This is a genomic window from Cryobacterium breve, from assembly GCF_027594785.1.
Lineage (GTDB): Bacteria > Actinomycetota > Actinomycetes > Actinomycetales > Microbacteriaceae > Cryobacterium > Cryobacterium breve_A.
This window is the reverse complement of record NZ_CP075584.1, coordinates 3,496,373-3,554,043: the sequence shown is the minus strand read 5'-3', so window position 1 is coordinate 3,554,043 and position 57,671 is coordinate 3,496,373. Positions and strand designations below refer to the sequence as shown.

45 protein-coding genes and 14 pseudogenes (2 of these 59 running past the window's edge) are annotated in these 57,671 nt (G+C 69.7%); 24 read left to right on the top strand and 35 right to left on the bottom strand.

All coding sequences use genetic code 11. From position 1 onward, the window contains the following. Positions 1–1,719: pseudogene (locus tag KIV56_RS17315) on the bottom strand (polyribonucleotide nucleotidyltransferase); it reaches 565 nt to the left of the window's first position. A gap of 338 nt (positions 1,720–2,057) precedes the next feature. Between KIV56_RS17315 and KIV56_RS17310 the strand changes: the two are divergent. Further along, entirely contained in the window at positions 2,058–3,182 is a 1,125-nt protein-coding gene (locus tag KIV56_RS17310; protein ID WP_281534386.1) for a glycoside hydrolase family 6 protein, read from the top strand. Positions 3,183–3,298: 116 nt separating this feature from the next. On the opposite strand, the gene KIV56_RS17305 is transcribed toward KIV56_RS17310, so the two are convergent. The 4 genes and pseudogenes from KIV56_RS17305 to KIV56_RS17290 form a co-directional block, all read right to left on the bottom strand. After that, positions 3,299–4,219 (bottom strand): dihydroorotate oxidase electron transfer subunit, encoded by a 921-nt coding sequence (locus KIV56_RS17305; RefSeq protein WP_281534385.1) that lies wholly within the window; start codon positions 4,217–4,219, stop codon positions 3,299–3,301. Further along, a complete protein-coding gene (locus KIV56_RS17300) occupies positions 4,216–4,839 on the bottom strand; it encodes a nitronate monooxygenase (protein ID WP_281534384.1) in 624 nt (207 codons plus the stop codon). The genes KIV56_RS17305 and KIV56_RS17300 overlap by 4 nt, the downstream gene beginning before the upstream one ends. A 79-nt stretch (positions 4,840–4,918) precedes the next feature. Then, positions 4,919–5,068 (bottom strand): annotated as a pseudogene (locus KIV56_RS20675) (dihydroorotate dehydrogenase); the annotation flags it as partial. A gap of 283 nt (positions 5,069–5,351) precedes the next feature. Continuing rightward, a complete protein-coding gene (locus KIV56_RS17290) occupies positions 5,352–6,503 on the bottom strand; it encodes an ROK family transcriptional regulator (protein WP_281534382.1) in 1,152 nt (383 codons plus the stop codon). A 150-nt stretch (positions 6,504–6,653) separates the two neighbouring features. Here KIV56_RS17290 and KIV56_RS17285 point away from each other — a divergent pair, with 150 nt between their 5' ends. From KIV56_RS17285 to KIV56_RS17270, 3 genes are read left to right on the top strand one after another with little or no spacing between them, the layout of a single operon-like run. After that, the gene (locus tag KIV56_RS17285) at positions 6,654–7,985 is read left to right on the top strand and encodes an ABC transporter substrate-binding protein (RefSeq protein ID WP_281534381.1); all 1,332 of its coding nucleotides are present in this window, start codon (positions 6,654–6,656) and stop codon (positions 7,983–7,985) included. A 2-nt stretch (positions 7,986–7,987) separates the two neighbouring features. Next, positions 7,988–9,844 (top strand): ABC transporter permease subunit, encoded by a 1,857-nt coding sequence (locus KIV56_RS20670; protein WP_432432571.1) that lies wholly within the window; start codon positions 7,988–7,990, stop codon positions 9,842–9,844. After that, a complete protein-coding gene (locus KIV56_RS17270; RefSeq protein ID WP_281534380.1) occupies positions 9,841–11,586 on the top strand; it encodes a glycoside hydrolase family 13 protein in 1,746 nt (581 codons plus the stop codon). The genes KIV56_RS20670 and KIV56_RS17270 overlap by 4 nt, the downstream gene beginning before the upstream one ends. Before the next feature lie 162 nt (positions 11,587–11,748). Here KIV56_RS17270 and KIV56_RS17265 read toward each other — a convergent pair whose 3' ends face one another. From KIV56_RS17265 to nirD, 20 genes and pseudogenes are all read right to left on the bottom strand, one after another. Further along, positions 11,749–13,281, bottom strand: coding sequence for an amino acid permease (locus tag KIV56_RS17265; protein ID WP_281534379.1), 1,533 nt, complete (start codon positions 13,279–13,281; stop codon positions 11,749–11,751). Between the two features lie 61 nt (positions 13,282–13,342). Then, on the bottom strand, positions 13,343–14,599 hold the full coding sequence (locus KIV56_RS17260) for a zinc-binding dehydrogenase (RefSeq protein WP_281534378.1): 1,257 nt from the start codon (positions 14,597–14,599) through the stop codon (positions 13,343–13,345). Then, entirely contained in the window at positions 14,593–15,021 is a 429-nt protein-coding gene (locus KIV56_RS17255) for a hypothetical protein (protein ID WP_281534377.1), read from the bottom strand. Before KIV56_RS17255 ends, KIV56_RS17260 begins: the two co-directional genes overlap by 7 nt. Positions 15,022–15,154: 133 nt before the next feature. Continuing rightward, entirely contained in the window at positions 15,155–15,340 is a 186-nt protein-coding gene (locus KIV56_RS17250; RefSeq protein ID WP_281534376.1) for a hypothetical protein, read from the bottom strand. Positions 15,341–15,421: 81 nt separating this feature from the next. Continuing rightward, complete coding sequence (locus KIV56_RS17245) at positions 15,422–16,660, bottom strand: NADH-ubiquinone oxidoreductase-F iron-sulfur binding region domain-containing protein (protein WP_281534375.1); 1,239 nt, start codon at positions 16,658–16,660, stop codon at positions 15,422–15,424. Further along, positions 16,657–17,214, bottom strand: a complete 558-nt coding sequence (locus tag KIV56_RS17240; protein WP_281534374.1) for a ferric reductase-like transmembrane domain-containing protein — start codon at positions 17,212–17,214, stop codon at positions 16,657–16,659. The genes KIV56_RS17245 and KIV56_RS17240 overlap by 4 nt, the downstream gene beginning before the upstream one ends. Then, complete coding sequence (locus KIV56_RS17235) at positions 17,211–18,194, bottom strand: FAD:protein FMN transferase (protein WP_281534373.1); 984 nt, start codon at positions 18,192–18,194, stop codon at positions 17,211–17,213. The genes KIV56_RS17240 and KIV56_RS17235 overlap by 4 nt, the downstream gene beginning before the upstream one ends. Continuing rightward, entirely contained in the window at positions 18,194–18,496 is a 303-nt protein-coding gene (locus tag KIV56_RS17230; RefSeq protein ID WP_281534372.1) for a hypothetical protein, read from the bottom strand. Before KIV56_RS17230 ends, KIV56_RS17235 begins: the two co-directional genes overlap by 1 nt. 214 nt (positions 18,497–18,710) lie before the next feature. Beyond that, positions 18,711–18,980 carry a 30S ribosomal protein S15 gene (gene rpsO / locus KIV56_RS17225; protein WP_134449591.1) on the bottom strand — a complete coding sequence of 90 codons (270 nt, stop codon included), beginning with the start codon at positions 18,978–18,980 and terminating at the stop codon, positions 18,711–18,713. Between the two features lie 132 nt (positions 18,981–19,112). Continuing rightward, entirely contained in the window at positions 19,113–19,754 is a 642-nt protein-coding gene (locus tag KIV56_RS17220; protein WP_281534371.1) for a maleylpyruvate isomerase N-terminal domain-containing protein, read from the bottom strand. Between the two features lie 27 nt (positions 19,755–19,781). Beyond that, positions 19,782–20,777: a dihydroxyacetone kinase subunit DhaK gene (dhaK, locus tag KIV56_RS17215; RefSeq protein ID WP_281534370.1), complete on the bottom strand. Its 996-nt coding sequence runs from the start codon at positions 20,775–20,777 to the stop codon at positions 19,782–19,784. A 109-nt stretch (positions 20,778–20,886) separates the two neighbouring features. Continuing rightward, positions 20,887–21,306: a DAK2 domain-containing protein gene (locus tag KIV56_RS17210; RefSeq protein ID WP_281536206.1), complete on the bottom strand. Its 420-nt coding sequence runs from the start codon at positions 21,304–21,306 to the stop codon at positions 20,887–20,889. A 225-nt stretch (positions 21,307–21,531) separates the two neighbouring features. After that, a complete protein-coding gene (locus KIV56_RS17205) occupies positions 21,532–22,425 on the bottom strand; it encodes an HAD-IA family hydrolase (RefSeq protein WP_281534369.1) in 894 nt (297 codons plus the stop codon). A 143-nt stretch (positions 22,426–22,568) separates the two neighbouring features. Then, positions 22,569–23,285: pseudogene (locus tag KIV56_RS17200) on the bottom strand (class II fructose-bisphosphate aldolase); the annotation flags it as partial. Positions 23,286–23,490: 205 nt separating this feature from the next. After that, positions 23,491–24,210, bottom strand: a complete 720-nt coding sequence (locus tag KIV56_RS17195; RefSeq protein ID WP_281534368.1) for an AI-2E family transporter — start codon at positions 24,208–24,210, stop codon at positions 23,491–23,493. 88 nt (positions 24,211–24,298) lie between these two features. After that, positions 24,299–24,400 (bottom strand): annotated as a pseudogene (locus tag KIV56_RS17190) (hypothetical protein); the annotation flags it as partial. Positions 24,401–24,814: 414 nt separating this feature from the next. Next, positions 24,815–26,527, bottom strand: coding sequence for an FAD-dependent oxidoreductase (locus KIV56_RS17185; RefSeq protein WP_348648416.1), 1,713 nt, complete (start codon positions 26,525–26,527; stop codon positions 24,815–24,817). A 104-nt stretch (positions 26,528–26,631) separates the two neighbouring features. Next, a pseudogene (locus KIV56_RS17180) lies at positions 26,632–28,854 on the bottom strand (molybdopterin oxidoreductase family protein). A 147-nt stretch (positions 28,855–29,001) separates the two neighbouring features. Next, a pseudogene (locus KIV56_RS17175) lies at positions 29,002–30,400 on the bottom strand (MFS transporter). A gap of 79 nt (positions 30,401–30,479) precedes the next feature. Continuing rightward, positions 30,480–30,824, bottom strand: a complete 345-nt coding sequence (gene nirD, locus KIV56_RS17170; RefSeq protein WP_281534367.1) for a nitrite reductase small subunit NirD — start codon at positions 30,822–30,824, stop codon at positions 30,480–30,482. A 224-nt stretch (positions 30,825–31,048) separates the two neighbouring features. On the opposite strand from nirD, the pseudogene nirB reads away from it, so the two are divergent. The 4 genes and pseudogenes from nirB (at position 31,049) to KIV56_RS17150 (ending at position 36,053) form a co-directional block, all read left to right on the top strand. Then, positions 31,049–33,714, top strand: a pseudogene (gene nirB / locus KIV56_RS17165) (nitrite reductase large subunit NirB). A gap of 3 nt (positions 33,715–33,717) precedes the next feature. Then, a pseudogene (gene cobA, locus KIV56_RS20665) lies at positions 33,718–34,776 on the top strand (uroporphyrinogen-III C-methyltransferase); the annotation flags it as partial. A 54-nt stretch (positions 34,777–34,830) separates the two neighbouring features. After that, a complete protein-coding gene (locus KIV56_RS20660; protein WP_281536205.1) occupies positions 34,831–35,634 on the top strand; it encodes a uroporphyrinogen-III synthase in 804 nt (267 codons plus the stop codon). Positions 35,635–35,879: 245 nt separating this feature from the next. Continuing rightward, positions 35,880–36,053 (top strand): winged helix-turn-helix domain-containing protein, encoded by a 174-nt coding sequence (locus KIV56_RS17150; RefSeq protein ID WP_432432570.1) that lies wholly within the window; start codon positions 35,880–35,882, stop codon positions 36,051–36,053. 20 nt (positions 36,054–36,073) lie between these two features. On the opposite strand, the gene KIV56_RS17145 is transcribed toward KIV56_RS17150, so the two are convergent. Continuing rightward, positions 36,074–37,072 carry an SDR family NAD(P)-dependent oxidoreductase gene (locus tag KIV56_RS17145; RefSeq protein WP_281534366.1) on the bottom strand — a complete coding sequence of 333 codons (999 nt, stop codon included), beginning with the start codon at positions 37,070–37,072 and terminating at the stop codon, positions 36,074–36,076. 51 nt (positions 37,073–37,123) lie between these two features. On the opposite strand from KIV56_RS17145, the gene KIV56_RS17140 reads away from it, so the two are divergent. Further along, positions 37,124–37,699, top strand: a complete 576-nt coding sequence (locus KIV56_RS17140; RefSeq protein WP_281534365.1) for a TetR family transcriptional regulator — start codon at positions 37,124–37,126, stop codon at positions 37,697–37,699. A gap of 12 nt (positions 37,700–37,711) precedes the next feature. Here the strand turns inward: KIV56_RS17140 and KIV56_RS17135 are convergent, their stop codons facing one another. The 4 genes from KIV56_RS17135 to KIV56_RS17120 all read right to left on the bottom strand — a co-directional run bounded on the left by KIV56_RS17135 (position 37,712) and on the right by KIV56_RS17120 (position 40,351). Continuing rightward, a complete protein-coding gene (locus tag KIV56_RS17135; RefSeq protein WP_281534364.1) occupies positions 37,712–38,605 on the bottom strand; it encodes an LLM class flavin-dependent oxidoreductase in 894 nt (297 codons plus the stop codon). 71 nt (positions 38,606–38,676) lie between these two features. After that, positions 38,677–39,030 carry a class F sortase gene (locus tag KIV56_RS17130; RefSeq protein ID WP_281536203.1) on the bottom strand — a complete coding sequence of 118 codons (354 nt, stop codon included), beginning with the start codon at positions 39,028–39,030 and terminating at the stop codon, positions 38,677–38,679. A 384-nt stretch (positions 39,031–39,414) separates the two neighbouring features. Next, positions 39,415–40,077, bottom strand: a complete 663-nt coding sequence (locus KIV56_RS17125) for a hypothetical protein (RefSeq protein ID WP_281534363.1) — start codon at positions 40,075–40,077, stop codon at positions 39,415–39,417. Beyond that, entirely contained in the window at positions 40,016–40,351 is a 336-nt protein-coding gene (locus KIV56_RS17120) for a hypothetical protein (protein ID WP_281534362.1), read from the bottom strand. The genes KIV56_RS17125 and KIV56_RS17120 overlap by 62 nt, the downstream gene beginning before the upstream one ends. 157 nt (positions 40,352–40,508) lie before the next feature. On the opposite strand from KIV56_RS17120, the gene KIV56_RS17115 reads away from it, so the two are divergent. The 4 genes from KIV56_RS17115 to KIV56_RS17100 all read left to right on the top strand — a co-directional run bounded on the left by KIV56_RS17115 (position 40,509) and on the right by KIV56_RS17100 (position 43,298). Continuing rightward, positions 40,509–41,609, top strand: coding sequence for a M4 family metallopeptidase (locus KIV56_RS17115; protein ID WP_281534361.1), 1,101 nt, complete (start codon positions 40,509–40,511; stop codon positions 41,607–41,609). After that, positions 41,606–41,875 carry a protealysin inhibitor emfourin gene (locus tag KIV56_RS17110; RefSeq protein WP_281534360.1) on the top strand — a complete coding sequence of 90 codons (270 nt, stop codon included), beginning with the start codon at positions 41,606–41,608 and terminating at the stop codon, positions 41,873–41,875. Before KIV56_RS17115 ends, KIV56_RS17110 begins: the two co-directional genes overlap by 4 nt. Positions 41,876–42,027: 152 nt before the next feature. After that, positions 42,028–42,453: a pyridoxamine 5'-phosphate oxidase family protein gene (locus tag KIV56_RS17105; RefSeq protein ID WP_281534359.1), complete on the top strand. Its 426-nt coding sequence runs from the start codon at positions 42,028–42,030 to the stop codon at positions 42,451–42,453. Further along, positions 42,453–43,298, top strand: a complete 846-nt coding sequence (locus KIV56_RS17100) for an SDR family oxidoreductase (protein WP_281534358.1) — start codon at positions 42,453–42,455, stop codon at positions 43,296–43,298. Before KIV56_RS17105 ends, KIV56_RS17100 begins: the two co-directional genes overlap by 1 nt. Before the next feature lie 9 nt (positions 43,299–43,307). On the opposite strand, the gene KIV56_RS20655 is transcribed toward KIV56_RS17100, so the two are convergent. Beyond that, the gene (locus KIV56_RS20655; RefSeq protein WP_432432569.1) at positions 43,308–43,463 is read right to left on the bottom strand and encodes a hypothetical protein; all 156 of its coding nucleotides are present in this window, start codon (positions 43,461–43,463) and stop codon (positions 43,308–43,310) included. 320 nt (positions 43,464–43,783) lie between these two features. Between KIV56_RS20655 and KIV56_RS17090 the strand changes: the two genes are divergently transcribed. Further along, on the top strand, positions 43,784–44,068 hold the full coding sequence (locus tag KIV56_RS17090; RefSeq protein ID WP_281534357.1) for a DUF167 domain-containing protein: 285 nt from the start codon (positions 43,784–43,786) through the stop codon (positions 44,066–44,068). Positions 44,069–44,103: 35 nt separating this feature from the next. On the opposite strand, the pseudogene KIV56_RS17085 reads toward KIV56_RS17090, so the two are convergent. Together KIV56_RS17085 and KIV56_RS17080 are read right to left on the bottom strand one after the other, a co-directional pair. Next, positions 44,104–44,476, bottom strand: a pseudogene (locus KIV56_RS17085) (FKBP-type peptidyl-prolyl cis-trans isomerase). Between the two features lie 209 nt (positions 44,477–44,685). Beyond that, positions 44,686–45,912 carry a PrsW family intramembrane metalloprotease gene (locus tag KIV56_RS17080; protein ID WP_281534356.1) on the bottom strand — a complete coding sequence of 409 codons (1,227 nt, stop codon included), beginning with the start codon at positions 45,910–45,912 and terminating at the stop codon, positions 44,686–44,688. A gap of 323 nt (positions 45,913–46,235) precedes the next feature. Between KIV56_RS17080 and KIV56_RS20650 the strand changes: the two are divergent. The 5 genes and pseudogenes from KIV56_RS20650 to KIV56_RS17060 form a co-directional block, all read left to right on the top strand. Further along, positions 46,236–46,784 (top strand): annotated as a pseudogene (locus KIV56_RS20650) (bifunctional transcriptional activator/DNA repair enzyme AdaA); the annotation flags it as partial. Between the two features lie 36 nt (positions 46,785–46,820). Next, complete coding sequence (locus KIV56_RS20645) at positions 46,821–47,345, top strand: AlkA N-terminal domain-containing protein (RefSeq protein WP_432432647.1); 525 nt, start codon at positions 46,821–46,823, stop codon at positions 47,343–47,345. Next, positions 47,275–48,012: a DNA-3-methyladenine glycosylase family protein gene (locus tag KIV56_RS17070; RefSeq protein WP_432432568.1), complete on the top strand. Its 738-nt coding sequence runs from the start codon at positions 47,275–47,277 to the stop codon at positions 48,010–48,012. Before KIV56_RS20645 ends, KIV56_RS17070 begins: the two co-directional genes overlap by 71 nt. A 29-nt stretch (positions 48,013–48,041) precedes the next feature. Beyond that, positions 48,042–48,918 (top strand): annotated as a pseudogene (locus KIV56_RS17065) (fumarylacetoacetate hydrolase family protein). Between the two features lie 79 nt (positions 48,919–48,997). Beyond that, complete coding sequence (locus KIV56_RS17060) at positions 48,998–49,741, top strand: glycosyltransferase family A protein (RefSeq protein ID WP_281534355.1); 744 nt, start codon at positions 48,998–49,000, stop codon at positions 49,739–49,741. A gap of 170 nt (positions 49,742–49,911) precedes the next feature. On the opposite strand, the gene KIV56_RS17055 is transcribed toward KIV56_RS17060, so the two are convergent. Beyond that, positions 49,912–50,841: an alpha/beta fold hydrolase gene (locus tag KIV56_RS17055; RefSeq protein ID WP_281534354.1), complete on the bottom strand. Its 930-nt coding sequence runs from the start codon at positions 50,839–50,841 to the stop codon at positions 49,912–49,914. An 87-nt stretch (positions 50,842–50,928) separates the two neighbouring features. Continuing rightward, positions 50,929–52,458 (bottom strand): amino acid permease, encoded by a 1,530-nt coding sequence (locus tag KIV56_RS17050; protein ID WP_281534353.1) that lies wholly within the window; start codon positions 52,456–52,458, stop codon positions 50,929–50,931. Positions 52,459–52,653: 195 nt separating this feature from the next. Between KIV56_RS17050 and KIV56_RS17045 the strand changes: the two are divergent. The 5 genes and pseudogenes from KIV56_RS17045 to KIV56_RS17025 all read left to right on the top strand — a co-directional run. Beyond that, a pseudogene (locus tag KIV56_RS17045) lies at positions 52,654–54,047 on the top strand (glutamine synthetase family protein). Further along, the gene (locus KIV56_RS17040; RefSeq protein ID WP_281534352.1) at positions 54,034–54,921 is read left to right on the top strand and encodes a gamma-glutamyl-gamma-aminobutyrate hydrolase family protein; all 888 of its coding nucleotides are present in this window, start codon (positions 54,034–54,036) and stop codon (positions 54,919–54,921) included. Before KIV56_RS17045 ends, KIV56_RS17040 begins: the two are co-directional and overlap by 14 nt. Continuing rightward, a pseudogene (locus KIV56_RS17035) lies at positions 54,918–56,313 on the top strand (aldehyde dehydrogenase family protein). The gene KIV56_RS17040 and the pseudogene KIV56_RS17035 overlap by 4 nt, the downstream one beginning before the upstream one ends. Further along, positions 56,310–57,103, top strand: a pseudogene (locus KIV56_RS17030) (3-oxoacyl-ACP reductase). The pseudogenes KIV56_RS17035 and KIV56_RS17030 overlap by 4 nt, the downstream one beginning before the upstream one ends. A gap of 84 nt (positions 57,104–57,187) precedes the next feature. Further along, a protein-coding gene (locus tag KIV56_RS17025; protein ID WP_281534351.1) for a FadR/GntR family transcriptional regulator crosses the window boundary here: on the top strand, positions 57,188–57,671 show its 5' portion. 362 nt of this gene lie beyond the right edge of the window; the window shows 484 of its 846 coding nt (coding positions 1–484); the start codon lies at positions 57,188–57,190; its stop codon lies beyond the right edge, outside the window.

The window sequence follows — 57,671 nt, the reverse complement described above, 5'->3', positions numbered from 1 at the left end:
GCATCCTTGGCCTGCGTGAGCGCTCCGGCGAGCACCGAGGCGGGGATGCCGTCGAGCTTGGTGTCGAGCTGGATCGCGGTGACGAACTCGCTCGTGCCTGCGACCTTGAAGTCCATGTCGCCGAGGGCGTCTTCGGCGCCGAGGATGTCGGTCAGGGCCGCGTAGCGGGTCTTGCCGTCAACGGTGTCGGAGATGAGGCCCATCGCGATGCCCGCGACCGGGGCGCGCAGCGGCACACCGGCGTTGAGCAGGGACAGGGTCGATGCACACACGGAACCCATCGAGGTCGAGCCGTTGGAGCTGAGCGCCTCGGAGACCTGACGGATGGCGTACGGGAACTCCTCGCGCGACGGCAGTACGGGGACCAGGGCACGCTCTGCGAGCGCTCCGTGGCCGATCTCGCGACGCTTCGGCGTGCCGACCCGGCCGGTTTCACCGGTGGAGTACGGCGGGAAGTTGTAGTTGTGCATGTAGCGCTTCTTGGTGACCGGGCTCAGGGAGTCGATCGTCTGCTCGAGCTTGAGCATGTTCAGCGTGGTCACGCCCAGGATCTGGGTCTCGCCGCGCTGGAAGATCGCCGAACCGTGCACGCGGGGGATGATCGCGACCTCGGCGTCGAGCGGGCGGATGTCCGCGAGCCCACGGCCGTCGATGCGCACGCCCTCGTTGAGCACGCGGGAGCGCACGACGAGCTTGGTGACCGACTTGTACGCGGCGGAAACCTGGTTGGCGGCGCTCGCGTCGAGCTCGCCGGCTTCGATCTTCGCTGCGATCGCGGTCTTGACGCTCGCCTTGAGGGCGTCGTCTGCGTTCTGGCGTTCGACCTTGTCGGCGATCTGGTAGACGTTCTTGAGACTCGTCATAGGCGAGCGCGGCAACGGCGTCGTAGGTGGCCGGCACGTACGGCGGGAACACCGGGTAGTTGCCGGTCGGCTTCGCGGCCGCGGCTGCGACCTTCTGCTGCGCTTCGATGAGCTGCTTGATGAAGGGCTTCGAGGCTTCGATGCCCTCGGCGATGACCTCTTCGTTCGGCTTGATGGCGCCGCCCTGGATCAAGGTCCAGGCGTTGTCGGTGGCTTCGGCCTCGATCATCATGATCGCGACGTCTTCGCTGCCATCGGCATCCGTCACAACGCGGCCGGCGACGACCATGCTGAACACGGCCTCTTCAACCTGCGAGTGCTTCGGGAACGCGACCCACTGGCCGGAGCCGTTCTGGTCGGGGATGAGGGCGACGCGGACGCCACCGATCGGGCCGGAGAACGGCAGGCCGGCGATCTGGGTCGACATCGACGCGGCGTTGATCGCGAGCACGTCGTAGTACTCGTCCGGCGCGATGGCGAGGACGGTGACGACGACCTGGATCTCGTTGCGGAGTCCGTCGACGAACGACGGGCGCAGCGGCCGGTCGATCAGGCGGCAGGTGAGGATCGCCTCGGTCGACGGGCGACCTTCGCGACGGAAGAAGCTGCCCGGGATGCGGCCGGCAGCGTACATACGCTCCTCGACATCGATGGTCAGCGGGAAGAAGTCGAAGTTTTCCTTGGGCTGCTTGCTCGCGCTCGTGGCGGACAGCAACATCGTCTCTTCGTCGATGTACGCGGCGGCAGAACCCTGCGCCTGCTGGGCGAGACGGCCGGTCTCGAAGCGGATCGTGCGAGTGCCGTACTTGCCGTTGTCAATAACGGTTTCGGCGAACGTGATTTCTGGACCCTCCATATGGGGGTTCTCTCCTTTTGTGTTTGCTTCTCGCCATTCCGGCGATGAAGACTTGCGCACCCGTATGGCGCGCAAGGCGTGCGGACAATCCATAGATTGGCCTCGCCAAGTCTAACAGAGCGGTCTCCCGCGGCAGGCGGGAGGAAACGCGCGGGAAAATGCCCGCAGTGCACGCCCCCGGCCGGAAGTGAAGCAGAGAAGATCTCTGGTTTGCTTGACCGGATACCGTCGGCCGGGTTTGACTGGACCCACCCCGATCTCCGCTGCACGCCCGCTCGTCGCCCTTCGTCGCCACTGCCCGCGCGCCGCCCCTCGTCATCGCCATCGGAGTCCCCTCGATGAACTTCCGCTCGCGCCTCGTTCGCACCCTGCTCCCGGTCCTGCTCGGAGTCCTCGGCCTTGTCCTCGTGCTCGTCGTCGCGCTGGTCGCCCTCCCCCAGCGCCCGGACTCTGCCGGTACCGAGAGCGGGTCGGGCCAGAGCCCGTCGCCGGCCGCTTCGGATCCGGGCGCGGCTCCGGCCGCGGAGCCGGGCGCCGCCGATCCCGACACCGATCCGGATGCCCCTGGCGACGCGACCGCTGCGGCGACGTCGAACGTGTACTTTCCCGGCGGTTTCTACCGGGAGCCGGACACCCCGGCGGATGCCGCCGTTGCGCGGCTCCGTGCCGCGGGCGACACGGCCTCGGCAGGCCTCGTGCAGCAGATCGCCTCCCAGCCGACGGCGATCTGGCTCGGCGACTGGTATTCGGACGCGCTCCTGACGACGCTCGTCAAGCGGCACGCGGCGGCGGCACGGCAGCAGGGCACGACCCTCGTTCTCGTGACATACGCGATCCCGAACCGGGACTGCGGCGGGTACTCGGCCGGCGGTCACGGCTACGACACCTACCTCGCCTGGAACCGCACCATCGTCGCCGCCCTCGGCGGCACGCGCGCCGTCATCCTCGTCGAACCGGACTCCCTGTCGATGCTCGCGAGCCCGAATTGCGCGGGCGAGGCGGCGAAGCGCCTGCCGCTCATCCGCGGCGCCATCGATATCCTGCACGCGGCGGGCAACCGCACCTACCTCGACGGGGGCAACTCGAACTGGCTCACCCCGACCGCACAGGCAAGCTGGCTGACCCAGGCCGGCATCGCCGCCGCAGACGGCTTCTTCACGAACGTCTCCAACTTCTACCCGGTGCAGGCGGAACAGGACTACGCGGGCAAGGTCTCGTCGCGGGTCGGCTGGAAGCACTTCGTGATCGACGTCTCCCGCAACGGTAAGGGCTGGCTCGGCACCTGGTGCAACCCGCCCGGCGCGGGTCTCGGGGCCAATCCGACCGCGGATACCGGTGCGGTGAAGCTCGACGCCCTGCTCTGGGTCAAGCATCCGGGATTGAGCGACGGCACCTGCAACGGGGGCCCGGCCGCCGGCACCTGGTTCGAGAGCTACGCCCTCGATCTGGCCCGCAACCGCTGACGGCCCGGGCACGTCACCGGTTGAGTTGCGGAGAAAACACCGTCACGGGCGACGGGAGGGTGTCTTCTCCGCAACTCAACGCCGGTGACGCGCTCCGCGGGAGCATCGGAAACGTTCTAGACGGCGGCGTCGAAGACGGGGCCGTCGACGCAGACGAGGGGACCCTCGACGGCGGGGTCCGTGCGGACCGGCGCCGCGCATCCGTGGCAGTAGCCGAGCCCGCAGGCCATGTGCGCCTCGAGGGACGCCTGCACGGGCACGTCCCACTCGGCGCCGAGTTCGGCGGCGAGCCGGGTGAGCACGCCGGCGCCGCAGACGAAGACGACGTCGGGCGGACCGGCGGCGAATTCACGGCGCAGCAGAGCGCCGAGTGTAGGAAGGTCGGCGGTGCCCTCCTCGTCGGTGACCGGGATGAAGCGCGCACCGAGTTCGGCGCATTCGGCGGAGCCGATGAGGCTCCCCCTGGTGCGTCCGCTCGCGACGAGGGTCGCATGGATGCCGCGGGTCGCCGCATCCTCGACCGAACCCATCACGGCGCACACGCCGACACCACGGCCGATCATCAGGGCCCGCCGGGTTCCGGACGGGAATTCGAAGCCGCGGCCGAGCGGCCCGGTCACGAGGAGCCGCTGTCCCGGTTTGACGGCGGCGAGCGCGGTCGTGCCGCGGCCGGCGACGCCGTAGATGACCTCGATCGTGCCTCGCTCCGGGTTCCGGCGGTGGATCGCCATCGGACGCGGAAGCAGGATCCGCTCTCCGCCGTGCGGTGGGACTGTGATCATCAGGAACTGCCCGGCGAGCGCCGTCGCCGCGATCGTGCCGCAGGACAGAGTGAGCCGGCGGTAGCGTTCGCGCACGACCTCGTGATTGACGACGGTCGCCTCGTCCCAGATCGGCTCGGGGCGGGGCCCTGCCTCGGCCGGGCGCACGGACAACAGGCCGTCGAGCGCTGCGGCATCCGCTGCGGCGAAGGCGGCCTGCCTGGCGAGCGCCGCCCGGGTCTCTGCGGCGGTCGGCGGGGTCTTCATCGGGCTCATTGGGCTCTCCAGAGGTCGATGAGATCGCGGATGCCGGTGACCCGGTCGTCCGTGCAGCACTGTTGCAGGGTGCGCACGATCTCGACCATCGCGAACGGGCGGGCGAAGCTTGCGGTGCCGACCTGCACGGCGGAGGCGCCGACCGAGAAGTAGTCGAGGGCGTCGTCCGCGGTCTCGATGCCGCCGCATGCGATCACGGGGATGTCGACGGAGCGTGCGGCGAGCCAGACCAGCCGGAGCACGATGGGACGGATCGAGGGCCCGGACAGGCCGCCGATGACGTTGCCGATCGCGGGGGCGCGGGTATACGCCTCGAGCGGAAGGGCCGGGATCGAGTTGGCGACGCAGACGGCATCCGCGCCGGCGGCCTGGGCTGCCTGGGCGCACTCGGCGATCGAGGAGGCGAGGACCGGGAGCTTGACGATGAGCGGCTTGTCGGTCTCGAGCCGCACCGCGGCAACGGCGGCCTCGATGGCGTCCGGGTCCGAGCCGATGTCGGTGCCGTCGCGGTCGAGGTTGGGGCAGGAGACGTTGAGTTCGAAGGCGTCGCCCGCCGTGCCGAGGTCGCGCACAACGGGGGCGTAGCCATTCGGTCGGTGCGCGCCGACGCTGATGATCACGGGCGGTCCGAGGGCGGCGTAGTGCGGGTGCAGGCTCGGCGAGGTAGCCGGCGGCGCCGCGGCTCGGGATGCCGACGCTGTTGACCATGCCGGCCCGGATCTCGGTGAGCCGGTGTGCGGGGTTGCCGCCGCGCGGCACGCCGAAGACGGTCTTCGTCACGACGGCCCCGAGCTCGTCGACGGGGATGAGCCGGCCGAGGGCGGGTCCGAAACACCCGGAGGCGGGCATGACCGGGTTCCGGAGGCGCAGACCGCCGATGCTGACGCCGAGGTCTAAGGTGGCGCCTGCGGTCGGGCGGGCGGCGAAGAAGGTGCGGCGGGCATCCGTCGTCGGCCGCGGGGTCTCGCTCAAGTGGCCTGCCTTCGGGTCCGCGGGCGGGAATACTGTCCCGTTACGCGGTCCAATTATCGCGTGCGCCCGAACGGATGTTCAAATCACGCAACCGGAATACGCGCACCGTCCTGCCGCCCGGCCCACGGGTGCGCCGTCGCCCTCTCGGCAGGACCCGGGCTCAGCCCGCGGACGTCAGACGCCCGAGAGATTGCTGGATGGCGACTCCCGCGGCTCCGCGAGCCCACGCCGAAAGCCCGGAGTCATCGACGACGATGCGGAGTTCAGTAGCGTCGGGGTCCCGGTCCGCACGCGCGGCAGCGCGGATCTCGTCGGAGACGAGATCCCACAGGCCGATCCCCTCCCCCGACAGCACGATCGTGTCGAGCATGGCGATGTTCGCGATGACGGCAATCATCCGGCCGAGGGCCCGTCCGGTCGCGCCGATGACGGACATCGCCGCACGATTGCCGTGAGCCGCGAGGTCCAGGACCTCGTCGTACCCGACTTCCCGGCCCAGAGCGATGCCGAGCTGCGCGCAGACGCTGGAACTCGTCAGCATGGCCCGGGAGCAGCCGCGGTGACCGTCCGGACACAGCGGACCCGTCGCGTCGAGCGGGATGTGTCCGCCGAGCCCGAGGCCACTGTCGGCGGTCACGATGACCTGGTCGTTGACGACGAGGCCGTATCCGACGCCCACACCGATCGTGAGTACGGCGAACGTCGGCGTTCCCCGCCCGGCGCCGAACCACTGCTCTGCGGACGTGAGCGCGACGACATCGTTCTCGACGGAGACGGGCACTCCCACTACGACCTCGAGCTCACCCGCAAGGTCCACGTCCCTCCAGCCGAGGAACGGGGCCCGGGTGACGATGCGCGACCCGGTCACATTGCCGCCGATGCAGACCCCGACCCCGGAAATGCCCTCCGGTCCCCCGAGTTCGTGCACGACCGCTGCGATCTGCGCCACGACGTGCGCAACGGAGTGCTCGCCGAGCGGCCGAGCCGCGGCGGAGAGTTCGTTGGCTCTCAGGTCGGTGAGCACCCCGAATATCCCCTCGCCCGTGACCTTCACGCCGATGAACCGGCTCGCGTCCACGCGCACGTCGAGAGGTCGCGCCGGGCGCCCGACGGTACCGTCGTGATCCTCGCTGCCCTCCACGAACAGCCCGCGGTCGAGGAACGGCTTACTCAGGCGCGTGAGGCTTGCAGGGGAAAGTCCCAGCCTGCGGCCCAGGTCGCCGCGGGAGATCGGTCCGTGGATCAGGACAGCACGCGCGAGATCCCTGGCCGAGCTACTCGAGAGCGTTGCAGCCCCGGAGTCCCTGGACATTTTCATATCGTGCACACTCCCTGTATTTCTTCCATTTTGACATAAACACCGCGAGAACGTGAGCGATGAGCCCATATTCATTCCATGAATGCCGACTTGACACCTTGATTCTTTTCGGAGTAGAAAGAATCTAGACACAAGGAGACGGCAATGACGGATACAACGACGTACCAGCGACCACCCCGGCGAGCGCAGCGACGACACAGGCTCCGGCGGCTGGTGTCGGTTGTCGCCCTGGGCGCGCTCGGCCTCGGCACCCTGAGCGGATGCGCGCCGGCCACGACCGGCGTGGTCACCCTCGATTTCTTCCAGTTCAAGGCCGAGGCCATCGGCGACTTCGATACGATCATCGCCGAGTTCGAAGCGGCGAACCCCGACATCCACGTCGTGCAGAATTCGGTCCCTGACCCCGATACGGCCATCCGCACCCTGTTGGTCAAGAACAAGGTTCCCGACGTACTGAGCCTGGGCGGCTCGGGCAACCTCGGCCAGCTCGCCCGAGCGGGCGTGTTCCACGATTTCACCGGCGACCCCCTGCTCGCGGGCATCAATCCCGCCGTGCAGAAGATCCTCGCCGCGCTCGGCACCAACAAGGGCACGGAGGTCAACGCACTCGGAATGGTGAGCAATGCAAACGGTGTGCTCTACAACCGGGACATCTTCGCCGCCCAGGGCATCGCCGTCCCCACCACCTGGGACGAGCTGATCGCTGCGGCCGACAAGCTCACCGCGGCCGGGATCACACCCTTCTACGGCACACTGGCCGACGCGTGGACGGCTCAGGTCTCCCTCAACGGAATCGGCGCCCAGCTCGGTGGCAAGGACTTCTTTCCTGACCTGCGCAAGCAAGGAGCGGATGTCGGCGCTTCCTCGGCCGTGTCGTTCGAGAAGAACTACCCGGAGACCTTCGCCAAGCTCGCCAAGCTGTACTCCTACGCACAGCCCGGCTACCTCGGCAAAAGCTACGCGGACGGGAACCTGGCCTTTGCTCACGGCGAGTCGGCCATGCTGATGCAAGGCATCTGGGCGCTCGCCCCGATCCTCGCCAACAACCCCGACATCAACGTCGGCAGCTTCCCATACCCGGTCACCGACAACCCCGAGGATATCCGCCTCGTCTCGGGAGTCGACGTCGCAATCACCATCGGGCGCGACACCCCGCACTATGCCGAGTCGAAGAGATTCGTCGACTTCCTGCTGCAGAAGGAGACGGTGGAGAAGTTCGCGGCCTCGCAGAACATGTTCTCCGGGGCGCGCGATGCAGCCCCCAACGCTAACCCGGCACTGGCCGAGTTGCAGCCCTACTTCACGACGGGGCAGATCGTCGGATTCATCGATCACCAGATTCCGGCGAGCATCCCGCTCGGCCCGATTGTCCAGCAATTCCTGACCGACAAGGACAGCGCAGGTGCGCTGGCCACCCTCGACAACGACTGGCGCAAGGTTGCGGCACGCACCCCGTCGACACGAAGCGGAGATTAACGATGCCCACTCACGTCCTGACCCGGCCCACGCCGGAGCGAACCACTCCGATCTCACCCGCCCGGCCGCGACGGCGCGGCATAGCAAGGGCCACGCCACGCGCCTTCTACTGGATGGTGGTCCCGGCACTGGCCATCTTCGCCCTGCTGCACACGGTCCCCGTGCTGATCGGCGTCTTCTTCAGCTTCACCAACTATGCGGGTTTCGGAGCCTGGGACTTCGTGGGGTTCACCAACTTCCTGGCCCTGTTCCAGGATGACCGGGTGCTGAAGGCCTACGGCTTCAGCTTCGGCTTCGCCATTGTCGCCACGATCCTCACCAATGTGATCTCACTCGCGATTGCGGTCGGGCTGAACGCGAAGATCGCACTCCAGTCCACATTCCGGGGGATCTTCTTCATCCCCTACGTGCTCTCGATCCTCGTCGTCGGCTACGTGTTCCAGTACTTCTTCGCGAACGCACTTCCCACCATCGCCTCGAACATCCCGGTGTTCCGCGACAACATCCTGACCAGCCCGGACTGGGCCTGGACGGCCATCGTGGCCCTCGCGGTCTGGCAGTCGTGCGCCTTCGCGATCATCCTCTACCTGGCCGGGCTCCAGACCATTCCCCAGGAGGCTCTACGAAGCATCCGCCCTCGACGGCGCGACACCGGGACGTCAGTTCCGTTCGATCACCTTCCCGCTGATCAGCGCTTTCTTCACGATCAACATGGTGCTCAGTCTCAAGGGATTCCTGCAGGTCTTCGACCCGATCGTCGCCCTCACCAAGGGCGGCCCGGGCACCTCGACGGAGTCGATCACCCTTCTGATCTTCCGGGGCGGTTTCCAGGGCGGCGAGTTCGCGTACCAGTCCGCGAACGCGGTCATCTTCGTGATCGTGATCCTGGTCGTCTCATTCCTGCAGTTCCGAGTTCTTCAGCGCAAGGAGGCCGACTTCTCATGACTACCTCAACACTCGACACTCCGGCTGTCGGCCCCGCTCCCACGAGTGCACGCTCCGCGCACCGCCGAAACAGCGCTCCCCGGCGCCGGGCGGGCGACCGCCCGAGAATCAACTGGTGGGCGACGGCCCTCATCGCCGTCTGTTCCATCACCGTGCTGGTTCCGCTGTACTTCGCGATCATCACCGCCCTGAAGACACCCGACCAGCTCACCGGCACCGGATTCGAACTGCCGACCAGCTTCCACTGGCAGAACTTCGTCGATGCCTGGACGCTGACCAAGTTCCCGCAGGCGCTCATGAACACCGCCTTCATCACGGTCGGCGCCGTCGTCCTCACCCTGATGACGAACTCCCTCGTGGCCTATGCGATCGCGCGGAACATGCACAAGCCGTTCTTCAAGGGCGCATACTTCTACCTGCTCTCTGCGATCTTCATTCCGTTCCCGATCATCATGCTCCCCGTCGTGAAGGAGACGGCCCTCTTCGGCCTCGACAACCAGGTGGGCCTCATCCTGCTGTACGCGGTCTTCGGTCTCTCCCTGAATGTCTTCATCTATGTCGCCTTCATCAAGTCGATCCCAATCGAACTCGAAGAGGCCGCGTACACGGACGGTGCGAGCACCTGGCGCGTCTTCTGGCAGATCATCTTCCCGCTGCTGACTCCGATGAACGCGACGGTCGGCATCCTCACCTGCGTGTGGGCCTGGAACGACTTCATCCTTCCCCTTGTCGTCCTGTCCGATCCGGCCGCGCGCACACTCCAGTTGTCCCAGTTCGTGTTCCAGGGACAGTTCAACACCAACTACTCGGCAGCATTCGCCTCCTACCTGATGGCCATGGCGCCCCTGCTGATCGTGTACATTTTCGCCCAGCGCTGGGTCATCTCCGGCGTGATGAGAGGATCCATCAAATGACCGAAATCACCGAAACAGCCACACCCCTGATCGAGTCCCCCGGCACATCGTCGGGCGCCTCCCCGGCCGACGCCGGGACCGCGGCCCCCTGGTGGACGTCCGGCGTTGTGTACCAGGTCTATCCGCGCAGCTTCGCGGATGCCGACGGTGACGGGATCGGCGACCTCGCCGGCATCCGCGGCCGCCTCGACTACCTGGCCGAGCTCGGGATCGATGCCCTCTGGCTGTCCCCGGTGTACCCCTCTCCGCAACACGACAACGGCTACGACATCAAGGACTACGAGGACATCGACCCCGTGTTCGGCGACCTCGCGGAATTCGACCTGCTCCTCGCCGAGGCGCACGACCGCGGGATCAAGATCGTGATGGACCTCGTGGTCAACCACACGAGCGACGAACACCCGTGGTTCGTCGAGTCCAAGAGCAACCTGACGAACCCGAAGCGGGACTGGTACTGGTGGCGAGCGCCGCACGCGGACGGCGGAGTGCCGAACGGCTGGCGGAGCGCGTTCAGCGGACCGGCATGGACCCTCGACGACACGACGGGCGAGTACTACCTGCACCTGTTCGCGAAGCAGCAGCCCGACCTCAACTGGGAAAACCCCGATGTCCGCGCCGCGGTGTACGCGATGATGAACCGATGGCTCGACCGTGGCGTCGACGGCTTTCGGATGGACGTGATCAACTTCATCGCCAAGCGCACGGAACTGATCGACGGACCGATGCCGGCAACGGACGGCGGCTCACCGATGGGCCCCCAGATTCACGCGTACCTGCAGGAGATGCACGCCGCCGTGTTCGCCGGCCGCCCCGGTGACCACCTGACCGTCGGTGAAATGCCGGGGGTCTCCACGGCCGATGCCGTGCTGTTCACGGACCCGGCCCGCGGCGAGGTCGACATGATCTTCCAGTTCGAGCACGTCGGGCTCGACCACGGGGACACCAAATTCGACGTCCGCCCTCGTAACCTGCCCGCGCTCAAGCAGAACCTCGCGCACTGGCAGACCGACCTCGCGGAGACCGGGTGGAACAGCCTCTACCTCAACAACCACGACCAGCCGAGGCTCGTCTCCCGGTTCGGCAACGACACCACCTACCGCTACGAGTCGGCCACCCTCTGGGCGCTCGTGCTGCACCTGCAACGCGGCACCCCGTACATCTACCAGGGTGAGGAGATCGGGATGACGAACGTGCGGTTCGACTCGATCGCCGACTACCGCGACATCGAGTCGCTCAACCACTATCGGGAGGCGGTCGAGGAGTTCGACCTGGCCCCGGCATCCGTTCTGGCCGGAGTGCACGCGATGGGCCGCGACAACGCCCGCACCCCCATGCAGTGGGATGCGACGCCGAATTCGGGTTTCACGACGGGGACGCCCTGGCTCGCGGTCAACCCGAACCACACCGGGATCAACGTCGCCGCCGACCGTTCGGGCGAGCGGAGCGTGTTCCGGTTCTACCAGGCGCTCATCCGGCTCAGGCACGAGAGCCCGGTCGTCGCCCTCGGCGACTTCAGCCTCCTCGAGCCAGACCACGAACAGCTCTACGCCTTCACCCGTTCGCTGGGCGGCGAGACCCTGCTCGTTGTGGCCAACGCGGCGGATGCCCCGCTCGCCGCGCCGCTGCCCGCTGCGGTCGCCGGCCTGCTCGCGAACGCCGAGCGCGTCCTCGGCAACTACCCGCGCCAGTCCCCCGGTGCGTCCCTCCGTCCCTGGGAGGCGACCCTCTACCGCCTCCCCTAGGAGTCTTGCCCCCGGGCCGGCCCGCGCAGGCCCGCGCAGGCCCGCGCCAGCCCGCGCCAGCCCGCGAGAGTACGAATATGGCCCCTTCAGCCGCACGGAGAGGGCCGAATTCGTACTCTCGCGGGAGGGAGTGGCGGCGGAAAGGGTTCGTCGCGGGAGGGGTCAGTCGCGGAGGGAGTTCTCCTCGCGGGCGGCCTCGGTGCGCACGGTCTCGTCGAAGACGCGCTTGGCTTCGATGCCGACCACGGAGTGGCGGCGCCCGTAGGCGAAGTACACGGCGAGGCCGATCAGGAGCCAGACGGCGAACCGCACCCAGGTCAGGGTCGTGAGGTTGAGCATCAGCCAGAAGCACAGCACGGCGGAGAGGATCGGCAGGAACGGGGAGAGCGGCACCTTGAAGGCGCGCTTGAGGTCTGGCCGCTTCTTCCGCAGCACGATGACGGCGATGCTCACGAGCACGAACGCCGAGAGCGTGCCGATATTGATCATTTCCTCGAGGACGCCCACGTTGGTGAGACCGGCGATCAGCGCGACCGCCGTACCCGCGATGATCTGCACGCGCGCCGGCGTGCCGCGCTTCGCCGACGTGACGCTGAGGCCGCGGGGCAGCAGGCCGTCGCGGCTCATCGCGAAGAGCACCCGGGACAGCCCGAGGAGCAGCACCATGATCACGGTCGTCAGGCCGATCAGGATGCCGACCGAGATGACCTCGGCGGCCCAGCCGGCGCCGACGGCGACGAACGCGGTGGCGAGGGAGGCGTTCGGGTCCTGGGCGAGAACCGTGTACGGCACCATCCCGGTCAGCACGAGGCTGACGCCGAGGTAGAGCACGGTGACGATCGCGAGCCCGGCGAAGATCCCGCGCGGCAGGGTCTTCTGCGGGTTCTTGACTTCCTCGGCGCTCGTGGCGACGACATCGAAGCCGATGAACGCGAAGAACACGAGGGAGGCGCCCGCGAGCAGGCCGAAGAGGCCGTACTGGGCCGGGTGCGCACCCGTCATGAAGGAGAAGAGGGACTGCATCCATACGTCGCCGTCTCCGCCGGTCGTCGGGACAGCGGCGGGGATGAACGGCGAGTAGTTCGCCGGGTTGATGAAGAACGCGCCTGCGACGATGACGAAGAGCACGATCGCGACCTTGAGGATCGTGAAGACGCTCGCGACCCGGGCGGAGAGCTTCGTGCCGAGCACGAGCAGGGTCGTGAAGATCGCGACGATGACGAAGGCGCCCCAGCTCACGTCGAGGCCGAGGATGTTGATGGTCGCCGGGACGTTCCAGTGCAGCAGGTCGAAGACGCTCGAGAGGTAGATGCCCCAGTACTTCGCGATCACGGCCGCCGCGGTGAGCATCTCGAGGATCAGGTCCCAGCCGATGATCCAGGCGAGGAGCTCGCCGAGGGTCGCGTAGGTGAAGGTGTATGCCGAGCCGGCGACCGGAACGGCCGATGCGAACTCCGCGTAACACATGATCGCGAGGGCGCAGGTGAGGGCGGCGAGCAGGAACGCGAGCGTCACCGACGGGCCCGCATAGCTGCCGGCCGCCTTCGCCCCGACCGAGAAGATCCCGGCGCCGACGGCCACGGCGACACCCATGACCATGAGGTCCCAGGTGCCGAGGGTGCGCTTGAGGTTGTGGCCCTTTTCGAGGGAGTCGGCCATCGAGGCCTCAATGCTTTTGGTGCGCCAAATGCTCATAGCTGGGAGATATCCGTTTCGTTGGGTGCCTGCCCAGCCTACGGCTCCCCCTGTCCGGGTCTCACGGAACGGTGACGACGACCTTCCCGCGCGCCTGTCCGGCGTGCTGGTAGCGGATGCCGTCCGCCGCCTCCGCGAGGGAGAACGTGCGGTCGATCACGGGCCGGATGCTGCCGGCCTCGAGCAGTGTCCCGAGGGTCTCGAGGTCGTCGGCACCCTCTGCGGAGACGACCCCGCGCAGGGTCTGCTTCACGAAGGCGGAGAGCAGGAGGGCGCGCAACTGGCGGTCGATCCCGCCGAAGACGGCTCCACCGCCCTCCCCTCCGACGATGACGAGCGTGCCGGTCGGGGTGAGGGCCCGGCGGAGCCGGGCCAGGGTGGGGTTTCCGGCGATGTCGAGGATCAGGTCCCAGGTGTTCCGGCCGTCCGCGAAGTCGTCGCGGGTGTAGTCGATCACCTGGGCGGCGCCGAGCGACCGGACGAGGTCGACCTTGCCGGTGCTGCAGACCCCGGTGACGGTTGCGCCGAGCGCCGTGGCGAGCTGGACGGCGAAGGTCCCCACTCCGCCGCCTGCGCCGATCACGAGGACCCGCTGGCCCGCCTCGAGTTTCCCGGCGTCGCGGAGCGCGTGCAGGGCTGCGCACGCCGAGACGGGCACGGCCGCGGCCTGGGCGAACCCGAGATTCGCCGGCTTCGGGGCGAGCCGGTCGGCCGGGACCCGGGTGTACTCGGCGAAGGATCCGGTGAGCGACGTGCCGAACACCTCGTCGCCGACCCGGAACCTGGTGACGTGAGCACCGACGGCAGCGACCGTGCCCGCGACATCCCGCCCGCGCACCCGGAGCCGCGGGGCCCGGAGCCCGAAACCGAACAGCCGGAGCAGGTACGGGCGCCCGGCCATCAGGTGCCAGACGCCGGCGTCGATCCCGGCAGCCTGGACCCGGACGAGCACCTCGTCGGCTCCGACCTCCGGTTCTTCGATGTCCTCGAGGTGCATGACGTCTGCGGAACCGTACCGATTCTGGACGAGGGCTTTCATGATTCTTCTCCTGACGGGGTCACGGATGGGGTCGGTTGGGTGGGGTACTGGAACACGTCGTCGAGCGGTACGCCGAAGGCGTGGGCGATCAGGAACGCCAGGCTCGAGCGAGGGTGAATAGCGGCCCTGCTCGATGGCGATGATGGTCTGGCGGGTCACGCCGGTGCGGTCGGCGAGGTCGGCCTGGGTCATCTCGCCGTGGGCGAAGCGGAGCCGCCGCATGTCGTTGGTGACCCGGGTCGGCTTCGCGGAGTTCGTTGACTTCGCCGGCCTCACCATTGGGGCAGGCCCCTCCGGTAGGCGACGAGCCGCGCGATGCCTCCGAGGACCGCCGAGAGCACGAACGCGAGGTACACCGCGTTGGCGATCCAGAAGTACGGCAGTTGCAGCAGGGCCATCAGGAGGGCGGCGACGCCGCCGATCACGACGAACGACTGGCCGACCGTGTCGCCGAACCGGGCGATCTCGCGGTCGCGCTGGTCGGCCTGCCCGGCATCCCGTGGCGACAGGATCGAGACCAGGATGTCGAGCACGATCGACACGACGATGGCGCCGCCGATGGTCCAGAGCAGCGCAGCCACGTACGGCGCCTCGGCGAGCGGCATGCCGTCATCCCGGATCAGGATGAGGACGAGGTAGGTCGTGTACGCGGCGATCGCGGTGCCGAGCCTGATCCAGGCGCGTTTTTCCAGGGCTGACATCGGACTCCTTGACGAGAGTGAAGCGGTGTGAAGTAAAGCTGACATGACTCAATGTAAAGAAAGTCATACTTCGTGTCAAGGATGAATTACATACTGCGTGCCGCGTTCGTCGAAACGGACTCCGGGCGAGGAGCTACCGGTCGACGAGGGTGAGCGCCTGGCGTGGACAGAGGGACACGGCGTCGGTCGCCGCGGCGAGCAGGGTGTCCGGGACCGGCACGTTCGAGCCTGCTCCCCCGGAGCCGTAACCGTAGGCGAGCGGGTAGCCCCACTCGTCGCGGGCGAGCAGGCTCAGGCAGGATCTCGGTGCAGAGGCCACGGCCGTCGCACCTGGTCCAGTCGATGTGCAGCAGGGTGGCGGGGGTGCCCGCGCCGCGGGGTTCTGGGGCGCGCAGGTTCATCAGTGGTCCTTTCGGCAATGCCCGTCCAGGTGCGCACTGACGTCGTCGGCAAAGACGGTCAGCGTGCTGAGCACGAACCGGGCGGTTCCGTCCGGGTGGTTGCAGGAGCCCCGACCGGTGACGATGGCGGCGAGGCGGCGCACCTCGCCCGGGAGGCTCGGGTCGCGGTCCCCGCGGGCGAGGCGCCCGAGCACTGCGGCCATCGCCGGGAGCCCGTTGACGCAGGGGCCGCACTGACCGGCGGTCTCGCCGGCGAGATAGGTGGCGACCGCGGCGGCGACCGTGATCGGGCAGCGCCGTTCGCCCAGCCCCATCAGGATGCCCGCGCCCGGGTTCGCTCCGAATCCGGCGAGGTCCGCGCGGTCGAGGCGCGCTTCGAGGGCGTACGCCGGCAGCCAGGCACCGTGGTAACCGCCGACGAGCACGGCGGAAAGGCTCCCGGTGTCGACGCCGGTGAACCGCAGCACGTCGCCGATGCGGGATCCGCCGGCAACCTCGAGCACCGTCGACGGATGCCCGTCGCTGCCGACCGTGACGAGTCGCGTTCCCGGGTCCCCCTTCGTGCCCACCGAGCGGAACCAGGCGGACCCGAATCGGGCGATCAGTGCGATGTGGGCGAGGGTCTCGACGTTGTGCAGCAGGGTGGGCCGGCCGCCGAGGCCGGACGCGGTGAGCCGGATGGTGCGATCCTGTGGGATCGGCGCCCTGCCGGCGAGGGCGTTGACGACGGCGGATGCCTCACCCGAGATGAAGGTGTCGGCCGCTTCCCGCAGTTCGATCGCGGAGGCATCCGCCCGCTCGGCGAGGGCGCGGGTGGCGGACTCGAGCACGGAGGCCTGGGCGTAGAGGTAGACGGAGTGGGCGCCGAGGGCGCCGGCGACGGTGAGGAGCCCGTCGATGACGAGGTGCGGCGACCGGAGTAGCAGGGTCGCGTCCTTCTGGCTGAGGGGTTCGCCCTCCGCGGCATTGCCGATCACGACGACGCGGCGGCGGCGGGCTCGTTCGCGGGCAGGGACAGCGGCGAGCTTGCGCCACGCCGGGAAGCCGGCGCCGCCGCGGCCCTCGAGACCGGACTCGCGCAGAGCCGCGAGGAGTGCCGCCGAATCCGCGTGGGCGGGCAGCGGGCCGAAGGTCGACTGGTGGGTGGCGTAGTCCGCGGCAGGGGCGGCGGTGAGCCGGGCAGTGCCGACCGGGGCCTGGACGGCGGGGAACAGCCGGGTGTCCGCTACCCGGGTCACGAGGTCCTCTCGACTCTGACGTTCTCGTACTCGACGAAACCGCGGCTCAGGCGCCAGACGAGTGCGGCGACGACGGCGATCGAACAGGTCGCGGCGAAGGCGATGAACCAGGTCTGGCCGACATCCGTGCCGTTGCCGATGGAGTGCAGCAGCGCAACGGGCCACATCAGGTAGGTCAGCCAGTGCACGGCCTTGAAGACCCGCACACCGACGACGCCGCGGAGGAGTGCGGTGATCACGATCGCGAGCATCAGGTCGACGGCGAGGGTGCCGAGACCGAGCCAGAAGGGCTTGGCCGCGCCGAGGAACGGCACGACGAAGTCGACGAGCCGGAGCTGGGCGTAGGAATCTCCGAACAGCGTGACCAGGTGGATGGCGAGGAACGCGGTCGCGAGGAGTGCCACGTTGCGGTGCACGAGGGCGACCGAGAAGCGGGGCAACGTGAAGAGCGGCCTGCCGGACCGGTTCAGGATACCGAGCAGGACGGACACGGTGAAGAGAGCGAGGGAGACGACCCCGGTTCCGCGACCGAGCGCCCAGAGCGCCTCGTTCACAGGAACGGCCTTTCGGCGCCGGCGTCGGCAGCCTCCGGGGTTTCCGAGGCCTCCGGGGCGTCTGATCGGTCGTCGTCCGGCCAGCCGCCGAGGGCGACGACGATGCCGTCGGCGTCGACGAGGCGGGCGGGAACGCCGAGCTCGCGCAGCCAGGCGACGGCCTTGTGGCCGCGGACGATCGCGGCGGTGCTGAGCGTGTTGGCCCGGTGACAGGTCTCGGCCGCGACCGTGACGCTGCGCCAGACGGGTTCGGCCGGCAGCCCGGAGGCAGGGTCGAGGATGTGGTGCTGGGGGCGGCCGGCCTTAGTCCAGCGGCGCTTCTGCGTGCTCGAGGTCGCGAGCGCGAGGCCCTCGGCGAGGGTCACGTGGGCGCTCGGGTCGAGCGGGGCATCCTGCACGAGCACCTGCCAGCCACCCGCGGGCGCGGGACCAGCACTCGCGATGTCTCCGCCGAGGCTCACGAGCACGCCGCAGCCGAGTTCGGTGGCGATGCGGGCGGCCACCCGGTCGGCGGCGGCGGCCTTCGCGGTCGCGCCGAGGTCGATGCCGAGGTGGGCGGGCACGGTCAGCCGATTGCCGTCGAGTCGCACGCTCGCCCAGCCGGGTCGGGGTGAGGCGATCGCCCGCACCGGAACGCCGTCGTCGAGGATCAGGCGGATGTCGTGGTCGTAGCCGATTGCGTCGAGGGCGTTGCCGAGGGTTGGGTCGACATCGCCGTCGGTCTCCGCCGCGGAGGCGAGGGCGAGGCGCATCAGGTCGGCGAGGGTGTCGCTGACGAGCGCGCCGGCCGGGAAGAGCGGGGCCTTGGCCCTGACCTCTGCATCGGGGCGGAACCGGCTGCAGGCGAGTTCGATGTCGTCGAGCACGGCGTCGGCGATCCGGCGGGCCTCGGGGAGGACCGCGGGGTCGGTCACGACGAGGCGGGCGCTCGTGCTCCAGAGCGTCCAGTCTTCGGTCGCGACGGTCGCGACGGCGGTCATCAGGACCCGCTCGTCTTGGCGTGCACCTTGGTGCCGTTGCCCGAGGACACTCTTGGGGCGGCGGGGGCAGCGGGAGCCTCCGTCGCCTGGGTCGTGGTGCTTCCGGACGTCGTGCCGGAATTCCCCGTCGTGGTCGTGCTGGTTGTCGTCGCGGACGCGTCCTGCGTGGCGAGCGAGTCGGCCCAGTCGTGCAGGCCGAGGGCAGAGGCGGCGACGATCGCGAGGAGTCCGATCGTGCCGGTGACGATCTTGCTGAGCTTCTTACCGCGTTCGTGAGCGTTCATCGCAGTGCCACCCTTCATTCGTTGACACTAACTACGGTGACAGCGGACGCTATGGGTTTCCTATGCGGTCACCCTGAGAGAACAGGGTGTTAGGGAGGCACATCCTGCGGAGGCTCACAGGACCGCGCGCAGGCAGACAAAACGGGCCGCCACCCGAAGGTGACGGCCCGTTTCGTTGAAGTTCATCCTCAGAAGTTCGCGATATCGACGCGGCTTCCGGTTTCGTGCCTGACTAGCGACGCAGTCCGAGACGCTCGATGAGCGAGCGGTAGCGGGCGATGTCGATGTCCGACAGGTAGCCGAGCAGACGGCGACGCTGACCAACCATGAGAAGCAGGCCACGACGGGAGTGGTGGTCGTGCTTGTGCTCTTTCAGGTGCTCCGTGAGGTCGAGAATGCGCTGCGTGAGCATGGCAATCTGGACTTCGGGGGACCCGGTGTCGCCTGGGTGGGTAGCGTACTTTTCGATGATCGCCTTCTTAGCATTAGCTTCGAGTGCCATAGATGGGATCCCCTTTCTCTCACTGCGCGGTGCCCGTGGGCCGAATGCCTGGGCTCTCTTGTTCCGCGGCCGTTGGACGGCAACCTAGAGAGCTTAGCAGAAATGCGCGGCGCGCTCCACGCTCCGCGGTCGTCACAGCACACTGAACCCGGGCGGCAACGGTCCCCGGCCGGTTGCCGCGAGGAGCAGGTCCGGGCCCCGGCCGCCGCGCACGGCGAGGTCGCCGACCAGGTGTACCGCGATCGACACCGCGGACTCCGGCACCGTCGGCGGGATTCCGAGGCTCACGGCCAGGTCGAGGCCGTGCACGGCGAGTTCGAACACGCGAGTGGGCAGGTAGTCGGCCAGCGGCATCCCGCCGAAGGGCGTCAGCACGTATTCATCGCCGCTCGCGTCGTCGACCTCGGCGAGCACGCGGCCGACGATGCCGGCGACGGATGCCGCGGGCTCGGCCCCGAGGGCGCGCCCGGCCGCCCTGCCGCGCTCCGCGACCGCAGCGGGATCGCCGGCCCCGACGCCGATCACGGCGTAGTAGTCGACGGCACTCGCGATCTCGACGGGAGGCGAGTTGCCGGGGTCGCCGGACACCTCGCGGCCGGCCGCGAGGTAGCTCTCCACGGTGAGGAGGGAGCGGCTGGTGTGGCCGACGAGGTCGCGCACAGTCCATTCCCCGAGCGCGACCCTCTCCCACTGGTCCGTGATCGCCGCGGTGGTTCCCAGGAACCAGGCCGCCGCATCCCTGTACGCATTCCTGCTTTCGTTCCAGCTGGTCATGGGGAGATTCTAGAGGCGCGGCATCCTCTAGAACACGTGGGCGGCGATCTCGGCGGGCGCCGCGAGAAGTGCCTCGATCTCGTCGTCGAGCCTCACGAGGGTGAGCGAGGCCCCGGCCATGTCGAGCGAGGTGCAGTACTCCCCCACGTAGCTGCGCCCGACCGTGATGCCGCGGCGGGTCAGTTCGTCATGCGCGTGCCCGTAGAGGATGTAGAGCTCGCTGATCGGGGTGCCGCCGAGGCCGTTGATCATGAGCGCGACGCGGTCGCCCTCGACGAAGGGCAGGTCGTTCACGACGGCGTCGAGCATCTCGTCGGTCATCTCGTCTGCGGTGGTGAGCTTGGCGCGCCGGCGGCCGGGTTCGCCGTGGATGCCGACGCCCACCTCGATCTCGTCCTCGCCCAGTTCGAAGAGCGGGGACCCCTTCGCGGGCGGGGTGCAGGAGGTGAGGGCGATGCCCATCGTGCGGGTGACACTGTCGACCTTCTCGCCGATCCGGACGAGCTCATCGAGGGAAGCGCCGGCCTCGGAGGCCGCGCCCACGGCCTTCATCACGAAGAAGTTGCCCGCGACACCGCGGCGCCCGACCGTCCAGGTGGAGTCCTGAACGGCGACGTCGTCGTCGATGAACAGGGTCTTCACGTTGATGCCGTCGGAGGCGGCCATCTCCTGGGCCATTTCGAAGGCCATCCGGTCGCCGGTGTAGTTGTTCACAAGCAACAGCACACCCTTGGGAGAGGCCATCAGCTTGGTGGTCTCGTAGACGTAGTCCATCGGCGGTGCGGCGAACACGTCGCCCGGGCAGGCCGCGTCGAGCATCCCCCGGCCGACGGTCATCACGTGGGCGGGTTCGTGGCCGGAACCGGAACCCTGGATGATCGACACCTTGTTCGGGTTCGGACCGCCGGCGCGCATGATCAGGTTGTACTTCGGCTCGTAGCGCAGGGTGTCCGGGTTGGCGAGGGCGATGCCCTTGAGCATGTCTGGCACGTACATCTTCGGGTCGTTGACGAATTTCTTCATGTGTCCATCTCCTTCGTGGGTGGTCCGGAATGTGCAGCGGATCGTGCGGAACGTGGTTCACGAGGTCGTACGGGATCAGAGGTCGCGCGGGATCAGAGGTCGTGCGGGATCAGAGATCGTCGCGCGCAGCCCATTCCCGGCTGAGGCGCTCGAGGATCACGGCGACGGCGACGGCGCCCGGGTCGGGGGAACCGATGCTGCGCTCTCCCGTGTAACTCGCCCGTCCGCGGCGGGCCTGCAGGAAGCTCGTCGCGTCGGCCTGTTCCCGCGCGACGACGGCGGCGCGGGCGAGCGCCACGGTTCCGGCCCTTCCGGCGCGGAGTTCGGCTTCGAAGGCATCCGTGGCCGGAACGAGGGCGTCGAGGAGCGTCTTGTCGCCGAGATCGGACTTGCCCCTGGCCTTGATCCCGTCTGCCGCGGCGCGGAGCATGGCGACGACGTCGTCGCCGTCGAGGTCGGCCTTGCCGGCGATGGCCCCGGAGGCGCGAAGGAATGCAGTGCCCCAGAGCGGGCCGGAGGTTCCGCCGATCCGCCCGGAGATGACGAGGGCGATCTTCTTCAGGAAGTCGGCCGGGGAGCCTGCGGTCGAAGTCCGGCCAGTCGGCGAGGACGATCTCGAAGCCGCGGGCGAGCGAGAACCCGAAGTCGCCGTCGCCGACGACGGCGTCGAGGTCGCCGAACGCGCGTTCGTTGTCGACCGCGGTCTGGGCGATGCTGTGCACGACGAATTCGGTGTCGTCGAGACTGCTGGGGGTCATGGCATCTCCGCTTCCGGTCTGATGGGTTCAGGTCTTGTGAGGTCCGGTCTGATGGGTTCCGGTCTTGTGGATTCCGGTCTTGTGGATTCCGGTCTTGTGGGTGCGGGTGCGGTCGGTCCTGGTGCGGCCAGGAGGGCGGTGAGATCGGTCAGTTCGACGGTGCGGCCCACGTCGAGGTGCAGCGGGTCCTTCAGGGTGATCGCGCTGGGACCGCCGGGGTCGCCGAGCGAGGAGACGACGAGGGAGGCTCCGGTGAAGTCCTCGCCGGCCGTGTAGCCGCTGACCGTGATGAGCGTGCGGAGGCCGGCGGCGAGCGCGGCCTGGAGGCCGTTGGCGCTGTCCTCGATGACGAGTGCCTCGGATGCCGGGACGCCGAGTTCGCGGAGGGCGAGGAGGTAGATGTCGGGCGCCGGTTTCTTGGCAGCGACGACGTCCCCTGCGAAGACCTGGAAATGAACCGCGAGGTCTGGCCCGACCGCCTCGGTGAGCACGGCTCGGACGGATTCCTCCGCCGATGTGGATGCGACGGCGAGCGTCCAGCCTGCCGCGTACGCGTCCGCCGTGATCCGTTTGATGCCGGGGCGACCGGGCAGTGCGCCGCGCGCCACGGCGTCGGTGTAGATGGCGGTCTTCCGGCGGTGCCAGCGGGCAACGGCCTCGTCGAGGGCGCCCTGGTCATCCGGAAGGCCGATGACGGCGGCGACCGCGGGCGTCACCGCGCTCCGCATCCGCTCCTTTCCACCCCCGATCTTGACCTTGACGGCGTAGTCGGAATCGCTCCACCGCACCGGAACGGCGAATTCGCGGAAGGTCTGGTTGAACGCCGGAAGGTGGCCGTCACGCTCGGTGTCGGCGAGGACGCCGTCACAATCGAAGATGAGTGCCGGCATCCGTCACGCCTTCCCTGCGCTGCCGAATTGCTCCGCGAGTCCGCGGGTGAGCGCGACGATGTCGGACCGGACCTGCCCGAACAGCGACGGGGGTCCCATTTGTCGCGCGCCTCCGCGTCCTTGAGGAAGGCGAGGCTCGACTGCATGAACACGATCTTGAGCGCCGTGGAGATGTTCACCTTGGCGCAGCCGAGTGCGATGAGTTCGGCGAACTGCGCGGGGCTCAGGCCGCTCCCGCCGTGCAGGGCGATCGGAATCGGGTGCGCGGTGACGAGGTCGCTCACGCGCTGGAAGTCGAGGACGGGCTCACTGCTGTAGACGCCGTGCGCGTTGCCGATCGAGGGTGCGAAGACGTCGACCCCGGTCTCCTCGATGAAGCGCAGCGAGATCTCAAGGGACTGCCGGGCTGATGCCGTGTCCGAGCCGATTCCGTCCTCGACCCCGGTGATCGACTCGATCTCGCCCTCGACGTGCGCACCGAAGCGGCGGGCCTCCGCGACGACCTCGACGGTCTGGCGCTGGTTTTCCGCGACCGGGAGCCGGGAGGCATCGAAGAGCACGGAATTCCAGCCGCGCTCGAGGCATTCGGTGATGACCGCGCGCTCGGGGCAATGATCGAGGTGCAGCACCACCGGCACGTCGATTCCCGCCGTCATCGATTCCCACATGCTGAAAAGCACGCGTGACCCGATCGACTTCACGGTCTTGACCGAGGTCTGCACGATCACGGGCGACCGGGCTTCGACCGCCCCCGCGAGGACGGCCTCCATGGTCAGGTCGTTCACGATGTTGATCGCCGGCACGCCGTAGCGTTCCGCGAACGCTCGGTCGACGACCGCTTTCAGGGTAGACACCGACATTCCAGGCCTCCTCGCCGGAGTGGGGCCGGTGGCCGGACCCGGGTGTCACCGGGTCACCGGTCGGCCGGTTGCCGACATCGTAGGCTGCAACCCCGGAGCCGACAATGGGCGACCCGCCCCCAACCAATTCGACGGAGTTTTTCGGGTTGTGGGCACGTGAGAGCGCGATCTAAGCGCTTTCCGGGCAAAAACTCCGTCGAATTCGTCAGGGGCGACGGGCGAATCGGCGCGCCGGCTTCGGAGGCACCGCGGCCGGGTGGTCCCAGACACGCACGATCGACCACGCGACGGCGACGAGCGGCACGGCGAGCACCGCGCCGGCGATGCCGCCGAGCACGGTGCCCGCGGTGAGGGCGACAAGGATCACGAGGGGGTGCAGCTTGAGTGCGCCGGCCATCACGATCGGGTTCAGCAGGTCGCCTTCGAGCTGGTTGACCACCACGACGATGATCACGACGATGAGTGCCACGATCGGGCCGTTGAAGACGAGGGCGACGAGAGCGGCGAGGATTCCGGCGATCGTCGCGCCGATCAAGGGGATGAACGCGGTGAGGAAGACGATCGCCGCGAGCGGCAGGGCGAGCGGCACCTGCAGGATGGCCAGGCTCGCGCCGATGACGACGCCGTCGAAGAGCGCGATGGTCGCGGTCCCGCGCACGTACTGTCCGAGGACCGTCGGTGCGGTCTTGCCGATGCGGCGGGCCCGTTCGAGGGCGGCGCCGCGGAACGGCATCAGTAGGAAGGCCCAGATGGCTGCCGCGTCCTTGAGGAAGAAGAACAGGATGACGACGACGAGAGCGACACCGGTCAGCACCTCGGCAGCGGCGGACACCCCGGCGAGCGCACCGCTGCCGAACTCGGCGCTCGTCACGAAGCCGAGGACGGCGGCACGGGCGGCGTCGAACTGGGCCGCGTCGAGCGACAATGGACCGGTCGTCAGGTATCCCTGGAGCCTGGTCGAGACCGTCGGAGGCCGCGGTGACGAGTTCGGACCACTGGTTGCGCACGGCGAACACGATCAGGGTCACGATTCCCCCGAGGACGACCACCCCGCCGAGCAGGGTGAGCCACGTCGCCAGCATCCCCGGCACCCCACGGGCGCGCAGCCAGCGCACGAGCGGGCTGAGTGCCGCCGCGAGGATGAGTGCGACCAGGGTCGGGATGACGACGAGCTTGAGCCTGCACGAGGGCGTACACGACGCCGATCCCCAGTACGATCACGAGGATCAGCTGGGCGCTGCGGATGCTCAGCCACCCGAGCCGGTCGGAGAGCAGCGGCCACAGGGTTCCGGCGGCGGGGACGGGGCCGGCAGTTGGGCCGGTTCCCGCGGTCTCGGGGCTGGTCTGAGGATTCCGGTCCGGCTTCGCTCGCATGCCTCCCATGCTAGGCACACCCCGCCGCACGCCCGGCGAAAATGCTGCCGAACCCCTGAGAAGACACCCCGGGTCTCGTGACCCGCGTCCCCCGGCCGAACCGATTCGACGGAGATTTTGAGTTTTCGATACGTGGGAGGCGGGTCTTCCGGTTTTCAGCCCAAAATCTCCGTCGAATTCGTCAGGGCGAAACGCTCGAGGACCTCGCCGATCCGACCCTTGCAGCCCCCGCAGCCGGTTCCTGCCCGGGTGGCCGAGCCGACGCAGGCGACGTCGGTGTTGCCGGCCTCCGCGGACGCCGTGATCGCGCCGACCGTGACGCCGTTGCACCAGCACACCGTCGCGTCGGGGTCGAAGGCGTCTCCGGCGCCAGCCGGGTCCACGTCGGGGCCGTCATAACGCAGCAGCAGCGAACGGTCGGCGGGCAGTTCGCTGCCGCGCTCGAAGAGCAGGGTGAGTTCGGCACCGGTGCGCGGCATCCCGACGCAGATGAAGCCGGTGAGGATGCCGCCGCGCGTGACCATCTTCACGTAGCGGCCGTGTTCGGGGTCCGCCCACTGCGACACGCCCAGGCGCGGCATCGCCGCGACCGGTGCCGCCGCACAGTCCCTGCCGTGAACGAGCTCGGCGGCCCCGTGCCCGTCGTCCGGGCGCGCAGGGTCGAGATCCCAGGGGTCCGCGCTCGTGTCGCCGGCAGCGACGACGTCGATGCCCTCCGCCTTGAGCATGACGACGCCGTGCGCCTGCGCGGCGAGCGCCGGCCCGAAATCATTGGAAGCGAGTACGACGGGAGTGGCGGAAGAGACCGGAACGGCACTGGCAGAAGAAGCGGTAGCGGGAGCGGCGCCGGCAGTGGTCACGGTGACCTCTGCGACGCGAGCCTCGTGCGCGATTTCCGCGGCGAAGCGGGCGGCGAGCCAGTCGGCCTGGCGCCAGCCGGGTCCGATCAGGCCGGTGGGCCCTCCGGCAGGCGAGGCCGTGGAAGCGCCGGAGGCCGGCCGGGGGGCGACGTGCGCACAGTCGCCGATCGCGAACACGGCGGGGTCCGTCCAGCTCCGCAGGGACTCGTCGACGAGGATGCCCGTCGACACGCTGAGGCCGGCGAGGCCGGCGAGTTCGGTGCGGGCGCCGATGCCGCAGGCGAGAACGAGCAGGTCTCCGGGGATCTGCTTGCCGTCGGCGCAGATCAGGGCGTCGAAGCGGTCGTGGCCGTCGGCGTCGGCGGTGAAGAGCAGGCTTTCGGCCCGGGCGTGGCTGACCATGGTGACGTCGGCCCTGCGAGCGCTGCGGGCGAGCACCGTTCCACCGCCGCGGTCGAGATTGCGGTTCAGCGGAATGTCGGAGTGGTAGACGACGCAGACGTCGCTCCCGGCCCTGGCCGCGGCGAGCGCGAACTCCATGCCGAGCACCCCGGCGCCGAGCACGACGATCCGGCCTCCGGAGCGGATGGTTTCGAGCACGGTCGCCGCGTCGTCGAGGTCGCGGAGCGCGGTGACCCCGCGAGGCAGCGCGGCGTCGGCGGTGTCGAGTGCACCGGCATCCGCCGGCGGGCGCATCAGGGTGCGGCGCAGCCGGGTCACCCCGTCGAGGGTCGGGACGTTGGCCCGGGCACCGGTCGCGAGCACGAGCCGGTCGTAGCCGAGGTCGGTGCCGTCGCCGAGGGTCACCGTGCGTTGCACCCGGTTGATCCGGGTGACGATCTCGCCGGTGCGGATGTCCACGCCCGCTGCCCTGGCCGCGTCGGTGTCCGTCACCTCGAGGGTGTCCCGGTCGGAGCGGCCGACGGCGTAGTCCGCGATGAGCACCCGGTTGTAGGCGTTGGCAGACTCCGCTCCGACGACGGTCAGGGTGGCGAGGCCTGCCCGCACGACCGGGAGCAGGCTCCTCGACGAGGCGGGCCCCGACCGGGCCGTAGCCGACGAGGACGATCCGGCTCGGCGCCGGGGAAGCGGGAACGGCCGCGGGGATCGGCTCAGGCATGGGCATCCGTTCGAGTCGACGGGACGGAAACGGAACCGGCGGCCCAGAACCCCGGCGTCCCCTCGAACGCCCGCACCCGGACGGTCGTGCGCTTGAATTCCGGCATGCCAGAGACGGGGTCGGTGATACCGAGGGTGAGCAGGTTCGCACGCTGGGCGCCGGGGAAGTGAAACGGCAGGAACACGGTGTCCGGGCGGATGTCACCGGTCACCTCGGCGACACAGGTCACGGTTCCCTGCGCGTTGCCGACCTCGACCTCGCCACCGTCGACGACACCGAGTCTGGCCGCGGTCGCCGGGTGCACCTGGAGCCGCGCCACCGGTTGGGCCTGGTGCAGGCTCGGGGACCCGGCGGGTCTGGGCCCCGGACTGGTAGTGCTCGAGGAGCCGGCCGGTGATGAGGGTGACCGTTCCGTCGCGCTGGGCCGGCGCATCCGTCACCCTCGCCTGCACGGCGACGATGCGCGCGCGGCCGTCGGGGTGCGCAAAACGGTCGAGGAAGAGCCGCGGGGTTCCGGTCGATCCGACCGGGTACGGCCAGTACGCGGCCTCCCCCGTGTCGAGCAGCCCGTAACTGAGACCGGAATAGTCGGCGAGCCCGCCGGCGCTCGCGCGGCAGAGCCGTCGAACACCTCGGCCGGGTCGGCGCTGAAGGTGCCGGCGGAGCCGAGCCGGCGCGCGAGTTCCTGGAAGATCCAGAGTTCGCTCCGCACCCCGTCCGGTGCGTCGATCGCGGTGCGGCGGCGGATGACCCTGCCCTCGAGGGAGGTCGTCGTGCCGTCCTCTTCGGCCCACTGGGTGACCGGCAGCACGACGTCGGCGAAGCGCGCGGTCTCGGAGTAGAAGAAGTCGCAGACCACGAGGAAGTCGAGGGCCTCGAGGCAGGCGCGCACCCGGTTGGAGTCCGGGGCGGACACGACGACGTTCGAGCCGTGCACGAGCAGGCAGCGGATGCCGCCGGGCGCGCCGAGCGAGTCGAGCAGCTCGATCGCGGGCACGCCGGCCCCCGGCAGGCTCTCAGGCGTGACTCCCCAGACGCCGGCGACGTGGGCGCGGGCGGCCGGGTCGGTGATCTTGCGGTAGCCGGGGAGCTGGTCGCACTTCTGGCCGTGCTCGCGGCCACCCTGGCCGTTGCCCTGCCCGGTGAGGGTTCCGTAGCCGGAGTGGCTCGTGCCGACGAGGCCGAGCACGAGAGCAAGGTTGATCGCTGCGGTCGCGGTGTCCGTGCCGTCGATGTGCTGCTCGACGCCGCGGCCGGTGAGGATGTATGTGCCCGTTCCGGCCGCGAGTCGGCGGGCGAGCTCGCGCAGCTGCGGCACCGGAACGCCGGTGAGCTGCTGCACCCGTTCGGGCCACCACCGGGAGACGCTGCGGCGGAGGGCCTCGAAGCCGACCGTGCGCCGTTCGAGGTAGTCGGTGTCGATGAGGCGTTCGGTGATGACGATGTTGGTCAGGCCGAGCAGGAGCATGAGGTCGCTGCCGGGCGTCGGCTGCACGTGCATGCCGCCGCCGTCCTCGGTGAGGCGCGCGGTCGCCGAGCGACGCGGGTCGACGACGATCAGGCCGCCGGCGCTGCGGGCGCCCTCGAGATGGCCGATGAACGGCGGCATGGTCTGGGCGACGTTGGAGCCGAGGATCAGGATGGTGTCCGCCGCGTCGAGGTCCTCGACCGGGAACGGCAGCCCCCGGTCGAGGCCGAAGGCACGGTTGCCTGCTGCCGCGGCCGAGGACATGCAGAACCGGCCGTTGTAGTCGATCCGGGAGGAGCCGAGCGCGACCCGGGTGAACTTGCCGAGCTGGTAGGCCTTCTCGTTGGTGAGCCCGCCGCCGCCGAACACCCCGACCGAGTCGGCGCCGTGCCGTGCCCGGCTCCCGGCGAGCCGGGCGGCCACGAGGTCGAGCGCCTTCGCCCAGCTCGCCGGGGCGTAGCCGCCGTCCGGTTGCCGGAGCATCGGGGTCAGGATCCGCTCCGGGGACGTGAGCAGTTCAGCGGCGGTCCAGCCCTTCTTGCACAGGCCGCCCCGGTTGGTGGGAAACGCCCGCCCGGCGACGGTCAGACCGGGCCGCGCCGCGGCATCCGTGCCCGCACCGGCATCACCCGACTGCATGCCGATCTCGGCATGCGTCGGTGTCAGGGTCATCGCGCACTGCAGCGCACAGTATGGGCAGTGCGTGTCGACGCCCGGGCGGGCGACGGATGCGAGGGGTGCGGTCACGGGGTCTCCTGCTGCTGGTGGGGTCGGTGATGGCGCAGATGCGGCTGCGCGCTTCGGATACGGGACGAACGCGCCGGTTTGTGGTGGCCGCGCCTGCCGGGGCGGGCGCGGCCGCGGGAAACCGGCGCGGTCGCGAGCGGGCCCAGGCTAGATGCGCTGCCCGGCCACGGAGGAGCCGCGGCGGAGGTAGAAGAACGCGGTGACGGCCATCATCACGAGGTAGGCGCCGATGAACCCGTAGATCGCGCCGGTGTAGCTGCCGGTCGCGATCTTCGAGTTGCCGAGAACCTGCGGAATGATGAATCCGCCGTATGCGCCGATCGCGGAGATGAGGCCGAGGGCTGCTGCGGTCTTCCGCTGGGTACTCACGTCGCCCGAGTTGGTGTGGGCGTCCCGCACTCCGCTGCGGGCGGCGAAGACGCTCGGGATCATCCGGTAGGTCGAGCCGTTGCCGACACCGGTCGCGACGAAGATGAGCAGGAAGCTCGCAAGGAACAGCCAGAAGTTGCCGAGGGAGAGCACCGCGATCACGAGCAGCGCGCCGAGGGCCATCACGCCGAAGGCCGTGATCGTGACGCGGGCTCCGCCGAAGCGGTCGGCGAGCTTGCCGCCGGCCGGGCGGGCGAGGGAACCGACGAGGGCGCCGAGGAAGGCGAGGGAGATCGACGCGGCCATGATGTGGAAGGTCGAGTATGCCGGGAACTGATCGGCGATGAGTTTCGGGAAGACGCTCGCGAAGCCGATGAAGGAGCCGAAGGTGCCGATGTAGAGCAGGGCGAGGACCCAGAGGTGCGGTTCGCGGAGTGCGGCGACCGAACCGGCGAAGTCGGCCTTGGCGCTCGACAGGTTGTCCATTCGCTTCCAGGCGCCCCACATCGCGACGAGGATGAACGGCACCCAGAACCAGCCGGCGAGCGAGAGGTTGAGTGTTCCGGCGGCACCGATGGTGATCACGATCGGGACGACGAGCTGGGCGACGGCGGCGCCGAGGTTGCCCCCGGCCGCGTTGAGTCCGAGGGCCCAGCCCTTCTGGCTCTGCGGGTAGAAGTAGGTGATGTTGGACATCGAGCTTGCGAAGTTGCCGCCGCCGAGGCCGGCGAGGCCGGCCACGAAGAGCATCACTGGGAACGGGGTGGCCGGGTTGCCGACGCAGATGCCGAGGGCGATCGAGGGGATCAGGAGCAGGCCGGCGGAGATGATGGTCCAGTTGCGGCCGCCGAAGCGGGCCACCATGAACGTGTACGGGAAGCGGAGCGTCGCACCGACGAGGCTCGGCATCGAGATGAGCCAGAAGATCTGGCCGGTGTCGAAGGTGAAGCCGGCCTTGGGCAGCTGCACGACGACGATGCTCCAAAGCTGCCAGATCACGAAACCGAGGAATTCGGCGAAGATCGACCACTTCCAGGTTGCGGGAGGCGATGGCCTTGCCGCCGTCGTTCCACTGGGCGGTGTCTTCGGCATTCCAGTTGTCGATCCATCGGCCGGGGCGGTGGACGAGGCTCGGGCCGGTGCGGAGACCGGTTGTGGGCGTATCGACTGCAGTCATGGTGTTCTCCTCGGGAGGGGTGTGCAGGGGAAGGACAGGGGAAGATCGGGGAAAGATCGGGGAAAGATCACGGGAAACGTCACGCGGCTTCGGAGAGGTGCACGTGCACCTCGCCGTCCTCGACCCTGACCGGGTAGGTACGAAGCGAGTACTCGGCGGTGGTGAAGCATTCGCCGGTCTCGAGGTCGTAGACCTGCTTGTGCAGGGGCGAGGCGATGGTGAACCGGTCACCGCGCGAGCCGACGATGCCGCGACTCATCACGAACGACCCGGTGACGGGGTCACGGTTGTCGACGGCGTAGAGGCCGCCGTTCGGAAGCAGCAGGATGGCGAGCTGCTCGTCGCCGACGAGGGCGGCTTCGCCCCAGAGCGGCTCGAGTTCGTCGAGGGAACAGACGCGGATCCAGGTGCCGGGGTGGTTCACGAGTGATCCCGCTTTCTGTGAGGTATGCCCGCCGGGTGGGCGATTCCCTCACGCTAAATCGGCCACGTTTCGCGGGTCCGCGCCGGGCGCGTCGAATGCGTAAAGAAGTCCTCACCCTCCCCGGGCGGGCCGGTGAGGTCCCGGTCACACCTTGTTACATGGGCGCAACCGAGGGGAAACGCGGCCCTTTTAGGCTGGCAGCACCCCCTACGGAAGGCTCCGCCATGGACAACGTCACGTTCGACGCCGCTCAGGCTCACTCAGGGCCGTCCGGCGTCCCCCGACGCGTCGTCGTCATCGGCGGCGGCCCCGCCGCGCACCGGTTCACCGAGGCCATGCAGGCCAGGTCCACTCCCGGACATGACCACGAACTCCTCGTCCTCGGCGATGAGGACCACCTGCCGTACGACCGGGTCGCCCTGTCCCGCCGCCTCGTCGACTCCGAGGACCTCACCCTCGGCGACCGCTCCCTCTGGGAGACCCCCGGCGTCACCTACCGTGGCGGCAGCCGGGTGGACAGCGTCGACCCCGCCGGCCGCACGGTCACCCTCGCCGATGGCGAGATCCTCTCCTACGACGAGCTCGTGTTCGCGACGGGATCGTCCGCCACCGTGCCGCCCATCCCCGGCGCCGAAGCCGGCCACGTCTATCGCACCATCGAGGACGTCGACTTCCTCGTCGCAGAGGTCGCCCGTCTCCGCGAGCGGCTCGGCCGGCCCGCGAACGTCGTCGTCGTCGGCGGCGGCCTTCTCGGCCTCGAGGCCGCGGGCGGCCTGCAGCGCCTCGGCGGGCTTGCCACGATCGTGCACTCCGGCCGCTGGCTGATGAGCGCCCAGCTCGACGAGGGAGCAGGGCAGGCGCTCGGCCGGCTGATCCAGGCCCAGGGCATCACCCTCGCCCTCGGCAACCGGCCCACCGAGGTGCTCACCTCCCCGACCGGCCGCGTCCTCGGCGTCACACTCACCAACGGCACCCAGCTGCACGCCGACCTCGTCGTGTTCTCGATCGGCATCACGCCGCGCGACGAACTCGCCCGCGCGGCGGGACTCGAGCTCGGCCCGCGCGGCGGTATCGAGATCACGGATGCCTGCGGCACGTCGATCCCGGGAATCTGGGCCATCGGGGAGGTCGCAAGCGTCAATGGCAGCTGTGTCGGCCTCGTCGCCCCGGCGAATGCGATGGCCGAGGTCGTCGCCGACCGGCTGCACGGCGGCGCCGCCGTCTTCCCCGGCATCGACGATGCCACCAAGCTCAAGCTCTCCGGGGTCGAAGTCGCGAGCTTCGGCGACGCCCTCGCCACCGCCGAGCACTCCCTCGAGGTCGTCTACGCCGACCCGGCCAGGGGCCTGTACCAGAAGATCGTCGTCTCGAATGATGCGAAGACCCTCCTCGGCGGCATCTTCGTCGGCGACGCCTCGCCGTACACCGCGCTCCGGCCCCTGCTCGGCCGCGAGCTCGGCGCCGAACCGAGCGCCTACCTCTCCGCGGCCGGTGCCGAGCCGCCGGTGAACACCGACCTCCCCGACGAAGTGCAGCTTTGCTCCTGCAACAACGTCTCCGTCGGTGCCGTGCGCGCCGCCATCCGCGGCGACGAGCACACCGAGGCCTGCACCGAACTCGGCCCGCTCAAGGCCTGCACCCGTGCGGGTACCCAGTGCGGCTCCTGTGTTCCCCTCGTCAAGAAGATCCTCGAGACCGAACTGACCAAGGCGGGCATCGCCGTCTCGCACGCCCTGTGCGAGCACATCGCGCTCAGCCGGAGCGAACTCTTCGAATCCGTCCGCATCCTGCAGTTGACCGAGTTCGACGAGATCATGGGCCGGTTCGGCAGCGGACTCGGTTGCGACATCTGCAAACCCGTGATCGCCTCGATTCTCGCGACGCAGACCTCGGGCTACATCCTCGACGGCGGTCGCGGCGCCCTGCAGGACACCAACGACCGCGCCCTCGCCAACATGCAGAAGGACGGCACATACTCGGTCGTGCCCCGGATCCCGGGCGGCGAGATCACGCCGGCCAAGCTCAAGGTGATCGCCGAGGTCGCCGCCGATTTCAACCTCTATACCAAGATCACCGGCGGCCAGCGCATCGACCTGTTCGGCGCCCGTCTCGAACAGCTTCCCGACATCTGGAAAATCCTCGTCGAGGCCGGGTTCGAGTCCGGCCAGGCCTACGGCAAGTCCCTCCGTACGGTCAAGAGCCTGCGTCGGGTCCACGTGGTGCCGCTTCGGCGTGCAGGATTCCGTCGCGATGGCGATCAACCTCGAGCTGCGGTACCGGGGACTCCGCGCACCGCACAAGTTCAAGCTCGGGGTTTCCGGCTGCGCCCGGGAATGCGCGGAGGCTCGCAGCAAGGACGTCGGCATCATCGCGACCGACCAGGGCTGGAACCTCTATGTCGGCGGTAACGGCGGCTTCCAGCCCGCCCACGCGCAGGCTCCTCGCCCAGGACCTCGACGACGAGACCCTGATCCGCTACATCGACCGGTACCTGATGTACTACATCCGCACCGGCGACCGGTTGCAGCGCACCGCCCGCTGGCAGGAAGACCTGGAGGGCGGGCTCGACCACGTGCGCGACGTGGTCTGCAACGACTCCCTCGGCATCGCGGAGGAACTCGAGGCCGCGATGCTCGTCCACGTCGGCGCCTATGAGGACGAATGGGCCGCGACCCTCAAGGATCCGGAGCGCCTGCGCCGGTTCCGGTCCTTCGTCAACGCCCCCGGAACCGCAGACCCCGCTCTCATGCAGGTCATCGAACGCGACCAACCCCGCCCGGCGCGCCCGGCAGAGCGCGAGGCGGTGCTGCTGTCCGGCCCGAGCATCCCGGTCCGGCCCCGCGACGCCTCTGCCACCGAACTCGTCATCGAACAGCGACAGGGAGTGTGAACCATGGATATCAGCCTCGACCTCGCCGGCCGCCGGGTCCTCGTCTTCGGAGGTGCCCTCGCGGCCAGGCGGGTGCTCGCCCGGTTCCTGGCCGCAGAGGCCATCGTCTACCTCGCCTCTGTCACGGTCGACGGGCATCCGCCCGAGAGGCCGCACCCGCAGGTACGCCCCGTCGAATACCCGCATTTCCCGCACGGCTGGCGTGACCTCGTCTCGGCGGTGGACCTGGTCGTGCTCGTCGAGGTCTCCGAGTCCACCGAGCGCATCATCGTCGATGCATGTGCCGCACAGCGCGTCTGGCTGAGTCGCGAGCCCGCGGCGTCCGTCGCACCGCTCGGGCGGGTGACCCTCGTCGGCGGCGGCCCCGGTGACGGCGGCCTCCTCACGATGGCCGGTGTCCAGGCGCTCCGCGACGCCGACATCGTTTTCTACGACAAGCTCAGCCCGCACGACCGGCTCGACGAGTGGTGCCCAGGGGCGGAGCACGTCGACGTCGGCAAGACGCCGGGCCACCATGCCACTCCGCAGGCCGACATCGAGCGGATGCTCGTCGACAGTGCCCTCGCCGGCCTCACCGTCGTCCGCCTCAAGGGCGGTGACCCGTTCGTGTTCGGGCGCGGCGGCGAGGAAGTGCTCGCCTGTCGCGAGGCCGGCGTGCCGGTCACCGTCATCTCCGGGGTCACGAGCGCGATCTCGGTGCCGGCCGCTGCGGGCATCCCGGTCACGCACCGGGATATCAGCCGCGTCTTCACAGTGCTCTCCGGACACGTGCCGCTCAGCGAGAACGAGCTCGCCCATCTCGCCGGGCTCGGGGGCACGATCGTGGTCCTGATGGGCATCGGAACGCTGCCGCACCTGGCAGCGGGACTCGCCCGCCACGGGATGCGCACGGATATGCCCGTCGCAATCATCGAGCAGGGTTTCTCGGCACGCCAACGCACCACGAAGGCCCGGCTCGACACGATCACCCCGCTCGCCGCGAAGCTCGGGGCCCGCTCCCCCGCCGTCCTCGTGATCGGCGAAGTCGTACGATTATCGCAACACGACGACGCCGCCAGCGAGGAGCCTGTTGCAGGCCATCGCGGTCAACGCCGAGCACTCACTGAACGCCGAGCACTGACCGGGGACATCCGCCCCGCTTCCCCCAGCCACCTGCCAGCTGCCACCTGCCACCTGCCACCACCCAACGAGCCGGAGACACCGTCAACGACACGAGCGCCGAAGCAAGTCAGCCCGGGTTCCGCGCAGACCAGCTCGAGGGCTTCCGCATCGCCGTCACGAGCGATCGGCGCTCCGAGGACCTCATCGCCGCCTTCTGAACGCCGCGGCGCCGAGGTCGTCCACGCGCCCGCCATCCGCATCGCGGCCGCGGCGGACGACGCCCGCATCACGAGCGACACCCTGGCGATCATCTCCGCCCGGCCCGACATCCTCCTTGCAACGACCTCGTACGGAATCCGACGCTGGTTCGAGGCTGCGGATGCCGCGGGTGTCGGCCACGAGCTCACAGAGACCCTCGAGCACTCGAGCATCCTCGTGCGCGGCCCAAAGGCGCGCGGCGCCGTGCGGGCGGCCGGCCTCGACGACGACGGGATGAGCGACGAGGAGACCACCAAGTCCCTCGTCGACTACGTGCTGCGGGACGGCGCCGCCGGGAAGACGGTCGCGGTGCAACTGCACGGCTTTACCGACCAACCCCAGCTCGAGCGCCTGGTCGCCGCCGGCGCGACGGTGTTGACCGTTGCGCCATACCGCTGGCTGCTCCCGGAGGACTCCGCACGGGTGCTGCGGCTCGTCGACCTGATCTGCGCGGGCGGGGTGGACGCGGTCACCTTCACAAGCGCCCCGGCCGTGATGGCCCTGTTCGGCGTCGCCGACTCGATCGGCCGTCTCGAGGAGCCTGCAGGACGCGTTCAGTGAGACCGTCGTCGCCGCGGCGGTCGGGCCGGTCACGGCAGGGCCCCTGCTCGCCGCCGGGCTCGCACCGATCGTGCCGGAGCGGTTCCGAATGGGCGCGCTGATCAAGCTCGTCTGCGACCACCTCGAGCAACAGCGGGTGCTGCGTCTCGACACCCGGTTCGGGCCCGTCGAGGCTCCGCGGCCGGCTGTTCTCCCTCGCCGGCGCCCAAACCACTCTGCCGCCGAGCTCACTGACGCTGTTGCGAGTGCTGCTCGCCGCCGGCGGCACGGTCACCTCCCGGGCGAGCCTCACCGCGACGCTGCCCGAGATGCAGGACGACCACGCCGTCGACGTCGCGATCAGCCGGCTGCGCCAGGCGCTCCCCGAGCCGGGCCTCGTCGCGACGGTGATCAAACGCGGCTACCGCATCGATGTCTGATCCGCGGGTATCCAGGGTGCTCAGTCGGTCTGAAGCTCACTCGCTCGCGCAGTCGGGCGCGGGAGGAATTCCGCGGTGGCTTCCTCGAGCCACTCCCACAGAGCGGACCGCCGCTCCGGCGCGAAGGTCACCGCTTCTGCGGCGGTCGGCCTGCCGATCTCCACGTACCCGTCGTGGAGCGAACCGTGGGCGTCGCCGAGCGCCAGCTCGACGGCACGACGGCCGGAACGGGTGGGCGTCGATGCCCCGGGAAGCACGCTCATCGCGGGCATGAGGTTCTTCCAGACCCAGTACATGTATCCGGGCATGTCCTTGCCGAGGCCGGTACCCGCGACGAGCCCGGGGTCGTAGGTGTTGAGCCTGCGTCCGCTTCGACCGAGGCGGGCCGCCCAGTCGTGCGCGAGCGTGACCAGGGCGAGCTTGCTCGACGCGTATGCCACTCCGCCTCGCTCGCGCTCGGCCGCGAAGCGGGTCGGGCCGTGGGCTGCTTGGTCCGCCGTGGCCAGCTCAGCGGGATGCTGCCAGACGGGATCGGGGATGAGGTTGAACGAGGCCCGTTTTCCCCGATGAGTCGAGGAGCCCATCAGCACGACATGGCCGGCGGGCGCAAGGAGCGGTTCGAGCCCGCGCAGCAGAAGATGCTGGGCGATCACATTCACCGTGAACGTCAGCTCGAAACCCTGGCTCCCGGTCCGGCGCCGACTGACGAACTGGGCACCCGCATTCAGCAGGGCGACGTCCAGGGCGGCCACTGTCCCCCGGCGCTGCTCCGCGGTGAGGTCCTCGAGCGCGCCGCGCACGCTCTTCAGATCGCTCAGGTCGACCCGGATACCGCGGGCGGCCCGGCCCCGGGCACGGGCCGTGTCGAGCGCACGGTCCAGGGCCACCGGGTCGCGCGCGAGCAGGACGAGGTTCGGACGACGGGGATGGACAAGGAGCGACTCGAACATCCGGGAACCGATACCACTGGTCGGACCGGTCAGAAGCACGGTGGGACTTGTGACGTCACTTTGTGTCATAGCCGAAACCATAGCTGATGTCACACTCTGACACAAGGGTAGGATCGGGCCATGCCCCGCTGGCCCGAAGACTCTCGACGTCGCCTGATCGACGCGGCACTCACCCTGTTCGATGAGCGGGGATTCGCGAAGTCGACGGTCGACGACATCGCGCTCAGGGCCGGCGTCACCTCCCGGACGTTCTTCCGCCATTTCGCCGACAAGGACGAAGTGCTCTTTGGTGACGACGATGACCTCCTGCCCCTGTTGATCGCGTCGCTCGCGGACGGTTCCGGTCCCGTCGGGGCCGAAGCTCACATGCGGAACGCACTTCTTGTGCTCGCGGCAGACCTCGAGCCGCGCAGGGACTCGTTGCGTCGGCGCCAGCAGATCATCGACTCGCAGATCTCCCTGTCGGGGCGCGAACTCGCCAAACAAGCGCTCTGGCAACAGACGGTGACCAGAACCCTGGTCGAGCGAGGGTTCCCGACCGACCAGGCCGATGTGCTCGCGGCCATCGGTTTTGCGCTCTTTCGCCGCTCGTTGCACGCCTGGCTCGCCGACGACCACGGCCCTTCCTTGGGCGAACGGGTGAGCGATGCCCTGACCCGGGTACGCACGGTTCTGGACGTGACCAGCTCCGAGTGAACGCCCGCCCGATCAGGCGCGGGGCAGCATCCGGGCGGCGGCGACGGCCTCGAGCACGTCCTCCGAGCCGGAGTAGATGCCGGAGCGGCGCGGCCAATGGCTGATGACGTCGGTGAAGCCGAGTTCTTCGGCCCGGCCGACGGCGTCGTCGAAGGCGCCGACGCTCTGCAGGGAGTAACTGCCGCCGCTGTCGAGGTTGAGGTACCTGTCGATCGCGGCCGGCTCGCGGCCGACGGCGATCGCGGCATCGTCGAGGCGCCCGGCGAGGGTGGCGACCGCGGCCCACCAGGCGTCACCGGCCTGGCCGTCCGGGCCTGTCGTCACCCAGCCCTCGCCGTGGGTCGCCGCCAGGCGAAGCCCCTTCGGCCCGTTCGCCGCGATCACGAACGGGAGCCGGGGCGCCTGGGTCGGCGCTCCGACCATGCGTGCGCCGACGGCCGTGAACCAGTCGCCGGTGAAGTCGATGCCTGCCGTGCTGCCCTCCGCTTCCCCACGCAGCAGCAGGTCGAGCAGGATGACGAATTCGGTGAACCGCGCGTGCCGCTCCGGGCCGGTGTACGCCCGCTGGCCGAGCACGGTGGCGTCGAAGCCGGTGCCGCCCGAGCCGACGCCGAGCAGGAACCGTCCGCCCGCGAGCTCGTCGAGGGTCGCGAGTTCCTTGGCGAAGGGCACCGGATGCCGGAAATTCGGGTTCGAGACGAAGGTCCCGAGCCGCAGGTCGCGCGTCACGAGCGCGGCAGCCGTGAGGGTCGGAATCGTGGCGTGCCACGGTTCGTCGGCGAGGCTGCGCCAGGATAGATGGTCATACGTCCAGCCGTGGTCGAAGCCGAGCCCTTCGGCGCCCCGCCACTTGCGGGAGGCTTCTGACCAGGGGTCCTGGGGGAGGATGACGATTCCGTAGCGCATGCTGCGATTCTACGACCGCGGGTTTCCCGGTGTCCCGTCCGCCGCGTGAGCCTGGCCGGCCACGGCGCGGCTCAGCAGCCCGCGGTCGTCGCGTGCCGGTCCAGCTGGAGGACGACCACGATGTTCTGCACCGTCGCCGAACCAGGATCGTAGCCGACCGGTCGGTAACAGCTCACGAGCACCAGCCGGTTGGGGATGATCCGCGTGAGTTCATCGTTGGACTTGTACGCTGCCTTGTTGAGCTCAAGGGTCTTCTGCACGACGTAGCAGAGCGTTCCGCGGGCGGTGTCGACGGCGGCGACGGCCCCGGGCGGAAGGTCTTTCAAGCCGTTGAACACGGCTGGATCGACCCAGGAATGACCGTACAGGTAGACCGTGTTGACCGCATCGGTGCCCGCGAGCCCCCGGAGATCGTGGTGTCCCAGGCAATCGTCTGGAGGGTGACCGGGTCGAAACCACCGCGGGCGTCGATCATCGTCTGGGTGTATTCCGACACGGCACCGTCGATGCCGATGGCGGGCACCCGGAGCCGGAGCGGCGCCGATGCGGAAACGACCTTGTCCGGGACCGGTACAGAAGGAGGGAGAGGAAGAGGCGAAGGCGCTGTGGACGGCGTCGGGCGGGCCGATCCGGTGGGCGTTGCGCTCATCGTGGCCGCACCGTTGACGGGGCTCGACGCTGTGATTGTATGCAGAATGCCCCAGGCACCCAGAAGCACCGCCACGAGCACAGCGAGGCCGCCGAGCAGCATTCTTCTGCCGAACGGCGGCGTGTGGTCGAGCTTTGGCGGTCGCCGGCTCGGATGCGCCCTAGCGACGAGTGGCGCCGGAACGTGCGATGAAGCCGAACGATGCAGCCACGCCGAGGATCAGGACAAGGAGGCCGGCCTGGAGGGGCAGCCAGACGCCGGGGTTCGAGCCGGGACCCGATGTGGCGGAGCCCGCGAGCGCGATACCGTCTGTGCGGGAATCGTGGAGCGTGTTCCTGGCCGCGCTCGTCGCGACGGGCGTCGGAGTGACCGCGGCAGCCGTCGGGGTGGGCGTCGGAGTGGGCACCGCTGTGATGGTGTTCACCAGGGAAACGGTGCACGTGACGAGGGAGCCGCCGCCATTGGCCGCGCCGTTGCACTGGTTGATCGAGACGGCCAGCTGGGCGCTCTGGGTCGAGGGCGCCACGGTGCATTCGACCCGGTTGGGAGCGCCGCCACCGTTGGTGGACCCGTTGCACTGGGTGATCGTCGCGCCCGTCGTCGTCGCGGGGAAGGGGTCGCAGTTGAGGCTCGGCGCGGGGCCGCCCGCACCCGATCCGCCGCACTGATTGACGGTCACGCCGGACGACGTGGCCGTGCCGGTGATCTGGTTGATCACGTGGACGGTGCACACCACATTCGAGCCGCCGCCGTTCGCGGCGTCATTGCACTGGTCCACCGACGTCGAGAGCGTGTCGTACGTCGTCGTCGTCGTGGTGCACACGGGGTTGGCGGTGTTCGCCGCTCCATGGCATTCCCGCAGGGTCACGACGGAGCCTGCCGACGCCGGTCGCGACGTCGAGCGTGTTGGTCACGGTCACGTCGCAGAGGAGTTCCAGGCCGCCGGTGTTGGCCACGCCGTTGCACTGGGCGACCGACGGGGCGGCGAATGCGCTGCCGCCGAGCGGACCGAAGGTCAGCGCCAGGATGGCGAGAAGCAGCGTGATACCCAGCAGTGCGGTACGGGCTAGAACGGACGAGCGGCCCCGGGTGTCCACAGTTTCATGGACCGATATCAACATATTCACGGGACTCCCCCAGTAGACCACAAGGTTAGCATGGCCCCCGAACGGCCGACGTCGATTGTATGCATCGAGTCGCAGCCTGCCGCCGCAGAGCCGTGCGTTTGTCGGCGCGCAGTGACACACTCGAGCCATGAGCAGCCGAGAGCATGTGACCCGATGCGCCATCGTCCCGCCCTATCTCCTGGTGCGGCTCGCGAGACTCGACGACCCGCATTACGCGGGTGCTGCCGACGCGGCGCGGCACTCGCTCCTGCGGGACGCGCCGCTGCGCGAGCGACGAAGCACGGTGCATCCGCCGACTGTCCGCCCGACGGCGCGCGGCACGTCCTCCGCTTCCGGGGAGCTCGACAGGGCCGTTTCGGATGCCGGCGGCCTCGAACGCCTGCCCGGTCGCCTGGTTCGGTCGAAGCTCCAGGCCGCCGTCGGCGATGTCGCGGTGAACGAGGCCTGGGACGGCCTCGGCCACACCCACGCCCTGTTCTGGAGCCGGTTCGGGCACGACTCGATCGACGGCCACGGGCTGCCCCTCGAGGCGAGTGTGCACTACGGCCGTGACTACGACAACGCCTTCTGGGACGGGGAGCGGATGGTCTTCGGTGACGGCGACGGGCAGGTGTTCAACCGGTTCACCGCGTCGCTGACGGTGATCGGCCACGAGCTCACCCACGGCGTCACCCAGTTCAGCGCCAACCTGGCCTACGAGGGACAGTCCGGGGCCCTCAACGAATCCGTGTCCGACGTGTTCGGGTCACTCGTCGAGCAGTCCGCCCTCGGGCAGTCCGTCGCGGAGGCGAGCTGGCTGATCGGTGCCGGGCTCTTCACCGAGCAGGTGCAGGGTGCGGCGCTGCGCTCGCTCAAGGCGCCAGGAACGGCGTACAACGACGACGTCCTCGGTATGGACCCGCAGCCGTCGGAGATGAGCGGCTTCGTCGACTCGGAGGACGACAACGGCGGCGTGCACCTGAACTCGGGAATCCCGAACCGGGCCTTCTACCTCGTGGCCGCAGAGCTGGGCGGCAATGCCTGGGAGGGCGCCGGCCAGATCTGGTACGACACCCTCACGAGCGGAACGCTGCGGCCGCATGTCGATTTCGCCGGGTTCGCACGCGCGACCGTCACGGCGGCGACCCGGCGGTTCGGCCCCGGTTCCCGTGAGCACGCCGCGGTCGTCGCGGGCTGGAGTGGCGTCGGCCTCGGGAAGGGACTCGGCGGAGTAACATCGCGGGCATGAAGGTCATCGTTTCGCGAAGCGGTGGCATCGCCGGAGTGCGGGTCACCTGGGAGGTCCAGGTGGACGAGCAGGCCGACGCTGCGGCGTGGGCCGATTTCCTCACCTCGCTGCCCTGGGACGACGTCGTCGAGCGGGCTCCGGAACCGGACCGGTACGTCTACCGCATCCGTTGCGCGCCCCACGAAGTGGTGCTCGCGGAACCGGACCTCTCCGGCCCGTGGCGTCAGCTCGTCGACCGGGTGCGCACCGCGAACGATCGCGCCTGAGGCCCCGACGGGCCTGCGCCGGCCGCACTCGGGGTACGGGTCGGCCGGGTTTCGGTCCTGCGCGCCCCGACCGGGACATTCGGGTCTGCCCTGAGTTCCCGAGGACACGGCCGGGTGGTGGCGGAGCACCCGGTTGCGTGGGAATATGAACCATGGAAACCAACGACCTGTATCCGGTGCATGTCCTCGACGATGAGGAATGCTGGGACCTCCTGATCTCCTCGAGCTTCGGTCGCCTCGCCCTCAGCATTGCGGGCGAACCAGACATCTACCCGGTCAACTTCGTGGCCGCCGATCGACGTCTGGTCTTCCGCACGGCGGAGGGCACCAAGCTCCTCGAACTCACCGTGAACAACAAGGTCGCCTTCGAGACGGACGGCGTCGGTCGCGACGAGGCCTGGAGCGTCGTCGCCAGGGGCCACGCCCGGGTGCTCGAGCACCAGGCCGACATCGACGCCGCCGACCAGCTGCCGTTGCGCCCGCTCATCCCGACGCTCAAGTACATCTACGTGGAGATCGTTCCCGAGACGGTCAGCGGTCGCCGGTTCCAGCTCGGGCCAGAACCCGAACGGTACTGATGAGCGGCACGGCCGTTCCCGGAACCGTCCTCGTCACCGGCACGTCCTCGGGCATCGGGCTCCAGGCCGCGGTCGCGGCCGCCCGCGCCGGGCACCCGGTCGTCGCGACCATGCGCACCCTCGAGGGAGCCCGCGCGCTGCGCAGCGCGAGCGAGACCGCGGGCGTGAGCCTCGACATCCGCCGCCTCGACGTCACGGAACCCGAGTCGATCGCCGCGGTCATTTCGCACATGCTCGACCGGTACGGCCGGATCGACGCCGTCGTGAACAACGCCGGGGCCGGCCACGTCGGCACGATCGAGAACGAGGGCCTCGATGTCGTGCGCGCGGTGATGGAGGTCAATTTCTTCGGTGTCGTGAGCGTGACCCGGGCGGCGCTGCCGCACCTGCGGCAGAGTCACGGTCGGCTGATCACCGTCACGAGCGTCGGCGGCGTCGTCGGCCAGCCCTTCAACGAGGCCTACTGTGCGGCGAAATTCGCGGTCGAGGGGTTCATGGAGAGCCTCGCCCCCGTCGCAGCGACCGCAGGGGTCTCGGTCACGGTCGTGGAACCCGGCGCGGTCGCGTCGTCCTTCGTCGACAACGTCGGCCTCGACCCGCGCGCCAGTCCGCCGAACGATCCGTACGCATCCGCCCTCGCCGGGTATCTCGCCAGGGCCGCCCAGTCGTTCAGTGCCGCGCAGTCCGCGGAGAGCGCCGGGGCCTTCGTCGCGGCTCTGCTCGACGGAGAGCGGCCGCCGTTCCGGGCGCAGACCTCCGACGCGGCGCGTGCATTCGTCGGCGTCAAACTCGCCGACGCCGATGGCTCCGCCGTGCAGCGGATGACCGCGGCCTGGCTCGACTAGCGGCCTCGATCACCGGCTGAGGCGCAGGAACCGGAGCACGGCCAGCCCGTAGGCATCGGCCGCGTCGGTCGCCTCGACGGCCTCGAGCACCCCCGCGAGCAACGCGGTGACACGGTACGCGTCGTCGCCGAGCCGCTCGAGCGAGTGGAAAGCGCCTCCGAGCATCTCCCGGAGCCTGGTCCTCCCGCGGGAGCCACAGGGCGTCCTCGAGCGCGAGCGAGTCGAGCGCCCACTCCGTCGTGCCGTTGAAGCCGAGGATGGTACCGGTGTCGAATTCGTGCGGTTCGATGGTCATCTCGCTGACCGTGAACACCTCGACATCGAAGCCTGCCCGTTCGATCCGGAACGCGTCGCCGGAGGACGGCCGCCAGGCGAGCCCGGCGGCCTCGAGTGCTCGTGCGCAGTCAATTGAGATCACGGGACATTCTCACCCGGACGAACGCAGACCACTAGCGTTGAAGGGAAGAGTTTTCAGGAGGACGTCCGTGACCCGAACCGTGAACCTGACGGTGCACGTCAAACCCGGCAGCCGCAAAGGTCCCCTCGTCGCCGTCGACGACCCGGACGCGCTCGGCCCCGGAGCGGCGACAAGCGCGCCGGCGGATGCCTCGCTCACCGTCTACCTGCAGCAGCGGGCCGTCGAGGGCGCCGCCAACGACGCCCTCGTCAAGCTGCTCGCGAAGCACTTCGCCGTGTCGAAGAGCGCCGTCACGATCGTGCGCGGACACACGTCGCGGGTTAAACACGTGCGCATCGACCACGAGTCGTGATCGATGCGCACGGATGTTGCGGGTGAGTGTGCGGCCTAGCTGACGCCGCGCAGGTCGATCACGAAGATGAGGGTCTGGCCGGAGAGGCGGTGTCCTCCGCCCGCGGGCCCGTACGCCAGGTGCGGCGGCACGACGAGCTTGCGACGCCCGCCGACCTTCATGCCGGGGATGCCCTGCTGCCAGCCCGCGATGAGCGAGCGCAGCGGGAAGTTGATCGACTGGCCCCGGCTCCAGGAGGAGTCGAATTCGTCGCCGGTGTCGTATTCGACGCCGAGGTAGTGCACGTCGACGGTCGCGCCGGCGGTCGCCTCGGCGCCCTCGCCAACCACGATGTCGGTGATGGTGAGGCTCCGTGGGCGCTGGGCCCTCCGGTGCGTCGAGTTCGGGCTTGGTGTTCAGATCAGTCATGCACCTATCCAATCGGATTTCCCGCCGGCATGCACGCTGGAAATTACCCCTTGCGCGAACGCCGCCCGAAGGCGCACGATATCAGCAAGAACTCGTCATCCGGGAGAGTCGTCGGCAGTGCCACGCCACCGGATGACGAGTTCACTCGTTAACGGCCGCGGGTCGACCGGCCGCGGGCTGCATCCACCCCGGGCGCCCGATGCCGGGTCTCAGCCGATCACGATCGCCCGGTGCGCTTGGACGAGGGCGAGAAGCTCGGCCTCGTCGGCGCGGGCGACCCGGTCGGCGGTGCCGTTCAGCATCCGCTGCCTGGCGAAGGCGAGCCGGGTCGCATCGGCGATGAACAGGCGCATCGCAACGCGACGTTCCCGGGGCTGCCGGGCGGCCCAGGCGCGTGCCTGCCGCCGGCCGGGACCTGTCGCAAGCATCGAGACCTCGCGCGGCGTGAACCAGCCCGCCGCCGCGTACTCGCCGAGCCTGTCGACGGTGATCCTCTCTTCCTGGCGCCGGAGCAGCACAACGGCGACGATGTACCCGATGAAGAGCGGGAGCTGGACGAGCACGTAGTAGAAGAGAAGCGCGGAGTCGGTCGTGAGCAGGTAGGCCGCGCCGTTCCACAGGCCGTGCAGGGCGACCGCGAGCGCGAAGCCGGCGAGAACGATCAGGACCCGGCCGAGCGTGCCGCCGGCCCTGCGGCGGCTCACGATGCCGAACGCGATCCCGGTGCACGCCGTGAAGGTGACGTGGGCGAACGGGGAGAAGACCCCGCGCACGAGGAAGGTGAAGCCGAGCCCGTCTGCCCCGCCCTCGGCCATCGCCACCCCGAAATACTGGATGTTCTCGGAGAACGCGAAGCCGGCCGCGATCGTCGCCGCATAGACGATGCCGTCGACGGGGCCGTCGAAACGGCGCCGGAGCACGAGGAAGAGCACCAGGATCCCGACGCCTTTCGCGCCCTCCTCGACGAGGGGCGCCTGCAGCACGGCGGCGAACGCGTCGGTGCCGGTGCCAGAGCCGCCCGCCTCCGAACCGCCTCGGGAGCTCCCCACCGCGGCGAGCGCGAGCTGTACGCCGAGGTCGAAGACGAGGGCGGTGACGATGGAGACTCCGGCTCCCCAGAGGAAAGCGAACCAGAGCGCGGGGCGGGGTTCCGGCTCCCAGCGGTCGATCCAGCGCACCACGAGCAGGATGCCGGTGAGGGGTACAAGTGCGAGCAGGAGGCAGAGCACGAGAGCGGATGCGCCGAGGAACGTCGACAGGTAGACGAACACGAGCAGCAGGGCCAGGCTCCCGAAGACGAGCCCGATGATCGTCAGGGCGATCAGGCCGCCACGGGTGCGGCGCACGGGAGCGGTCCACACCGGGGAGACCGGGGTCGCCGGCCCACCGAGGGGCCGGGCGTCGGAACCGGTCGCGGGAGCTGGCTCACGAGTCATGACCCACAGGATAGCGGCCAGGCCGGCTCCGGCTGGCACCGCATTCGGGGGTCGCGATCAGATCTCACGGACTCGAGCCGGGCTCCTGCCGACCGGCGCGGGCGTGGTCCTGTGGGAGGGACGGTCGGCGAGGCGGCGAAGGGGCGCGCGATGTCCGAATTCCGCTACCGTCGCCGGGGGCGGGATGGCAGGCTGGATGCGTGAACCCTGCAGACGCCACCAGACGCACTCCCGGCGGCTCCGGCGCGGCCGGCCTCGCCGGAACCGCAGACCGCGGCGCCGACCGCCTCGCAGACCCGGTCTTCGCGGAACGGTACCGGGCGATGAGCTCTCGCGACGCGCGGTTCGACGGCCAGTTCATCACCGGAGTGCACACCACCGGGATCTACTGCCGGCCGAGCTGCCCGGCAGCGACCCCCCGGCCCGGCAATGTCTCCTTCTACCTGACGAGCGCCGCGGCGCACGAGGCCGGCCTGCGCGCCTGCAAGCGCTGCCTGCCGGACGCGGTGCCCGGCTCCCCCGACTGGAACACGAGGGACGACCTCGCGGCGCGCGCGATGCGCCTGATCGACGACGGCACCGTCGAACGCGACGGTGTGCCCGGCCTCGCACGCCGCCTCGGCTACACCCCACGCCACCTCACCCGGGTGCTCGTCGCCGAGCTCGGCGCCGGCCCTCTCGCCCTCGCCAGGGCGCACCGCGCCCAGACCGCACGCCTGCTCCTCCTCGGCACCGCCCTCCCGATCAGCGACGTCGCCTTCGCCGCGGGATTCGGCAGCGTACGCCAGTTCAACGACACGATCGCCGCGGTCTACGAACGCACCCCGGGCGAGCTGCGCCGTTCGGCGCGCTCACCGCGAGCGGGCGGCCCGGCCGGCGCACCCCGGGCAGCGGCCCGAACGGCGACCATGGCCGAGGCGCCCGCCACCGCGCACGCGGTGACCACCACGCACCGCCAGGCCCCGGGGTCCCCCGGTCCACGGGGCGCTGCGACGGGATCCGCGCCCGGGCACGGGCGCGCGACCGGTCCGACCGCATCGGGACGGTCCGCGCTCCTCGTGACCGACCGGGCGGATGCCGCCGGCCGGGCGCCCGGAGACCCGGGTCTTGTCGCGGGGCCGGGCACGGGCATCCGCCTGCTGCTGCCCGCGCGGGCCCTGTTCGACGGGGCCGGCGTGCTCGCGTTTCTCGGCACCCGGGCCCTCCCGGGGGTCGAGCTGGCCGGACCGGGCACCTATGCGCGCACACTGCGCCTGCCGCACGGGGCCGCGACGGTCGAGCCTGAGCCTCGCCGGCACCGAGGACGCGCCCCAACTGGCGTGCGCGGCGCGGCTCGGCAGCCTCGACGACCTGGCCCCGCTCGTGAGCCGGGTGCGGCGGCTGCTCGACCTCGACGCCGATGCACAGGCGATCGACCGGGCACTCTCCGCTGACCCGTTCCTGGCCGGGGCGGTGCGCGGCGCACCGGGGATCCGCCTCCCCGGCAGCATGGATCCGGAGGAGACCCTGTTCCGGGCGTTGTTCGGGCAGCAGGTCTCTGTCGCATCCGCCCGTACCGCGTTGACCCGGCTGTGCGCGGAGCTCGGCGATCCCCTGCCGCTCTCACTCCCGGCCGCAGCGACCCCGGCCGCAGCGACCCCGGCCGGGCAGGCGACCGCGCCGGCGTCCACGCCCGGCGACGAGCTGGCACCGGGCCTGGACCGGCTGTTCCCGACGGCCGAACGCATCGCGGCCGACGGGCACAACGTGCTGCGCGGACCGGCCAGGCGGATCGGTGCGATCCTCGGCGTCGCAGAAGCACTGGCGACCGGCGAGCTCGCGCTGTCGACAGCGGATTCCCGGGAGTCACTCACCGCAAAGTTGACCGCGCTGCCCGGGATCGGACCGTGGACCGCCGGCTACGTGGCCATGCGCGTGCTCGGGAGCCCGGACATCCTCCTGACGAGCGACCTCGCCCTCCGTCAGGGGGCTGCCCGGCTCGGCCTGCCCGCCGACCCGCGCGCCCTCGCGGCGCACGGCGCACGCTGGGCGCCCTGGCGAAGCTACGCCGGAATGCACCTGTGGCGGGCCGCCGGTCTCCCCGGGCCGCCTGCGGCGTAACGCACACGATTGGCCGCTACTCTAGGCAGGTGAAGTTTGCGCACCTCAGAGTAGAAGGCCAGTCCACGCCCCGCCTGGCGGCGGTGTTCGGGGAATCCGCGCTTTTCCTCGACGAGATCCTCGAGGACGCCCCGCGTGACCTGCAGGACCTGATCGAACGCGGCAGCCCCGAGTACGACCGGGTGCGCGCGCTCAGCGAGCACGCGGCCGCCCACGGGGCGACGCTCACTCCGCTCGAGGAGCCTGCGCCACTCATCCGCCGTGCTGCGGCCGCCGCAGATCATCGCGATCGGCGCCAACTACGCCGCGCACTCCGACGAGCTCAAGCTGCGGACCGAGGCAGGGGCGATCCTGTTCTCGCTCTGGCCGAACTCCCTCACCGGGCACGGGTCGACGGTCACCTGGGCGAGCGACATCGCCACCCAGGTCGACTACGAGGCGGAGCTCGGAGTCATCATCGGGCGTCCGGCCCGCAACGTGTCGGTGCGCGACGCCCTCGACTACGTGTTCGGGTACACGGTCGTCAACGACATCACGGCCCGCAACCTGCAGTTCTCCGAGGCGCAGTGGTCGCGGTGCAAGTCCTTCGACGGCTTCACCCCGACCGGCCCGGTCGTGGTCACCCGCGACGAGATCGCCGACCCGCAGGACCTCGGCCTGACCACCCACGTCGACGGGCGCATCATGCAGGACGCCTCGACCGGCGACATGGTGCGCACGGTCGCCGAACTCGTGTCCTACCTCTCGCAGACCTCGACGCTCCTGCCGGGAACGCTCATCTCGACCGGCAGCCCCGGCGGCGCCGGTTACAGCCGCACTCCCCCGGTCTTCCTGCACGACGGCTCGACCGTGACGATCACCGTGGACAAGATCGGCTTCCTCACCACGCACTGCCGCACGCTCTGACGCTCTCCGGCGCCGGCCGGGAGTAGCATGTGCGGCGAGACCGTGCCCGACCCGAATCGGTGCGGCGAGAGGGGGTGCCATGACCCGCGTCTCGGTCGTGATCCCCTGCTACAACGACGCGCCCTTTCTCGAGGTGGTCCTCGCCGCGCTCGCCGCCCAGACGCGACCGGCCGACGAGGTCATCGTCGTCGACAACGCCTCGACGGATGCCTCCGCGCGCGTCGCCCGGGCGGCCGGCGCCGTTCTCGTGTCCGAACCCAGACACGGAATCTGGCCGGCCGCCGCGACCGGCTATGACGCGGCATCCGGTGACCTGATCGCGCGGCTCGACGCCGACTCTGTGCCGCCGCCGGACTGGATCGCGCACTTCGAGACGATCCTCACCCGCGCTCCCCTGGTGGACGTCGTCACGGGGCCGGGTGATTTCTACGACTGCCCGCGGCTCGTGGCCGCGCTCGGGCGGTTCGTGTACCTCGGAGGGTACTTCCGGCTGATCGGGCTCTGGCTTGCGCAACCGCCGATCTTCGGATCGAACTTCGTCATGCGGCGCGCGGTCTGGGCGGAGGTGCGCACCCTCGTGCACCGGGAGCGGGACGACGTGCACGACGACCTCGACCTGAGCCTGCACCTGCCGCCCTCGATGTCCGTTCGGTTCGACCCCGCCCTCCGGGTCGGCATCTCCGCACGACCCTTCGACACCTGGCGCGGCATCGCCAGGCGGCTCGAGTGGGCGTACCGCACCCTCGCCCTGCACGGGCCGGCGGGGTCGCCGTGGCGGCTGCGCAGCGCCCGCCGGACCTGGTCCCGCCGCATCCGCGCCTGAGCGCTGTGCACTTCGCCGAGGGCGGGAGCAGAGCTCCGCCGGCCGCGCACCATGTGCGCCGCTTCGCGCCCGGCATGCCGGGCGCGAAACGGCGGAATTGGCGCGCGAAACGTCGCGGGCCAGTTTCGCCGCAACGCCGCGCACCCGAGAGCCAAGGAGCGCTGCGGGGGTCAGGAGCGGGCGTAGAGGGCGAGCAGGTCACGGGCGAGCTGGTGCGGCGTCGTCTCGCAGGGACTGTGGCCGGTGCGGTACACGCAGAGCTGTGCACCGATCCGGGTAGCGAAGGCGTGGTGGAGCCCGAGCGGCCAGAGATCCCGCTCTCCCACGGCCACGAGCAGCGGAACCGGGGTCCGCGCGAGGTCCTGCTGCAGGTCGGGGGCGTTCTTCATCAGCTGCATGATCTCGTCGACGCTTCGACGGATCGTGTATTCGAAGCGCAACCGCACCAGGTGGAGCCGGCCGGGCGGCGCCTGGTTGCGGTTGGTGACGAGGCCCCACATCAAGAGGCTCGCGATCGTGTGCGCGGGCAGCAGCCAACTGAGCGGCCCGATCCAGCGCACTCCGCGGAAGGTCTGGCCGGTCAGGGGCGGGGCGCCCAGCAGTACGAGGCTCGCGAACAGGCCCGGATGCTCGACGAGCGCGATCTCGGCGACGATCCCGGCGAAGGAGTAGCCGAGCACGTGCACCGGCGTCGTCCCCGCCTCGAGGACGGCCACGAGGTCGGCCGTGAACAGCCGGTAGTCGAAACTCTCCCCCGCTTCCGGCCCTGCGCCGGCCGACTCGAACTGTCCCGCGAGGTCGTAGCTCTCCACGAAGTAGCCGGCGTCGGCGAGCAGCGGCGCGAGCAGCACGAAGTCTTCCTTCGATCCGGTCGCCCCTGGCACGAGCAGGACCCGCGGATGCCCCGGCTCACCCCAGGCGAGCGCCGCGAGGGAACCGCTCGGCACCTCGAACCGGAAGGCCCTGGCGCCCGGCGGCAGCACGGTCCAGTCGCGGTCGTTGAGCGTGCGGTCGAGCGCCGCGGACGGATCGGCGCCGACCGCGCTCTCGAGGACGCCGGCCGGCCGGTGCACCGCGCGTCGTCTCTCCCGGATGGACACGCTGACACAGTAGCGCGACCCGGTCGTCCCGGATGGGTGGGACCGGCATCCGTTTTACCGCGGGTTCCGACCGTGCGACGCGATGCCTCAGAGCGTGTCGTCCCGGAAGACCTCGCTCTCCATGGCGTCGTAGCCCTCGACCTGCGGGTCGCCGTGTGTGCCGCCCGAGAGCGCGTATTCCTCCTCCGGCGACAGCACGAGCTGCTTGCGGCCGAACAGGGCGAAGCCGATGAGCATCACGACGTAGACGATCGCGATCGCCACGATTGCCGGCCGGAACAGCTCGTTGAGCAGGAAGCCGAGGAAGATCGCGAGGGCGATCACCCCGGCGAGAATGGCGCCGGGCACCCCCATCGGGCTCAGGTACGGGCGGCTCACGTGGGCGAAGTTGCGGCGGAGCAGCACGAACGAGGTCATCTGCAGCAGGTAGGCGAGCACGGCGCCCCAGACGGCGATGTTGAGCACGATCGCGCCACCGGTGCCCGCGGCGCCCCCGGTGAGGTCCACGATCACGAGGCCGAGGAACCCGATCACGGCGCCGACGAGGAGCGACACCCACGGGGTCTGTCTCTTGCCCGTCAGCGAGAGGAACTTCGGGTAGTAGCCGGCCCGGCTGAGCGAGTACATGTTGCGGCCGTAGGCGAACATGATGCCCTGGAGGGAGGCGAGCAGCCCGATCAGGGCGAACGCGCTCAGGACTGCGGCGAGGCCGTCGGGCAGGATGGCGCGGAACCCGTCGAGGAGGGGCTCGCCCGAGGCGCCGAGCGAGTCGGAACCGGTCAGTCCGGGGTTCAGGACCAGGACGACGGCGCCGCAGGCGACGAGGGTGATCATGCCCATGATCCCGCCGCGGGGGATGTCCTTCGCCGGGTCGTGCGCCTCCTCGGCGGCGAGCGGCAGTTCCTCGATGCCGAGGAAGAACCACATCGCGAACGGCAGCGCGAACAGGATCGGCAGCACCCCGTGCGGCAGGAACGCGGTCTGCCCGGCGTCGGGAACGATGTCGTAGAGCTTGTCGACGCTCCACTGGCCGGATGCGAGGGCGAGCACGGCGAACACGGCGAGGATCGCGATCGACAGGAACGCGACGACGAGGGCGAACCGGAAGGAGACCGCCGCCCCCGCCGTGTTGAGGGCGATGAAGACGAGGTAGAGGATGATCCACCAGACCCAGGCGGGGAGCGTGAAGCTGAAGAGCACGTCGGTGATGCCGTTCGCGTATGAGGCGGAGAAGTAGACGATCACGGCCGTCGTCGCCACGTATTCGATCGTCTCGGCGAGACCGGTGACGAACCCGCCCCACGGACCCATCGCCGCCCTGGCGAAGGAGTACGCGCCGCCGGTGTGCGGCATCGCCGCGCTCATCTCGCCGATCGAGAACAGCATCGCGAAGTACATCACCACCACGATGACGAAGGCGATCGCCATGCCGCCGAAGCCGGCGGATGCGAGTCCGAAGTTCCAGCCGGAGAAGTCGCCGCTGATCACGGCGGCGATTCCCATCCCCCAGATCCCCCAGAATCCGGCGGTGCGTTTGATGCTGCGTTTCTCGAAGTAGCCGGCCTCAGCCGGCGTGTAGGTGACGCCGGAAACGCTCGTCTTGTCTGGCTCGGCCACGGGTCTCTCCTCTTCCTCGGGTGGCACGATTGTAGGGCGGTCAATGGCTCGCTGTACATACCTTTGGACGGGTTCAGGCGCGAATATTTCTGCACCCGGTCGGGGCATCCTGTGTTGTAATGGTCGAATCGACGCGCCATTGATCCCGTTCACCCCTCGAATACCCACGCGACTTCCCCGCCAAGAGGAGCACCCATGACCCCGATCGAGTCACCGACGACCCGGCCTGGAACCGGCTATCTGAGCCTCACGAACCTCACCGGGCTCGTGGCCGCCGGTGAGATCGACACCGTCATCGTGGCCTTCACCGACATGCAGGGCCGCCTCGTCGGCAAGCGCGTCTCGGCGCGGCTCTTCCTCGAGGATGTCGCGAGCCACGGCGCAGAGTGCTGCAACTACCTGCTCGCCGTCGACGTCGAGATGAACACCGTCGACGGGTACTTGATGTCGAGCTGGGCGCGCGGCTACGGCGACATGGCGATGGTCCCCGACCTGGCCACCCTGCGCCGGGCGCCCTGGCTGCCGGGCACCGCGCTCGTCACGGCCGACCTGCGCTGGCTCGACGAGACTCCCGTCGCGGCCTCGCCCCGGCAGATCCTCCAGGCGCAGCTCGCCCGCCTCGCCGAACGGGGCCTCGTGGCCTACGTGGGCACCGAGGCTCGAGTTCATGGTCTTCGACGACGGCTACCGCGATGCGTGGAAGAAGGGGTACCTCGGCCTGACCCCGGCGAGCGACTACAACATCGACTACGCCCTGCTCGCCTCGAGCCGGATGGAGCCGCTGCTCCGGGACATCCGCCTCGCCATGGACGGCGCCGGGATGTACTGCGAGGGCGTCAAGGGCGAGTGCAACCTCGGCCAGCAGGAAATAGCCTTCCGCTACGCGACCGCGCTCGAGACATGCGACAACCACTCGATCTACAAGAACGGGGCCAAGGAGATCGCCGACGCGCACGGCAAGAGTCTCACCTTCATGGCGAAATACGACGAGCGCGAGGGCAACAGCTGCCACATCCACATCAGCCTCCGCGGCACCGACGGGAGTGCCGTCTTCGCCGACCAGGCGGATGCCGGGGGCATGTCGACCCTGTTCCGTCAGTTCCTGGCCGGTCAGCTCGCGGTCATGCGCGAGCCTGACCCTGTTCTCGGCGCCCAACATCAACTCGTACAAGCGCTACGTCGCGGGCAGCTTCGCACCGACGGCGATCAAGTGGGGCTTCGACAACCGCACCTGCGCCCTGCGGGTCGTCGGCCGCGGCCTCGGCATGCGGATGGAGAACCGGGTGCCCGGCGGCGACGTGAACCAGTACCTCGCGGTGAGCGCCCTCATCGCGGCGGGACTCTACGGTATCGAGAACAAGCTCGACCTCGAGGACGCCTTCACTGGCAATGCCTACGAGAGCGACGCCGCCCGGGTCCCCGGGTCGCTGCGGGAGGCGACGGCGCTGTTCGCCTCGTCGGCGGTGGCGCGGGAGGCCTTCGGCGACGACGTGGTGGACCACTACCTGAACAATGCCACGGTCGAGCTCGCCGCCTACGACGCGGCGGTGACCGACTGGGAGCGGGTGCGCGGTTTTGAACGGCTCTGACCCGGATCCAGTACCGGTCGCGGCACCGGTTTCCGCACCGGCTTCCGCACCGCTGATCGGCCTGACCACCTACCTCGAGCAGGCCACGACCGGGGTCTGGGACGTGTCCGCGGCGTTCCTGCCCGAGGTGTACTTCGACGCGGTGATCCGCGCGGGCGGCATCGCTGTGCTGCTTCCGCCCCAGCCCGCGAACCCGGAGACGGTCGGCCGGGTGCTCGACTCCCTCGACGGCCTGATCGTGACCGGGGGAAGGACGTCGATCCCGCCCGGTACGGCCAGGCGGCGCATCCGCTCACCGACCCGCCGCGCCGGGACAGGGACGCCTGGGAGGACGAGCCTGCTCCGCGCCGCGATCGAGCGGGACCTGCCCTTCCTCGGGATCTGCCGCGGCGCCCAGCTGCTCAACGTCAGCCTCGGCGGCACCCTGCACCAGCACCTCCCCGATCTGCTCGGACACGCCGGGCACCAGGCCGGCGGCGGGGTCTTCGGGGTCGTCGACGTCGTCGTCGAGCCGGACTCCCGGCTGCACGACCTGCTCGAGGCCCCGCAGTCGACCCTGACCGTGCCCGTCTACCATCACCAGTCGATCGACCGGCTCGGCGCCGGGCTGTCCGTGACCGCCGTGACCCGTGAGGGCGTCGTGCAGGCCGTCGAGCTTGCGGGGGTCGGTTTCGGCGTCGCCGTGCAGTGGCACCCGGAACAGGATCCCGACGACCTCCGACTGTTCGCCGGCCTTGTCGACGCTGCGCGCGGCTACCGGAGCGCCCGTGACAGCCGGGCGGCCGGCGCAGCCGTCACGGCCCCGGCCCCCGCATCCGCACGCGCGCCCGAACACGAACACGAACACGAACACGAACGAAGGATCTCCGAGTGAGCAGCTACACCGTGGTCAACCCGGCCGACGAGACCGTGGTGTCCGTCGTCGAGCACCAGGACCTCGAGGCGACGGATGCCGCGATCGACCGCGGGCAGGTCGCCCAGCGGTCCTGGGCCCGGGTCTCCCCTGCGGACAAGGCGGCCGCGCTCCGCCGCTTCGCCGCAGCGGTCGACGGCGACCGGGAGAACCTCGCACGGATCGAGGTCACGAACTCGGGGCATCCGCTCACCCAGGCCCGCTGGGAGGCGGGGCACGTGCGTGACGTGCTCGAGTACTACTCCGCCGCGCCGGAGCGGCTGTTCGGGCGCCAGATCCCGGTCGCCGGCGGCCTCGACGTGACCTTCCAGGAGCCGCTCGGCGTCGTCGGCGTGATCACGCCGTGGAATTTCCCGATGACGATCGCCGCGTGGGGTTTCGCGCCCGCCCTCGCGGCCGGCAACGCCGTGCTGCTCAAGCCCGCCGAGTGGACGCCGCTGTCGAGCATCCGCCTCGGCGAGCTCGCCCTCGAATCGGGCCTGCCCGAGCACCTGTTCCAGGTGCTCCCCGGCCGCGGTTCGGTCGTCGGCGAGCGGTTCGTCACCCATCCCGCCGTGCGGAAGGTCGTCTTCACGGGCTCGACGGCGGTCGGCAAGCGGGTGATGGCCGGCTGCGCCGCGCAGGTGAAACGGGTCACCCTCGAACTCGGCGGCAAGAGCGCCAACATCGTCTTCGCCGATTCCGACCTCGAGAAGGCCGCAGCGGCCGCGCCGTCCGGGGTGTTCGAGAACGCCGGCCAGGACTGCTGCGCACGCAGCCGCATCCTCGTCGAACGCAGCGTCTACGACCGGTTCCTGGAGCCTGCTCGAACCCGCCGTCGCCGCGGTGCGCGTCGGCGACCCGCTCGACCCGGACACAGAGATGGGCCCGCTCGTCTCGGCGGAGCACTTCGCGAGCGTCTCCGGGTATGTTCCGCCCGGCGCGCCGGTGCTCTTCCGCGGCAGCGCGCCAGACGGCCCCGGGTTCTGGTTCCCGCCGACGGTGCTCGCCCCCGCCTCGCGCTCCGACCGCACGGCGACGGAGGAGATCTTCGGCCCCGTCGTCACCGTCCTTCCCTTCGACGGTGAAGCGGATGCCGTCGGCCTCGCCAACGACACGGCGTACGGCCTGTCCGGCTCGATCTGGACCCGCGACGTCGGCCGGGCGATCCGGGTGGCGCGCGCCGTCGAATCCGGCAACCTCTCGGTGAATTCGCACTCCTCGGTGCGGTACTCGACCCCGTTCGGCGGGTTCAAGCAGTCCGGGCTCGGCCGCGAACTCGGCCCGGACGCCCCGCTGAGTTTCAGCGAGACGAAGAACGTGTTCATCGCCGTCGACGAGATCTCCACCCCCAACCACCAGGAGCAGCCATGAGCACCATCACCCCGATCGACCTGACCCAGCGCCTCGCCGGGAAGGTCGCCGTGATCACGGGCGGAGCGAGCGGGATCGGCCTCGCGACCGCCCGCCGGTTCGCCGCAGAGGGCGCGAAGGTCGTGATCGGCGACGTCGACGAGGCCGCGGGTCGCGTCGCCGCCGCAGAGGTCGGCGGCCTGTTCGTCAGGGTCGACGTGACGGACGAGGACGAGGTCAATGCCCTCTTCGACACGGCGAAGCACACCTACGGTTCCGTGGACGTGGCCTTCAACAACGCCGGCATCTCCCCGCCGGACGACGACTCGATCGAGACGACGGAGCCTGCCCGCCTGGCAGCGGGTGCAGGACGTCAACCTGAAGTCCGTCTACCTCTGCTGCCGGGCGGCCCTCCGCCACATGACGCAGCAGGGCAGCGGGTCGATCATCAACACCGCCTCCTTCGTCGCGGTGCTGGGCTCGGCGACGAGCCAGATCTCCTACACGGCGTCGAAGGGCGGGGTGCTCGCCCTCAGCAGGGAGCTCGGGGTGCAGTTCGCACGGCAGGGCATCCGGGTCAACGCGCTCTGCCCCGGCCCGGTGAACACGCCGCTGCTTCAGGAGCCTGTTCGCGAAGGACCCGGAGCGGGCGGCGAGGCGGCTCGTGCACATCCCGGTCGGCCGCTTCGCCGAGCCCGCCGAACTCGCGGCGGCGGTCGCGTTCCTCGCGAGCGACGACTCCTCCTTCATCACCGGGTCGACGTTCCTCGTCGACGGCGGCATCAGCTCGGCCTACGTCACGCCCCTGTAGGCCCGCACGGAAGTCCGCGGCCGGGAGCGCGAGGCCCGCGGAATCTGTGGTCAACTGGAAACCGGTAAACGTAACGGACCCACCATGATCGATGAATCCCCCGGCCGCGACAGCGGCCTCCTGCTCCGGCCGGTGCACGGCGGCAACGCCTTCGAGGAGACCGTGCAGCGCCTGCTGCAGACGGTGCGTCTCGGGCTGATCGCTCCCGGCGAGCGACTCCCGGCGGAACGCGAACTCGCGGCGATGCTCGCGGTGAGCCGCGACACCCTGAGGGATGCACTCAAGAGCCTCGCCGAAGCGGGGTACCTGGTCGCGCGCAGGGGCCGCTACGGCGGCACCTTCGTGACGGAGGTCCTGCCGGGTGCCGGCGATGCGACCGACGGCACTCGGACGCGACACACGCAACCGAACACAGGCGGGTCCGAGGTCACCGACGGTGCGGACGGTACCGACCGGGGTGCTTCGGGCTCCGGAGTTCCGGCGCCGGCGCATCCGCTCGCCCGGCGGGTGCCGCCCGCGCGCGAGATCGACGACGCGCTCACCCTCCGGGAGATCCTCGAGGTGGGCG

Bases quoted from the DNA above. Each gene is read 5' to 3' on its own strand.
- KIV56_RS17145 (WP_281534366.1), bottom strand. From the start codon at position 37,072: ATGACACAAAGTGACGTCACAAGTCCCACCGTGCTTCTGACCGGTCCG.
- KIV56_RS17115 (WP_281534361.1), top strand. From the start codon at position 40,509: ATGAGCAGCCGAGAGCATGTGACCCGATGCGCCATCGTCCCGCCCTAT.
- KIV56_RS20670 (WP_432432571.1), top strand. From the start codon at position 7,988: ATGCCCACTCACGTCCTGACCCGGCCCACGCCGGAGCGAACCACTCCG.
- KIV56_RS17270 (WP_281534380.1), top strand. From the start codon at position 9,841: ATGACCGAAATCACCGAAACAGCCACACCCCTGATCGAGTCCCCCGGC.
- KIV56_RS17105 (WP_281534359.1), top strand. From the start codon at position 42,028: ATGGAAACCAACGACCTGTATCCGGTGCATGTCCTCGACGATGAGGAA.
- KIV56_RS17255 (WP_281534377.1), bottom strand. From the start codon at position 15,021: ATGTCAGCCCTGGAAAAACGCGCCTGGATCAGGCTCGGCACCGCGATC.
- KIV56_RS20645 (WP_432432647.1), top strand. From the start codon at position 46,821: ATGGCCGAGGCGCCCGCCACCGCGCACGCGGTGACCACCACGCACCGC.
- KIV56_RS17285 (WP_281534381.1), top strand. From the start codon at position 6,654: ATGACGGATACAACGACGTACCAGCGACCACCCCGGCGAGCGCAGCGA.
- KIV56_RS17110 (WP_281534360.1), top strand. From the start codon at position 41,606: ATGAAGGTCATCGTTTCGCGAAGCGGTGGCATCGCCGGAGTGCGGGTC.
- KIV56_RS17310 (WP_281534386.1), top strand. From the start codon at position 2,058: ATGAACTTCCGCTCGCGCCTCGTTCGCACCCTGCTCCCGGTCCTGCTC.
- KIV56_RS17100 (WP_281534358.1), top strand. From the start codon at position 42,453: ATGAGCGGCACGGCCGTTCCCGGAACCGTCCTCGTCACCGGCACGTCC.
- KIV56_RS20655 (WP_432432569.1), bottom strand. From the start codon at position 43,463: ATGCTCGGAGGCGCTTTCCACTCGCTCGAGCGGCTCGGCGACGACGCG.
- KIV56_RS17265 (WP_281534379.1), bottom strand. From the start codon at position 13,281: ATGAGCATTTGGCGCACCAAAAGCATTGAGGCCTCGATGGCCGACTCC.
- dhaK (WP_281534370.1), bottom strand. From the start codon at position 20,777: ATGAAGAAATTCGTCAACGACCCGAAGATGTACGTGCCAGACATGCTC.
- KIV56_RS17205 (WP_281534369.1), bottom strand. From the start codon at position 22,425: ATGCCGGCACTCATCTTCGATTGTGACGGCGTCCTCGCCGACACCGAG.
- KIV56_RS17230 (WP_281534372.1), bottom strand. From the start codon at position 18,496: ATGAAGGGTGGCACTGCGATGAACGCTCACGAACGCGGTAAGAAGCTC.
- KIV56_RS17080 (WP_281534356.1), bottom strand. From the start codon at position 45,912: ATGACTCGTGAGCCAGCTCCCGCGACCGGTTCCGACGCCCGGCCCCTC.
- KIV56_RS17260 (WP_281534378.1), bottom strand. From the start codon at position 14,599: ATGGTGAGGCCGGCGAAGTCAACGAACTCCGCGAAGCCGACCCGGGTC.
- KIV56_RS17220 (WP_281534371.1), bottom strand. From the start codon at position 19,754: ATGACCAGCTGGAACGAAAGCAGGAATGCGTACAGGGATGCGGCGGCC.
- rpsO (WP_134449591.1), bottom strand. From the start codon at position 18,980: ATGGCACTCGAAGCTAATGCTAAGAAGGCGATCATCGAAAAGTACGCT.
- KIV56_RS17140 (WP_281534365.1), top strand. From the start codon at position 37,124: ATGCCCCGCTGGCCCGAAGACTCTCGACGTCGCCTGATCGACGCGGCA.
- KIV56_RS17060 (WP_281534355.1), top strand. From the start codon at position 48,998: ATGACCCGCGTCTCGGTCGTGATCCCCTGCTACAACGACGCGCCCTTT.
- KIV56_RS17305 (WP_281534385.1), bottom strand. From the start codon at position 4,219: ATGAGCCCGATGAAGACCCCGCCGACCGCCGCAGAGACCCGGGCGGCG.
- KIV56_RS17235 (WP_281534373.1), bottom strand. From the start codon at position 18,194: ATGACCGCCGTCGCGACCGTCGCGACCGAAGACTGGACGCTCTGGAGC.
- KIV56_RS17135 (WP_281534364.1), bottom strand. From the start codon at position 38,605: ATGCGCTACGGAATCGTCATCCTCCCCCAGGACCCCTGGTCAGAAGCC.
- KIV56_RS17290 (WP_281534382.1), bottom strand. From the start codon at position 6,503: ATGTCCAGGGACTCCGGGGCTGCAACGCTCTCGAGTAGCTCGGCCAGG.